A 43,776-nucleotide genomic window follows, 5' to 3' on the forward strand; every position below is an offset into this window, starting at 1 on the left:
TTGAGGTGAATTTTCGTCTCTTCATTTACAGTAAAATTATTTATTAATTTCACTGTCCCAATTTTTGGGGTATCTACAAGGGAGCAAGGATTTTCGCTCGATTAGATCTTTACCCAGCGTATAGTCTGTCCAGATTGAGTTCTAATAAAATAAATGCCCGATTCCAGACCTTTCACATCAATGATGTGCTTGACATTTCCTTTTTCGATCGAATACGAACCTAGGTTTCGGCCGCTGATATCGACGATATCAAAATCAAGTGAAATACCTCGGTCGCCTATGGCTACAGTGAGCTGTTCCATTGCCGGATTCGGATAGACGCTGATGCCGAGATCTAACTCTTCTCCTGGTCCTATGCTGGATGATGCGCTATCTACTACTTCGAACTGATCGATTCCCGCCTCGACAAAGTGTCCACCCGTAGAAACCAAGTCAGCCACATACGCTCTGAATTGGACCGTGCTCAGATTGTTCGTGCAATCCAAGATCCGATAAGATGTCTGAATCCATTGACTTTGAGGCATACTCTGATCAAAGCGATCCAACTCGTAAGTAGCCGCACCATCATTCAAGAACAGGATCATGGTGTCGTTTGGCGTTCCCGATCCACCGGCATTTGCAAACCAGTGATAAACACTTAAATAAGGATCCGTGTAGCCATTCAAGTTCATTTGAGGCGAGCGCAACGTAGTAAAACCTTCATCTACATCGTCCCAGCCTGCACCCGATCCGGCGTCGTTTCCGGTAACATAAGCTTGGTCCAAACAATCGCCTTGAACATCCACGTCCGGATTAAATGGAGCACCGTTGTACGTGGTTCCTTCCGGTACGGCACGCTCCCAAATTCCGGTAGAGACCGTGCTCAAATTGCTCCAACCAAAGTCAAAACTAAAATCGTCGTAGTACCCGGGTTCTAGGTCCAGAGTAATGCTTGAAGTATTTGCGTCCACAACGATCGACGTACACTCAGTTCTGTATCCCCATGCTCCTGCCGATACATTATAAGTACCGTAAAAGAGCGGGGAGAAAGTCACTTGACCATTGGCATTCGTTGTTTCGGTATAGGTGTTGAAACCGTTGCTCATCACCACCGTTACACGAGAAAGCGCCGTGCCGTTACTGTCCACAACGGAACCATCCAAACTCGTGCTTCCCAATGGACTCAAGCTCGCATTCTGAGTTGTCAAAACACCATTAGCAAGTGTAACAGAGATCGTATCAGAAGTGTACCCGGGAGCCGAGTAAACCGCAAAATACGTTCCCGCATTTGGTGTACCGGTAGCGTAGAAACCGCTCAGATTAGCTCCTTCCGATATGCCAGATGTAAGCAATTCCACTTGACTCGTTGCGATCGGTGCGGACGTCGCCGCATCTGTGATCGTACCTTCAAGGTAACAGGCCTGCTGAGGTGTGTAACCCAAGACAAAAAGGCCTTGCTCCATATCGCTTACGTAGATGTTTCCGCTAGGGGCAAATGGATAAGCGCCCCAAGCTCCGTTGAATCCACCACCAGATAATGGTGAGCTGTCATACTGGCCCACGCGAATTACGTTGTATGGATATGTAGCGTCGTGAATCAAAATACCACTGCGGTACCAGCTCGTGTAAATGAATTGCCCCTTCACATAAGCGTTGTGAGGGATCACACCATTATTCGGTTCAGGTTGAACACGATCAACCTCGGTGATATTGCTCAAGTCGGTCACGTCATACGCTGCAACATAAGCACCAGAAACTTCATCCACAGTAAATACATGGCTTCCATCCTGGCTTACCCAAGCATTGTGAGAAAAAACGTCTGGAGTACTAACAGAGCCCATGGCCGAACCAATAGCTGACGGGTTGCTTACATCGATCGCAACCATTTCTCCTTGATAGATCGCACCACCCCATAGTGTGTCACCGCGCACCATCCCATCGTGTAAATAATACTCGTTGTAAATTCCGATCACGGGCGGAGCAGTATCATTCACCGTACAATCCAACAGCAAGGCACCACCAACACCAATATTTGCCCCGAACAAATAACAGATCCCGTTCTCGTCGATGTACAGGTTGTGAGCCGTTGTTAACGTTTGACCATTCCACGTTGGAAAGTAATTCCAGTACGCCGGATTCGAATTCGTGGCAATGTCACTCAAGTCCACAATCAAAAGTCCATCACTCGGGTTTCCCGGTGAACAGTTTGGCGAATCGTGCGTAACATAAGCTTTATCGCCCCATACTTTAACATCGCGCCATGTACTACAAACCCCGCCTATGTACGCTTTTTTCACGGGGTTGGCCGAGTTGGTCACATCGACGATACTGAAACCGTTCTGCGCGCCAACCAAGGCGTATTCATTTCCATTGCCGTCAGCATATCCCCAAATATCATTGAGGGTCTGCGTGTACGGTAGTTGACCCAAAAGGGTCATGTTTAGGTTTTGTCCCTGGGCAAACGAAAATACACTCAGAAGACAGAAAATTAGCAATCGCTTCATATTGAGTAGATAAGAGATTCTCAAAGGTAACAAATGGAAATCACTCAAGTTCCATAGAGAATTGACCATCTTCTGTAGATGAACCCCCGCCTTTATTATTAGATGTGTCATTCTCCGCCGGGGTTAGGTTCTCGCCCTCTCGGACGGATGTGTCCTCTTCAGGTTTTTCGGGCTTTGGCGGGTCTTTCTCAATGGCCTCCAGTAAGTCAATACTCTTGACCTTGTGCCTGGTCAACTGATTCCCCAATGCTTTTAGTCCTTTAACGGAAATGAACTCAGCCAAGTTCACCGTTTCATTCGGACGGCGATTCTTGTTGGGCATCTTCGTGTATTCGATCTCAATTTGAGGAATGAAATCACTGGTCACCAACTCTAGATAGGTTCCCTCCGTCTCTGGTATGAATTCTACCTTCTTGGTTTTATCGACCATTTCCGGAACAAATCGCTTCACATAGTAAAGCCCCTTCTCCCCTTCATAATAAACCACGTTCAGTAGTTTGTCCGGATCAAACTTCTCCAGTAAAACAACCTCGTCCTCAAAGTGAGTACTGAGTTCAAATCCGAGCAATCGGTACGATCCATTCTGCGCGACCTCCAATATGCGATCGTCCCCACTGAACGACCCCAGTAGTTCGCCCCGACCTTCCGTATTTAATTTTCGCACGGTGTCATCGAACCAAATCTTTTGAGGCTTCAAGGTGCTCACCCCCTCATCCCGAAGATCGATCCTCTTTATGGGGTTTTTCGTAACGATATTGCCTTTAGCCGCTCGACCTTTGATGATGAGCTCAGAAAAGTCCAACTCGAAATTGGTCTTCTTAAGCCTTTTAAGTTGACGCAGGTACACCATTACGGTTTCCGCTTCACCATTCGGATTGGCGGTGAAATATTCAACATATGAGCCTTTGGCCCCAGCCGTTAAATCGTATTCCCTATCTCTGGTGATACTGGAAACCGGGAACCGCTTAACGTAGTACGCCCCCTTCGGACCATCGCGATAGATCATATTGTAGGTCGTGCGCTTATCTTTTTTCTTCCAAACGGCCACATGTATGATGTCCTTACCAACAAAGGTCTTCTTGTCGACCCGGGTGACCATCATTTTTCCATCGCGCCTGAATACGATAATGTCATCGATGTCGGAGCACTCGGTTACGAACTCATCCTTGCGCAAGGCGGTTCCGATAAATCCCTCCTCCCTGTTGACGTAAAGGCGTTCGTTCGCTATGGCAACCTTGTTGGCCACGATGTCGTCAAATACTCGAATCTCGGTTTTCCGCTCGCGGCCCTCTTTATATTTGGCTTTCAGGTTTTTGAAGTAATCAATGGCGTAATCGACCAAATTAGCCAGGTGGTGCTTAACCTGCTCGATCTTTTCTTCAAGACCCGAGATGAACTGCTGCGCTTTATCCAGATCGAATTTAGATATGCGCTTGATGCGAATCTCTGTCAATCGCACTATATCTTCCTCGGTAACCGCCCTATTCAAATGCTTAGTGTGTGGCTTCAACCCTTTGTCGATGGCGGCGATCACTCCTTCCCAAGTCTCCTCTTCCTCTATATCGCGGTATATCCTGTTCTCGATAAAGATGCGCTCCAAATTCGCAAAATGCCATTGCTCTTCTAGTTCGTCAAGCTCTATCTCCAGCTCTCTTTTCAGAACATTAAGTGTGTTCTCCGTGCTCAGTCTGATCAAGTCACTGATACCGGCAAAGTATGGACGATCGTTTTCAATGACACAGCACAAGGGGCTTATCGATACCTCACAATCCGTAAAGGCATAGAGTGCATCGATGGTTTTATCCTGACTGAGGTTCGTTGGAATGTGGATCAGGATTTCTACGTGCTCAGCCGTATTGTCTTCGATCTTCTTGATCTTCATCTTTCCCCTATCATTCGCCCTTAAAATGGAATCGATCAGGCTGGTAGTTGTAGTTCCAAACGGAATCTCACTTATTCGAAGTAAGTTTTTGTCTTCGACCGAAATCCGCGCTCGCACCTTGATACGCGAACCGCGAACTCCATCGTCGTACTGACTGAAATCAGCTATTCCTCCGGTCGGAAAATCAGGAAATAGCTTGGGCTTTTTACCGCGTAAAGTATCGATACTCGCATCGATGAGTTCAACGAAGTTATGAGGCATGATCTTCGTCGATAATCCGACCGCAATGCCTTCTACTCCTTGCGCCAACAAAAGTGGAAACTTGACAGGTAAGAACACGGGCTCCTTTCCTCTACCGTCATAACTAGCTTGCCAAGTCGTGACCTTTGGTGAAAAAACGACCTCTAGAGCGAATTTAGACAGTCGAGCTTCTATATATCGTGGTGCCGCTGCGCGATCCCCGGTATAAATATTACCCCAGTTACCCTGACAATCGATGAGTAAATCCTTCTGTCCTAATTGCACCAAAGCATCCGCAATAGATGCGTCCCCGTGAGGGTGATATTTCATGGTGTGCCCGATCAAATTGGCCACTTTGTGGTAGCGACCATCTTCCATCTCGCGCATACTGTGCAGTAAGCGACGTTGTACGGGCTTGAGTCCGTCTTCAAGGGCCGGAACGGCACGTTCTAGAATGACATATGAAGCATAGTCAAGGAACCAGTCCTTATACATGCCCGATACTTTCGTACTCGTAGCCGCCCCCTCCTCTTCTAATTCATTTGGTTCAAATTCCTCTTCTGCCATCAATTCTTCTCTTTGGCGGTCCTATTCTGCCGCTTGATCTTGTCCAATGATTTTTTGAGGTGTCTTTGTTTGCTCCTCGAAAGGAATGTAATGTTGAAATGCCTAACGGTCATTCCTTTTTTGCTCTTGATCTTGATCGTTACGGTTCTTCGAATAATGCCCGTGATCTTGTAGTCGATGAGCTTACGCTTGGGAAACTCGGCAGTTTTAGTCAGCCCCGGGAAGAACCGTTCTACCAAAAAGTACCGACTCTTAAAGATCAATACTTCTCCATCGGAGTCGTACTCGAAGTACGGCTTACCCAATAACAACAACAGTATCGCCACTCCAGCACTGCTGATCGATAGCGTGTGGTGTTGAAAGTATTCCGTCATGGTACCATCTACTCCACTTACGAGCAGATCAATAAGAATACCTAACAGCAATAGGGCGTATAACAGCACGAAACGCTCATTAAGATGTTCGTTGGTCAGTCTCATACTCCGTCGTCTATCAGGTCTTTCTCCACACGGAGGTTATCAATTATGAACTCCTGACGCTGAGGAGTATTCTTCCCCATGTAAAATTTGAGTAAGTTGTCGATGGTGGAATCCTTTCCGATCAGCACGGGATCAAGCCTGATATCCTTACCAATGAAATGCTTGAACTCATCGGGTGAGATCTCACCCAATCCCTTGAATCGAGTGATTTCGATCTTGCCTTTCAATTCCTCCATGGCCGACCTCTTCTCACTTTCGTCATAACAGTAAATGGTCTTCTGCTTGTTTCTCACCCTAAATAAAGGTGTCTGGAGGATGTACAAATGTCCCTCGCGGATGAGCTCCGGGAAGAACTGCAAGAAAAAGGTGATCAATAGAAGACGAATGTGCATACCATCAACATCGGCATCCGTCGCGATGACAACGTTATTGTAGCGAAGTCCCTCGAGGCCATCTTCAATGTTCAATGCAGCCTGAAGGAGATTGAATTCCTCGTTCTCGTACACCACCTTTTTCGTTAAGCCATAACTATTCAGAGGCTTTCCCTTTAAACTAAAGACGGCCTGCGTGCGGACGTTCCGCGCCTTGGTAATGGATCCGGAAGCCGAATCACCCTCCGTGATGAACAAAGTGGTCTCTAAGCGATCCTCTGTCTTTTGATTGTCGTAATGTGAGCGGCAATCCCTCAATTTTCGGTTGTGCAAGCTCGCTTTCTTCTGACGCTCACGCGCTAACTTCTTTATACCCTGAAGCTCCTTGCGCTCGCGCTCGGCCTGCATGATCTGCTTTAACCATATCTCTGCTACGTCTTCGTGCTTGTGGAGGTAGTTGTCGAGATTCGTCTTGATGAAGTCATTTATGAAGGTGCGCACGGTCGGGCCGTCGGGACCCATTTCCGCGGAGCCGAGCTTGGTTTTGGTTTGGCTTTCGAAAACCGGCTCAATGACCTTGATACTTACCGCAGCCACTATTCCTTGGCGAATATCCGCAGAATCAAAGTTCTTATTGTAGAACTCACGGGCCGTCCTTACAATGGCTTCACGGAATGCGCCTTGGTGGGTACCCCCTTGTATGGTGTGCTGGCCGTTAACAAAGCTGTAATACTGTTCGCCGTACTGTTTGCCACTCACGGTCATGGCAACCTCTATGTCTTCTCCGCGCAAATGAATTATAGGAAAAAGCACTTCTCCATCCAGGTTATTTTCCAAAAGGTCTTTCAACCCATTCTCGGAATACATTTTTTCACCGTTGTAGACGATCGTTAATCCCGGGTTCAAATACACGTAGTTCCAGAGCATTTTTTCTACATACTCTGTCCTATATGCGTAGTTTCCGAAGATCTCAGTGTCCGGAACGAAGAAGACCTTTGTTCCTTTGCGCAGGGATGACTCAGCGAAAGGTTCATCCGAGGTCAAGGCCCCGCGCTCAAAATCTGCGATCTTGGTCTGATTATCACGTACGCTCTGAATGCGAAACTGCTCCGACAGAGCATTTACGGCTTTGGTTCCTACACCGTTTAGTCCTACCGATTTCTTAAATACCTTGCTATCGTATTTGGCACCAGTGTTGATCTTGCTAACGACGTCCACGACCTTTCCCAAAGGCACACCACGACCATAATCGCGTATCGTGACGGTGTTGTTCTTGATCGAAACCTCGATCGTTTTACCGTTCCCCATGACGAATTCGTCGATGGAGTTGTCCAAAACTTCCTTGAGCAAGATGTAGATCCCATCGTCGTGGGCCGAACCATCTCCTAACTTCCCAATGTACATACCCGGCCGCAACCGAATATGCTCTTTCCAGTCGAGCGACCGGATACTATCTTCTGTATACTGATTTTCCGCCATCTCGCCACTAAAATAGAGCATTTACAGTGCCCGTTGCGCGCAGCTTGCAGCGAGTTTTTAACAGGTTTTTCAAAACCCTAGACATTGAAGCGGAAATGCATCACATCGCCGTCCTGAACTATGTACTCTTTTCCTTCAATGTGAATTTTTCCTGCCTCTCGGCACGATGATTCACTCCCGTATTTTACGTAGTCCTCGTAGTGGATGACCTCTGCGCGAATAAAGCCCTTTTCGAAGTCGGTGTGTATAACTCCTGCCACTTGTGGTGCCGTAGATCCAATGGGAATGGTCCACGCGCGAACCTCTTTGACACCAGCGGTAAAATAGGTTTGCAAATGCAGCAATCGGTACGCTGCCCGTATGAGTTTATTTACACCGGGTTCTTCCAATCCAAGGTCATCCAAGAACATCTCACGCTCTTCATAGGTCTCCAATTCGGCAATATCGGCTTCTGTCGTTGCGGCGATCACCAACACCTCGGCATTTTCGTCCTTAACGGCTTCACGAACGCGATCCACGAATTCATTACCCTCGCGGAGCGAATTCTCATCGACGTTACAAACGTACATGATCGGCTTATCGGTCAACAGGAACATATCTTGAACGAACTCTTCCTTTTCTTTTGCTTCGAGTTCAACGGCTCGAACACTGATTCCGCTCTCCAATGAAGTCTTAACCTTTTCGAGTACCGCTAATCGTTTTACAGCGTTCTTGTCACCCGTACGAGTAAGCTTTTGAAGCTTCTCCATTTTCTTCTCGACCGTTTCAAGATCCTTCAACTGAAGCTCTATATCAATGGTCTCCTTGTCACGAACGGGGTCGATATTCCCATCGACGTGGGTAATATTCTCGTTTTCAAAACAGCGAAGTACGTGCAGAATGGCATGGGTTTCACGAATATTACCCAGGAACTGATTTCCCAATCCTTCTCCTTTACTCGCTCCTTTTACCAATCCAGCGATGTCAACGATCTCAACGGTAGCCGGCATTACCCGCTGCGGATTTACCAACGATTCTAGCATGGCCAATCGATCGTCTGGCACATTGATCACGCCTACGTTCGGCTCAATGGTGCAAAACGGATAATTTGCCGACTGGGCCTTTGCATTACTTAAAAAGTTGAACAAGGTCGATTTCCCCACGTTCGGCAAGCCTACGATACCACATTTCATTACTTCGCGATTTTAGGCCGCAAAAATAGGAATTGCACAGCACCTATTTATCAAAAGAAACCAACAACACTTCCGCTTTACCGTGTAAAGGAATAGTTTTGCACAAAATTATCGCACATGGCCGATCTCGCTTCTCTTCAAGACATCGTATCCCAAACCCGCAGAGATATCGTACGCATGGTACACGCCAACAACTCCGGCCACCCCGGAGGATCATTGGGTTGTACAGAGTATTTCACTGCCTTGTACCACGAGGTCATGGACTACAAAAAAGGGTCCTTTGATATGGATGGCCGAGGCGAAGATCTTTTCTTCCTCTCCAACGGTCATATTTCACCGGTATATTATTCAACGCTCGCACGCGCAGGATACTTTTCGGTGGATGAGCTGGGAACATTCCGCAAGATCGATTCTCGCCTTCAGGGGCACCCTACCACACACGAGGGGCTTCCGGGAGTGCGCATCGCCTCTGGTTCTTTGGGGCAAGGCATGTCCGTAGCCATTGGAGCGGCATTGACCAAGAAACTCAATAAAGACGATAAACTCGTTTTCAGCCTTCACGGAGATGGCGAGCTTCAAGAAGGACAGATATGGGAAGCTACCATGTACGCGGCCCACAACAAAGTGGATAACCTTATCGCTACCGTTGATTGGAATTCCAAGCAGATCGATGGCGATATAAAGGATGTGCTTGATCTTGGTGACTTGGAAGCGAAATTCTCAGCCTTCGGCTGGATGGTCATCGTTGAAGAAAATGGGAACGACTTGCAAAAGGTCATCGACGTGCTCAATAAAGCGAAATCGATGACGGGTCAAGGAAAGCCTATTATTATCTTACTAAAAACCGAAATGGGCAACGGTGTCGATTTCATGATGGGCACGCATGCTTGGCATGGTGTTGCACCGAACGACGAACAGCTCGCCAGCGCATTGGACCACAACCCCGAAACAATGGGCGATTACTGATCCATGCACAGACTTCGGTTCATAGCGGTAGTTGCATTTCTCGCCGTAGGCGGAAATTATAAGGCTTCAGGGCAGGATCTTGAAAAGCCAAAGCCTCCGAAGACCCGCATTCTCTTTGTTTTCGACGCGTCGCAGAGTATGTATGCACAATGGGAAAGTGGTACCAAGATCCAGATCGCCGAGCGGCTCATGAACCGAATGCTCGACAGTTTGGCACAAGTGCCCGATCCGAACTTTGAATTGGCTTTGCGCATCTACGGACATCAGAAGCCCGTTCCACCTCAGGACTGTTCGGATACACGACTCGAAGTGCCCTTTTCGGCGAACAACATACGTCGGATCAAACAGAAATTAAGCGAGATCCGACCAAAGGGGACTACGCCCATCGCGCGTTCATTGGAGAAAGCAGCAAATGATTTTCCAAGCAATTGTAGCGATTGCCGAAACGTGATCATATTGATCACCGACGGCGTTGAGGCCTGTGACGGCGATCCCTGCGCAGTGAGCCGAGCACTTCAAAAACAGGGCATCATACTGAAGCCATTCGTTATTGGAATCGGTCTCGACGACCAGTTTAAGGAGAGTTTTGAATGCGTGGGGCAGTACTACGACGCATCCAATGAACGTACTTTTGAGAACATTCTCGGACTCGTGATCTCACAGACGCTGAACAACACCACGGCGCAAGTGAATCTGCTCGATGAGCGCGGTTTACCCACGGAGACCGATGTGAACATGAGCTTTTACGACATTACGAGTAGTCAATTGAAGTACAACTACATCCACACGATCAATCACCGTGGGAACCCGGATACCATCATTCTGGATCCCTTGATCGAATATAGAATGGTCGTCCATACGATTCCGCCCGTAAGCAAAGACAGCATAAAGATCATCCCGGGAACACATAATGTGATCGCGGTAGACGCGCTTCAAGGGTGGCTGCAATTGAGGGTCGGTGGCATCGGAGGAAATCGCGGTTATAAGTGTATCGTGCGACGTGCAGGAACTATGCGGACCTTGAACGTCCAGGACTTCAATGAAAGTGAGAAGTATTTGACCGGTAAATACGATCTAGAGATCCTGACCCTGCCACGCTATTTAGAATACGGAGTTCAGATTCAACAAAGCACCACCACCAAGATCGAGATACCGGTACCGGGGTTGGTGACGTTGAATGCCCCTACGAACGGATCGGGCAGCTTGTATGTTGAAGACGGGAACGAGCTCAGATGGATCGTGAACCTTCCATCGAATAAACGACAAAACACATACTACCTGCAGCCGGGTAGATATCGCGTGGTCTACCGACCGCAAAACGCCAAGGAATCGATTTATACCATTGAAAAGAAGTTCAGTATTGAGTCGGGTGGCTCAACTGTAGTGAACCTCAAATAAAAGCCCCATGATAGAATTCATTAACCAAGGTAGCAAAGACACTCGTTCAGGATTCGGTGCCGGATTGAGTGAACTCGGTGAAAAGAATGAAAATGTCGTTGCGTTGTGCGCCGATCTAACAGGTTCGCTAAAAATGAATGACTTCGCGGATCGTTGGCCCGAGCGTTTCTTTCAGGTGGGTATCGCCGAAGCGAACATGATGGGCATCGCGGCCGGACTCACCATCGGTGGAAAGATACCTTTCACGGGTACGTTTGCCAATTTTTCGACTGGTCGAGTTTACGACCAAATTCGTCAATCGATCGCCTACAGCGGCAAAAACGTAAAGATTTGCGCATCGCATGCTGGCTTGACCTTGGGTGAAGATGGAGCTACGCATCAAATCCTCGAAGACGTAGGTATGATGCGCATGTTGCCGGGTATGACCGTCATAGTGCCATGTGACTACAATCAAACCAAGGCCGCAACTTTGGCGATCGCCGATCATCAAGGCCCTGTATACTTGCGCTTTGGTCGTCCGAAAGTGGCGAACTTCACCGAAGATGGAGCTGCCTTTGAGATCGGAAAAGCGCAACTACTTCAAGAAGGTTCAGATGGGACCATCATCGCCAACGGCCACCTGGTTTGGAAGGCTTTGGAAGCGGCGAAAACCCTCGGTGATCGTGGCGTTTCGGCCGAAGTGATCAATATGCACACCGTAAAACCACTCGATTCTGAGGCCATCATAGCCTCGGCAAAGAAGACGGGTCGCGTTGTTTCGGCAGAAGAACATCAGCGTTTTGGTGGATTGGGAAGTGCCGTTGCAGAAGTCCTGGCTCAAGAACTCCCTACTCCAATGGAAATGGTAGCAGTGAACGATTCGTTCGGCGAAAGCGGTACTCCTGAGCAACTGCTCGAGAAGTACGGATTGGGCACTTCAAATATCGTGGATGCGGTAGATCGCGTGCTGGCCCGTTAAACTTTTGGCTAAAGGCCGCATCTTTGTGTGAAACGCACAAAGCGGGTGACTACCGAGGAATTCTTATCGCTTCGAAAAAAAGAGGGTACCGAGCGCGCCTATACCGCCTTGGTGCACCATTATTCGAAGCCGATCTACTTTCAAATAAGGTATATTCTATTCGATCACAGCATAACTGATGACCTCGTTCAAGAGACCTTTTTAAAGGCCTGGAAGAATATACACAGTTTTACTGGGCCTGGTTCGGTTGAGGGCTGGTTACGCAAGATCGCGACCAATGAGGTGCTGATGCATTTGCGCAAAACCAAGACGCGGGTATCGCTTGTTTCGAATGAGGTTGAAGCAGAGGACGGCGTGTTCCACATCGAGCCGCAGGCTCCCTCCTATTGGAATCCCCGCGATGGCGAAGAACGCTTTCTGTTGGCCATTGAGCAGCTGCCCGAAAAACAGCGTCTCGTTTTTACGATGAAATACTTCGAGGATATCACGTACGTGGAAATGGCCGAGCAATTGGGCGGATCCGTGGGTAGCTTGAAGGCGAGTTATCACCACGCCGTGCAAAAACTCAAGGGTGAACTCGGTGAGGATTAAACCATTGAACCTACGCTACATCTTAGATAATGATGAACGATTTAAACAAATACGAGAAGCCCAGTTTCGAACCCGATGAGGAGTATTGGAATGAGTTGCAAGATCGCTTACTCTCGATTCCGACCGTTACCGAAGCCGATCCGAAGATCCGATCTATTGGCCAGTACCGCTGGTGGGCAGTCGCCGCTGTAGTTGCCCTTTTGATCACGGCCATTCCTTTTACGCAGAGCAATGAGACCGGAGGCTTAACGGCAGAGGATGTCGCATTATACCTAGAGAACGATGGAGCCTGGATGGTAGAGGATTTGGCGTTCTACGAAGAAGTTAGTGAGTCGGAGACTTTGGTAGAATTCGGCTTTGAATCAGAAGAGATAGACCTTCTGTACATGGAGGGTGTGGACTATATAGAGGGTTATTTGAACACGGACATTTAACACAGAAACACACAAATACTATGAAAAACACAAAGATCACCTTAATGGCCTTGACCCTATTGACCGGGTTCGGGAGCACAGCTCAGCCTTACAGAGAGAAAATGAGCATCAGCATGGAAAAAGTAGAGGCGAAAAAGATCGCTTTCATTACGGAGCGGCTCGACTTATCTCCAGAGCAGGCTCAGAAGTTCTGGCCCGTGTACAACGAATTTCAAGACAAGTTGAACGAAGCGCGAAAGGATCAACTCGAGATCATTCGGCCCTCGAGAGATGAACCCAATCGGACGAGCCAAATGAGTGACGAAGAGCTGGCGAAGATGATGGAAATGCGTTTCGACTTAGAGCAAAAGGAACTCAATCTAAAAGTTGAGTATCATAAGCGATTCCTCAAAGTGTTAGAAACGCGTCAGGTAGCCCGGCTGTACACGGCAGAACACGAATTCAAGCGCTTCCTTTTCGAGGAAATGCGTTCTGAAAGAGGTGAACGTGGAGAGCGCGGCGAAGGTCGTAAAGAACGTGAAAAGTCCTCCGGCTTATTTGAATAGCGACGTATATTAGCGATGTGAGTCGCAGAGAAGATTTCTTTCAATATCAAGCGCAAACCACCGATTTTGCATCGGGGTTTGAAGTGGAGCGCGCCGAAGGGTGCTACATCTACGAGCGCAATGGAAAACGATACCTCGACCTGGTGGCCGGGGTTTCGGCTTGTAATATGGGGCATGGTCATCCGAAGATCAATGCGGCCATCAAGGCCCAGATAGACGACTACCTGCACGTAATGGTCTACGGAGAGTACGTTCAGGGAGCCCCCGTTGAACTCTCCAAAAGACTCGCATCCCTCCTTCCCGATCCGCTGGAATCCGTTTACCTCGTGAACTCAGGAACAGAAGCTATTGAGGGCGCCTTGAAGTTGGCCAAGCGGTATACCCGTAGATCGAACATCGTAGCTGCGCGCGGCGCATACCATGGAGCCACTCACGGTTCATTGAGCGTAACGGGAAACCACGGTTGGACCCGCTCCATGCGGCCATTGCTTCCGGGTGTTAAGTTCTTGACCTTCAATAACGAAGACGAACTTGCCTTAATAGACGAAGCTACAGCAGCCGTGATACTGGAGACCATTCAAGGGGCCAACGGGTTCGTTACTCCGGAGAGTGACTACCTCCATAAGGTGCGAGAGCGCTGCAATGAAACCGGAACTCTGTTGATCTTCGATGAGATACAACCCGGTTTCGGGCGAACGGGAAAGCTTTTCGGATTTGAGCATTATGGTATAGTTCCCGACATCTTGTGTATCGGAAAAGCTATGGGTGGAGGTCTTCCCATTGGAGCTTTCGTGAGCTCAAAAAAAATTATGGATGTGCTGCGCAGGAACCCCATGCTGGGTCATATTACCACCTTCGGAGGGCATCCGGTCATGGCGGCAGGGGCTTTGGCGCACCTCGATGCTTTGTATGAAGAAGAGGTGATGGACAAGATCGCCGAGAAGGAGGCTCGATTCAGGGCTGGACTGGAGCATCCGGCCGTTGAGGCCGTAACCGGAAAAGGATTGATGCTCGCTGCGCATTTAGACGGCGCAGAGTCGGTTCAGAAGGTTGCGAAACTGGCGATGGAAAAGAGGTTGATCCTCTTCTGGCTACTGTTCAAGGGGAATGCGCTGCGCATAACGCCACCGTTGATCATTAATGACGAGCAAATCGATTGGGCTTGTAAGGTTATCCGTGAATGCCTCGACGAGGTTAGCGCTTAGGCCAAGTGTTTATGGAGTTTCCCGAGTTTATCGTTCAGGTCCGGCATTTGCATATAGGCTCCAAGTCGTTCCATTTCCTTTCCTTCGAGCATAACGATCAACGTGGGAACACCCATGATGAGGAGAGGTCCGGCCAGGCCGGGTAAGTGCATGAGGTTGATTCGCGCCACGGAAAGGTCGTGATCTTGAAAAACCTCGTTCACCTTCGGCTTTAAAACGTCACAGATCGCGCACGTTGTTGTGTAGAAATACACGCCACACAATGGGTTTTGGTCCAGAAATGAGTGGTACTCTTCGGGGGTATGGATCTCCGTCATCAGTATTGTCCGGTGCTTAATAGTACGAGGGTACAGGCGACTTCGGTTTCAATACCTCGGCCTGCGGCCAGATGAATCAATTCCGGGTTTTCCGTGCCTGGGTTAAAGATGATGCGCTTGGGATTTAGGTCCAGTAAGTAATCATAGTATTCGGGCTGTCGTGCCGGCCCCACATATAACGTAATGGTTTCAACATCATCGACTTGAGGCTTGCCCAATTCTATGCTTTGTCCACCGATCACGCCATCTCGAATACCCAAAGGCACCACGGGAATCTCATTTCGCTGCAGCAGCGTCGTAGCTCGGTACGAGTATCGCTCGGGGTTCGGTGAAGCACCTAGTACCAATGTTTTTCCTTGATTCATAACCATTTAATACACAGCAAATTTACTGGGGATCTACATCAACCACAACGCGCACGCCCTTAAAATCGTTGTGGTCCTTCAATTGTTCTATTAACTGAGTTACGAGCTCTTTGACCATATGCAGACTTTCACCCATGGCGAGCTTGAGCATGATGTTCTTGTGGTACTGATTCCTCACGCGGGCTATGGCCGGAAATTCCGGACCGAGCACTTCTTTGGGAAACCGCTTGCGCAATGGGCGCGCTAAGGCTTCGGAGGCCCTGTTCACGCGATCCAAGTCGCGATGACGCACATTCAAACGAATTAATCGGTAAAAGGGCGGATAATGAAAGTGTTTGCGTTTATCTAATTCCAGCTTTGCCCGGTGTTCATAGTCGGATCGCTGCACATCGAGTAGCAAAGGATGTTCGGGCTTGTACGACTGTATATACACATGACCGCGCTCCCCTTTTCGGCCCGCACGCCCCGCGACCTGCACCATCAATTGAAAGGCACGCTCGAACGCCCTGAAATCGGGATACTGCATCATGGGGTCAGCTGCTAAAACGCCCACGAGCTTCACGTGATCGAAGTCGAGCCCCTTCGTCAGCATTTGCGTGCCTACCAGAATATCGATCTCCTGCCGCGCAAAACGATCGATAATATCCTGATACGCATCCTTTCGACGCGTAGTGTCCCAATCCATACGCCCTATTCGGGCGGATGGGTACCTCAGTCGCAACTCTTCCTCGATCCGTTCGGTACCGAAGCTTTTCGTTCTTAGATCGGTATGTCCGCATGCCCCACACTTCTGCGGAAACTGTTGGCTGAATCCACAGTAATGACATTTCAGCGTGTGTATCTGCTTATGATACGTTAAGCTCACATCGCAATTTTGGCACTGTGGCACCCAACCACATCGTTGACATTCAACAATGGGTGCGAATCCTCTACGATTCTGAAATAGAATAACTTGACCATTTTCACTGAATGTGTTTTCGATCTTCTTCTTGAGTACATCGGAGAGGATCACGGGCTGACCCGGAGTGCGTTTTTCACGCCCGAGGTCAATGAAATGAATCTCGGGCAATTGAATGTCGCCAAAGCGCTTTAGTAGCGGCACGTAGTCGTACTTACCCATACGGGCATTGTGATAGCTTTCCAAGCTTGGAGTAGCTGAACCGAGGAGGCATCGGGCCCCATTAAGCTTGGCCAAGTAAATGGCCGCATCGCGACCGTGGTATCTTGGAGCAGGATCGAACTGTTTGAAGCTCGATTCGTGCTCTTCATCGATAATGACCAGCCCGAGCTTCTTAAAAGGAAGAAATACCGCAGAACGTGCACCCAGTACAATGTCGTAACTGTTTTCCTCGGGAAAGCGAGCCACCGCCTGCCATACTTCGGCGCGCTCGTTTTGACTGTAATGACTGTGAAATACCCCAATTCGATCTCCGAAGTATTTCTTTAATCGCTGTATGATTTGAGTAGTTAAAGCGATCTCCGGAAGCAAGTACAGTGCTTGTTCTCCCCGCTCAAGGGCTTCTTCGATCAAATGAATATAGATCTCCGTTTTGCCACTTCCCGTTACCCCGTGAAGCAGCTGAACACGGCGTTCTTGCATGCCCTTTCGCAGGTCATCGAGCACCCGTTCTTGATCCTGATTGGGTGGCTTTGCCTCCTCCTTGCCCTCTGATGAGAACGACAGCCTTGAAAGCTCGTGTTCGTAACTCTCGGCAATTCCTTTGTCGCGCAGAACCGTTAGCACTGCTCTGTTGACTCCGTGCAACTTTTGCCATTCAGCGGCCGTTCTACCGGGGTGCAATGCTCGTGCATCGTCGAGCATTTGAAAAAGTGCCGTACGTTGTTTTGGGCCCTGAGCAACTGACTGAAAAGCCTGTTCTAACAAGTCGTCATTTTCGGGTAAGAAGGCCAATCGCCACAGGATCTCCTTCTTGCTTTTGAATTTCTCTTCGACCCGCTCAACCACTTCAATGACACCGAGATCAATCATGCTCTTGATCAATGGATGAACGGTCACTTTGCCAATGACATCCGAGATCTCACCCAAACTGAGCTCATCTTGTTGTTCCAAGGCCTGAGCAACTAGAAACTGATCATCGGTGAGTTGGTCGGCATCAATGGCTCCTTCGGCGATCCACTTCACGCGGGTTTGGCTTTCCAGTTTTAGTCCGGCCGGCAACGCGGCAGTCATTACTTCGCCTAAAGAACAGGCGTAATATTCGGCCATCCAAGCCCAAAAGCTCAACTGATGCTCCCCGATCAAAGGCGCTGAATCCAGAACTTCGATCACCTCTTTAGCTGAATACCGGTCGGGGGCTTCATTATGAACGCGAACGACGACTCCTGTATAGATCTTCCGGCGACCCAGAGGCACCAAAACCCTAAATCCGGCCGAAAGGCCGACATCCTTAGGTACCGCATACGTAAACGTGCGCGGTAACGGCACAGGCACTATGACGTCGGCATAGGCCTTCATTGTTCTTTTTTCTTGCCACTAAAAAGTTTGAACTCGAGGTAGCGGCAATCGATGGAACCATTGACCATGGCAACGCGGCGACTCGGGCGCAAACCGATGTGTTTGCTGGCCTGTACTTCACCGTCAGGAGCCAATATATAGGCCTTCCATCCGGGGAAGTCGTGCTTTAGCCAAGTTCCTATGCCACTGTAGAGCGGCTCTATGTTGGCCGAAATTCGCTTGTCGTAGGGCGGGTTCGTCACAATGAACCCAAATGGGCCGCTCTTTTGCACTTCTCGGTAATCGCACGATTTCAGTTCGATATAATCGTCGATCAGCGCGTGCTCCATATTTTCCTGAGCTTCCCGTATGCTCCTCAAATTGCGGTCCGATCCGTAGATCTTATAATCGAATTCGCGAACCCGATTCATGAGTCCGTCCCAGATCTTGTTTTGAAGGTCCTCATCGAATCCGGGCCAGTTCTGATAACTGAACTTCGATCGAAAAACGTTGGCCGGAATATTCATAGCGATCAGGGCCGCTTCACTTAAGATCGTTCCGGAGCCACAAAAGGGGTCGATGAAATCGCCTTTTCCGTCCCAGTGCGTCATCATGACCATTCCGGCCGCGAGCACTTCATTCAATGGCGCTTGCCCTTGATTCACCTTGTAGCCGCGACGGTGTAGTGAGTCCCCCGAACTGTCGAGCGAAACCTGCACGCGATCTTGACTCCAGAGAATGTGAATATTCCAATCGGCATTCCTGGTATCTACCGAAGGGCGACGCCCTTTATCGGCCTGTATCCTGTCGACGATGGCATCCTTAACCTTGAGCGCTGCAAAATGACTGTGTGTAACCGATGCTTTGACTAAAATAGCGTGCACCGCCAGGGTCTGATCCAAACCGATCCACTCACTCCAAGGCATTGCTTTAATGCCTTCGTACAAGGCCGTTTCGTTCGCGGCGCTGAATTTATGGATAGGCACCAATATACGCAGGGCCGTTCGTAAGCTGCGGTTCGCTTTATAAATAAACCCAAGGTCTCCGTAAAACTTCACCGCCCTCTTGAGGGGTTCTATCTTTTGAGCGCCCAAACGCAATAATTCGGCAGCCAAAGTCTCTTCCAATCCTTGAAGAGTGGTGGCCACCATTTCCCTCAAATCATCATTCTGTGGTAACATCGCTCAAATGTAGCTAAATGTATAGTTTTGGGGTCATGCATTTATCGAACCTCGACTGGACCCTCTTGGTCGCCTTTTTCGCGATCTCTACGGCGATTGGCCTGTATTTCAGAAAACGCGCAGGCAAAAGTCTGGCCGAATTCTTTCTCGGAGGACGTCAATTCCCCTGGTATTTGGCCGGTGTTTCGATGGTAGCGACCACCTTTGCCGCCGATACTCCACTTGCCGTAACCGAACTCGTTGGTCAGCACGGTATCTCCGGAAACTGGCTTTGGTGGAGCTACCTCATGGGCGGAATGCTCACTACGTTTTTCTTTGCTCGGTTATGGCGACGGGCCGAAATCCTCACAGAGGTCGAATTCATTGAGTTGCGCTATTCGGGTATGGCCGCTGCTTTCCTACGCGGGTTCAAGGCCGTATACCTCGGGCTCTTTATGAACGTACTCGTCATCGGCTGGGTGAACCTGGCATTGATGTCCCTGTTACAGGTATTCTTCGGACTTAGCGAAGGAACTGCACTGCTCTACACGGCCGGAGCCATGCTCATTGCCGCCGGCTACAGCTCACTCAGCGGGCTTTGGGGCGTGGCAGTGACAGATGCCTTGCAATTCGTAATCGCTATGACCGGAACGGTCGTATTGGGCATTTTAGTCCTAAAATCTCCCGAGATCGGAGGCCTCGAGGGCCTCACCCAAAAGGTTCCCGATTGGAGCCTGGAATTTTTTCCGCGCCTCAACGGCGCGATGGATACCGCCCGTGCCCTATCGATCTCATTCGGTACCTTTTTGGCTTACGTCGGTATGCAGTGGTGGGCGAGCTGGTACCCGGGAATGGAACCCGGTGGTGGTGGTTACGCCGCTCAACGTATGATGAGCGTTAAAAAAGAAGAAGACGCCCTGTACGCCACCCTTTTCTTTCAGATCGCTCACTACTGCCTGCGACCATGGCCATGGATATTGGTCGGACTCTCGGCTATGGTTCTATATCCCGAGTTGAGCGACGGTGACCTCAAACTAGGTTACGTGATGGCCATGCGCGATTACCTCCCCAACGGCTGGCGCGGGCTCTTATTGGTGGCCTTTTTTGCCGCTTACATGAGCACGATCAGCACCCAACTGAACTGGGGCGCCGGATACTTGGTGAACGACGGATTCAAGAGGTTCATCCGGCCGCAGGCCGAAGAAAAAGAACTCGTGCGGGTGAGTCGAATCACGACCATTGTACTGATGCTCATTGCCTTGTACGCTACTACCCAAATGGAGAGCATCAGCGGGGTGTGGAGCTTTTTAATCGAGTGTGGAGCCGGGCTCGGAGGCGTGCTGATACTGCGCTGGTACTGGTGGCGAATCAACGCCTGGAGCGAGATCAGTGCCACGCTGACACCGATCGCAGCTTATGCCTTGGCTCATTTCGCTTTCGACTGGGTGTTCCCGAACTCGTTCTTTTTTACGGTCGGACTCACAACCGTGGTATGGTTGGTCGTCACCTTCGTTACTCGTCCCGAAAGCAAGGAACACCTACAGGCCTTCGTAGATCGCGTGCGGCCCGGTGGATGGTGGCCTCAAGCCGGTGAGGATCAAGAACGTCCGCGAATGGGATACCTGTTCATGGCCTGGATCGGTGCTGTTGTGCTCACCTATTCCATACTGTTTGCCACCGGAAAATGGCTACTTTTCGGCTTCGATGACGCTGTGGTGTATTTGATCTCGGCTGCGGTCGGATTCATAGCTCTGCGATTCGCAATGAAAAAAACGACAATTTTGCAGTGATGGAATGGTTTAAATCTTGGTTCGACACCCCATACTACCACTTGCTTTATCGCAATCGGAACGATGAGGAGGCACAGGGATTCATCGATCGGTTACTCGAATATTTGAACGTATCAAAAGAAGCGCGCGTTCTGGATGTCGCATGCGGAAAAGGGCGTCATGCCATCTATATGAACGAAAAAGGATTCAATGTCACTGGAATCGACCTGTCGGAACACAGCATCATGGAGGCAAAGGAATCCGAGAATGATCGACTTCGTTTTTTCGTACGCGACATGCGTAAGCCTTTGAAACACGAGTACGATGTAATTCTGAACATGTTCACCAGCTTTGGCTACTTCGAGAACAGGAACGAAAACCGCATCAGTATTAATCACCTGGCCAAGGCCCTCCACCCGGACGGCTGTTTGGTGGTCGATTTCCTGAACAGTAAAAAAGCTCAGTTACAGCTCGTACACCGCGAAAAAAAGACCGTAGACGGTATCGATTTCTTTATTGAACGTGAGTTCACGGGCGAATCCTTCATAAAACGCATTCGTTTTATGGCTGATGGGGAGGAACAGGAGTTTCAGGAACAGGTGCAGGCGCTGACACTGGCTGACTTTAAAGAGTGTTTCGAAGATGCAGGGCTACAGATCGTCGATACGTTTGGCGATTACGATCTCGGACCCTTTCACGCCTTGAATTCGGACCGTTTGATCCTCATCGCTATAAAGACCGCCGTATGACCATAGCCCTGCTCCTACTTGCGGTGGTTCTTGGTGTTGCAGGAGCCTTTGTGTTTCCGGCTGAAGGAAAGGGGCTCAAGTATTTCACAGCCTTTAGCGGTGGATTGCTCCTATCTATATCTTTCTTGGAACTGCTTCCCGAAAGCTTCAAGGAATTGGGTAGTTCGGTCGGATTCTGGATCCTGGCAGGTTTCTTTCTACAGATCATACTCGACTTTTTCTCCAAAGGCCTAGAGCACGGTCACGTTCATCTCGATGACAAAGAGCACGGCCGCGTCCCTTACTTGCTCCTAGTCGGTTTATACCTGCACGCCCTGCTCGAAGGGATGTCTTTACACGAACACGCATCGGGCGATATTCTCTCACGCGATCACAACCACGGATTGCTGTGGGGTATCGTGGTGCACAAGATCCCCGTAGCCCTGATCCTATTCCAATTCCTGCGGGTCAAGCAAATCAAATGGCCCGGACTCTTTGTATTGATGGCCATTTTCGCCCTCATGAGTCCGCTGGGCAGGTTCATGTCCGAATATGTGCAAGCCCTGAACTCGGCTCTGCCGAAAGTCAAAGCCCTGGTCGTGGGCATCTTCCTGCATATCGCTGCTACGATTCTGTACGAGTCGACCGAATCGCATAGATTCAATGCCCTCAAGTTATTTGCTGTGGGTATCGGCCTTGCGGCCGGATGGGCAACTGTAGCCTTTTAGTCGACCTATATCGCATAAAGACTATTTATCGAAGATTAACACGGCCCGAGTCGCTTACTGGGCTATCATTTGCTAATTTTGGGTCGCACAATTAAGTATAACTCAAAAACAAAAACATAATGGGTGTTTTAGTAGGAAAAAAAGCTCCTTCATTCAAGGCTGCTGCCGTAATCAACGGAGAAGAGATCGTTGAGGATTTCTCTCTCGACCAATTCATCGGAAAGAAATACGTGATCTTGTTCTTCTATCCGAAGGATTTCACCTTCGTTTGCCCAACTGAATTGCATGCATTCCAAGCTCGTTTGGCTGATTTTCAGTCAAAAGACGTTGAGATCGTTGCCGTTTCTACCGATACGGAGCAATCGCACTGGGGATGGTTGCAAATGAGCAAAGATCACGGTGGTATCCAAGGAGTTACTTACCCGGTAGTTGCCGATACGAACAAAACCATCGCGAGCAATTACGATGTGTTGGCCGGTGAATACTTTTACAACGAGAACAACGAGTTGGAAGCCGACGGAGAGTTGGTAGCTTACCGCGGATTGTTCCTGATCGACAAGGAGGGAACGGTTCAGCACCAAATCGTCAACAACATGCCACTTGGACGTAATGTCGACGAGGCTATGCGTATGGTCGATGCATTGAAATTCTTCGAAGAAAAAGGAGAAGTATGCCCGGCTAACTGGAGCGAAGGAAAAGAAGGAATGAAAGACACTCACGACGGAGTGGCTAGCTACCTCGCTTCGCACTAAGCGTTATAAAACAATTCGAGAGCCCGTGCGTTGAGCGTGGGCTTTTTTATGCTAGAATAATCCCAAAACACCCTTTTCACAATGGCTGAAATCAAACTAGGAGAAAACACCGTACATACCTCCGGAAACCTTCCTGAAGTGGGCGGAGACGCTCCGGACGCTACGTTGGTCGCGCAAGACCTGAGTGAAGTCGTTCTGAGTAGCTACACCGGTAAACGTGTAGTTCTCAACATCTTCCCTTCGATCGACACGGGCGTTTGCGCCGCGTCGGTCCGCAAGTTCAACGAAGAAGCTGCCGGTTTGGATAACACGGTAGTCGTTAATGTTTCTGTAGATCTTCCATTCGCTCTTAAGCGATTCTGCGGAGCTGAGGGAATCGAAAACGCAGTAAGCCTATCGGCATTCCGCCACGACTCATTCGAAAACGGATATGGCGTTACCATGATCGACGGCAAAATGAAAGGCTTCTTCTCACGCGCCGTTGTGGTAGTAGATGAAAAAGGGGACGTGCTCCATACGGAACAAGTCCCCCAGATCGGTCAGGAACCAAACTACGAAGCTGCCTTAGCAATACTTAGTTGATCGAGTTTCGAACCTTTTTTGTGAAGGCGCGGAGGGCTTCTTTTTCCTCCGTGCCTTTTTCTATTTGCTCCTTGATCCAAATGGCTACAAAGACATTGGTGAGCTGATCACCTTCGTCTACTCCACCTACTTCAATTTCCGGAGTCTCGCCCTCTTCAATAGCCGCTTCGGCTTTTCTAAGCGTATCCAGATCGTACTCGAGCAATGCTTTAATGGCTGGTATCTTCATGATTATCGGTTTTCGTCAATGATCTTCCGTATATACTCTTCCTTGCTGCTGGAGCTTCCCTCAACGAGCTCTCCATTCTTGAAAAAGGCCATGAACGGTAAATTGTCTACTCCGGCCATTTTACGCTTCTCCGGATTCTCTTCGGCATTTACATCGAGAAAAAGAACGTCCTGCATCTCTTCCTCGTTACTCACGCGCTTGTACTTCGGAGCGAACAGACGGCAATTTCCACACCAGTCGGCGTAGAACTTCACCACTACATTCTCGTTGTCTCCCAACAGGGAGTTAAAATCTTGATCGGTTGCTGTTTGTACTGCCATTTCGATTCCTTTTAAATTGAACGTTACAAAAATACGTCGGTTACACCTTTCAACATCGTATTATTGAATGTTCGTATCGATGAACTATAAACGCCCTTTATGAAGCCATACCCTTTTAAATACATCATTTATACTGCAGCCGTTATTCTTACTGCATGTTCATCCAACAACTCTGAATCAGTAGCTGAAGTCGATGCCGCATACTCGGAAGTTTCTCGGCCTGCGGCCGGATATTGGAGAGGGGTTCTCGAGCTGAGCGATACGGTGACGCGTGAACTCCCGTTTCAATTCGTGATGGACGGAACCGGTAACGATCAAACCATGGTGATCCAAAATGCTGGTGAAGCGATCGTTTTGAACAAGATCGTTGAAAAGAACGACAACCTGGAGATCGTATGGCCTGTGTTCGAGAGCGGGTTTGTGGTGTCGACAAGCGATTCAACGATGTCGGGCTATTGGTACGATTTGAGTCGGGGCACCGATTATAAAATACCCTTCAATGCTCAACTCGGTTCTACGATGAGATTTCCGATAAGTGGCCAGCCAGCCGAAAGGCTGTCCGGAAAATGGCGCACCCACTTCGGAAACGACGAAGCCAACGCACTCGGCATCTTCAACATGAATCAGCACGTGGTCATGGGAAGCTTCGCCACGGAAACCGGCGATTACCGCTACTTGGAAGGCGTTGTTGTCGGCAACCAGTTCAAGTTGTCGACGCTCGATGGCGCCCATGCATTCTTGTTCGAAGGGACCATCGACGGCGATAGCTTATGGGGAACTTTCTACAGCGGTGACCACTACAGTGAGCCATTCTACGCCGTTCTCGACGACGGGTTCACCCTTCGTGATGCCAATGAACTCACCTTTTTGAAAGAGGGCTATGAAAGCATCTCGTTCGCGTTTCCGTCCGTGAATGGCGATACGGTCCGATTATCCGACCCTGAATTTGAGCACAAAGCGGTGATCGTTCAACTTTTTGGCTCGTGGTGTCCGAATTGTATGGACGAGACCAAGTACCTCGTCGACCTCTATGAAGAAGAGTACAACAACGGATTGCGGGTCGTGGGGCTGGGCTTCGAACGACATTCCGATTACGAGCGAGCCTCGCGAGCGGTGATCAAAATGCGGCAAGATCTACTTATTCCTTATCCCCTTCTCATTGCCGGTCGGGCCAGTAAAACCGAAGCCGCGGAGAAACTTCCGATGCTGAATCACATTATGAGTTTTCCGACGGCGATCGTTTTGGATCGAAACCATAATGTGGTTGGAATCCATACCGGTTTTTACGGCCCGGGAACAGGAACGTACTACAAGGAGTTCAAAAAGGAATTCGAGGAGATGGTCGATAAGGCCTTGGCAAGGCGACCCATTTAAACGTCGAAACCACGGCTTGCACCGTGGTTTCTATCGCGATCGATTAATAGACAAAACATCAACGAGTAACCTTCATTCGCGGCGTTTTGAGGACATCGATTTCGTTCAAAAAAAACGAATTGAGAAAGACATTGAAACACCATAAACCTTTCTCAAGCTGCCCAAATATACAAATATTCGGGAATTATAAAAGTCATTGTCCGAAAAAAAAAGAGTACTTTTGCGGGCCTGGAACTATCGCTAGACCATGGGTTTTAAAGAGGAAATTAGCCGACGTAGGACATTTGCCGTGATCAGTCACCCCGATGCCGGAAAAACGACCTTGACGGAAAAATTACTGCTCTTTGGAGGGGCTATTCAAGTGGCCGGTGCTGTTAAATCGAACAAGATCAAAAAAAGCGCTACTTCTGACTTCATGGAGATCGAAAGACAGCGTGGTATATCCGTGGCAACATCGGTCATGGGGTTCGAGTATCAGGACAAAAAGATCAATATTCTCGACACACCGGGTCACCAGGATTTCGCCGAAGACACGTACAGAACGTTGACCGCGGTGGATAGTGTGATCGTGGTTATCGACGTAGCGAAAGGGGTCGAGACCCAAACAGAAAAACTGGTGAAGGTGTGCCGCATGCGCAACACGCCGGTGATCGTCTTCATCAACAAGCTGGACCGTATGGGTAAAGACGCTTTCGACCTCCTCGACGAGATCGAAGAAAAGCTCGGCCTTACCGTTTCTCCTTTGAGCTGGCCCATTGGCATGGGACAAGAGCTAAAAGGCGTTTATAGCCTGTTTGAAAAGCAAGTGGTGCTTTATTCTGCCCACGGGAAGCAAGAGGCCAACAGTTCAGTGGTCATTGATGATTTGGCGGACAACAGACTTGACGAGTTGGTTGACCCGCACTTCGCCAACACCCTTCGGAATGAGTTGGAATTAGTTCAAAGCGTATACCCGGACTTCGGCGTCGAGGAATACCGAAAGGGCGCCATTTCTCCGGTGTTCTTTGGATCGGCGATCAACAACTTTGGAGTGCGTGAACTGCTCGATTGCTTTATTGAGCTGGCTCCCCCACCACAGCCCACCAAGACCGAAGAACGGTTGGTGGACCCGGGCGAAAAGAACTTCGCCGGATTCGTTTTCAAGATCCATGCGAACATGGATCCAAAACACCGGGATCGAATCGCGTTCGTAAAAGTGTGCAGTGGAAACTTCAAGAGAAACACGAATTACCTGCACGTGCGTCACGGAAAACAACTCAAATTCTCGAACCCAACTTCTTTCATGGCCGAGAAGAAAGAGATCGTTGACCTCTCGTACCCGGGAGATATCATGGGTTTGCACGATACGGGAAACTTCAAGATCGGAGACACACTAACGGAGGGCGAAGAGCTGCACTTCACCGGTATTCCAAGCTTCTCGCCTGAGCAATTCAAGGTGATCGAGAATGCCGACCCTATGAAGTACAAGCAACTGGCCAAGGGTATTGAGCAGTTGATGGACGAAGGGGTTGCCCAGCTGTTCAACATGAAGCAGAACAACCGCAAGGTCATTGGTACGGTCGGACAATTACAGTTCGAAGTGATTCAATACCGCCTGGAACACGAATATGGAGCTAAGTGTCGGTACGAGCCTATAAATGTTCATAAAGCCGTCTGGATCTCAGGGTCGAAGCAGGATTTGGACGAGTTTACAAAGCAGAAGTATCGGAACATGGCCGAAGACAAAGAAGGTCGTCTTGTTTTCATGGCCGATACCGCCTTTGCTCTTCAAATGGCACAAGACAAATTTCCGGATGTGAAGTTTCATTTCACATCGGAATTCGAAACGGCTTAAATCAATTCCATTTTTCCTATTTTGCCGGTATTCAAGCCGGAAATATGGGAGAAAAGAACGTGCGAAAAGAGTCTACGGCCGGAGAGCTGAAGGCTTTTATGAAGCATTTGATCAAGGATATACGCGCCCTTGAGATCATGATCGATCGGGGTATGATCGAAGAGGGAATCCATCGCATTGGAGCCGAGCAAGAGCTTTGCCTCATCGATAAGACTTACCGACCTGCTCCTAAGGCCATGGATGTGCTGAAGGAACTTAACCATCCGAAGTTCACGCATGAACTTAGCAGGTTTAACCTCGAAATCAACCTCGATCCGGCCGAGTTCACCGGCGGTGCGCTAAAAGGCATGGAAGACCAGCTTAAAGAGTGTCTCGATTGCCTTAGAGTAGGTCTCACCCCGCACGATTTAGATTACATTTTAGTCGGGATCTTGCCGAGTATTAGGCTTTCCGACATGACCTTGGAGAACCTCACTCCTCTTCCCCGGTATTTCGCCTTGAATGAACGGTTATCCGATCTACGGGGTGAGGCTTATGAATTCCGGATCGAAGGAACGGATGAACTAATCACTAAGCACGATTCCCTGATGTTCGAAAGCTGTAACACCAGCTTTCAGATCCATTTCCAAGTGGGTGCTCAGGATTTCACTTCATATTACAATTGGGCTCAAGCGATCACGGGTCCTGTACTCAGCGCTTGTACGAATTCGCCGTTGCTCTTTGGCCGGAGATTGTGGCGCGAAACCCGAATTGCGCTGTTCCAACAATCCACAGATACGAGGAGTAATCACCAATACACAAGAGAAGATGCCCCGCGTGTACTTCTGGGAAAGAGCTGGCTAACAGGCAGTATCGTAGACCTATACAAAGAAGACATTGCTCGATATCGGGTCCTGATCAGCCAAGATATGGACGAAGATTCACTCGAAACCCTTAAAGAAGGTAAAATACCGAACCTTGGGGCTCTTAAGATGCATAACGGCACGATCTATAAATGGAACCGAGCTTGTTTTGGAGCCGCCAGTGGTATTGCTCATTTGCGCATAGAGAATCGATACATACCTTCCGGCCCTTCCGTTCTCGATGAAATGGCCAACATGACCTTTTGGCTAGGCCTCATGCACGGTATGCCGGATGAATACCGCAACCTGAATAGGACACACGACTTCGACGTGATCAAGGCCAACTTCAACAGGGCTTGCCGAATGGGTATGGGTTCTATGTTTCGTTGGCTCGATGATAAGGCCTATAGCGCTCGAGACTTGCTGATCAATGTGCTACTCCCCATCGCTCGCGATGGACTGCGGAAGGCCAAGATCCACGAAAAAGATATCACCCGATTCCTGAACGTCATAGAGGGACGGGTCGAATCGGGGAACTCGGGTAGTCAATGGATCCTGAACTCTTTCGACAAACTCAAGAACGACGGCACCAAGGACGAGATCATGCTGGCCATTACTGCGGGTATCGCCAAAAGACAAAAAAGAAATACGCCCGTACACAAATGGAGCCTTAGTCGAATTAACGAAGCCGGAAGCTGGATCAACAGATACTGGCGAATCGATCAAATCATGTCCGTAAACTTGATCACGGTAAACGAAAACGACCTCCTCGATATCGTGCCGAACATCATGAACTGGCGTGAAATCAGGTACGTCCTCGTCGAAAACGATAAGAATGAGTTGGTCGGTTTACTCACTTCCGGAAACTTGATCCGCTATTACTCCACCCGCCTTACGGACGAAACCCAAGATGCCTTGGTCAAAGACGTCATGATCAAGAAACCTATTTGCGTCACACCCGACACCTTAACCAAAGACGCCATATCTTTGATGCGGAAACACAAGATCGGATGCCTACCGGTCGTGCGCTCCAAAAAGGAACTCATCGGTATCGTTACAGAACACGATTTCGTCAACGTCGCCGATCATTTTCTTCAGGAATTTCTAAAAGACTGACCATTGCTGCCTACGGATTTCACATCGACCCTCGTTGACCGAGTCATTCTCGACATCGACAGCGGAATTCCAGGCCCTACCCTACTCGTCATAGGCGGCATCCACGGCAACGAACCCTCGGGCATGTACGCCCTCGAGCGCCTGAAAATGGCCTTCGACAAAAAGGAGCTCTCTATTGCCTGCGGCAAGATACTTGCTCTTCGCGGCAACCGCAGAGCACTTTCAGAGGGTGTGCGCTTCATCAAGAGAGACCTGAACCGGCTGTGGCGGTGGGATTTTAAAACGCAATGCCCCATTAATCCGATCGCAGAAGAACCCGACGACGAATACGATGAATACTGTGATCTTCAATATCGCATTCACAAAGCTATAAAAGAACGCAAAGGGCCCATTTGCTTCCTCGATCTCCATACCACCTCGGCAGTAAGTGCCCCATTCATCATGGTAGGCGATACCTTGAGAAATCGCGACTTGGTCGACGGTATTCCGGTTCCTATTGTACTCGGCGTTGAAGAGCAACTCGACGGCCCCCTGTTGAGTTACATCAACGAGCTGGGGCATTTGTCGGTCGGATTCGAAGCCGGGCAGCACGAGGCACCTGAAGCCATTGATGCTCACGAAGCACTAACCAAGGTGATCTTGTACCGGCTGGGCATGATCGATGAAGAGTACGTGGATCGTATCGATGAATCGTTGGATCGCTTGGCCGAACTTGGCGGCCATTTGGCACAGTTCTATGAAGTAAGGTACCGACATGGAATAACCCCGGAAGATGAATTTGCCATGAAACCGGGATACGCCAATTTCCAGCGGGTCGAAAAAGGAAAGACCTTGGCACGCGATAAAAACGGCCCCATTGCCATGCCCGAAGACGGACGCATCTTTATGCCGCTCTATCAAAAGCAAGGCAACGACGGGTTCTTGCAGATTCGAGGAATCAAAAGGTTCTGGCTGTCCTTCTCTCGATACACAAGAAAATTCGGACTGTATAAACTTCTTCCGCTATTACCCGGCGTTCGACGCGATAAAGACAATCCCCTCGGGCTCCATGTCAATACCCACGTAGCGAGTTTCTATTCAAGGCAGATCTTTCACCTTATGGGTTATAGAAAGGTCCGAGAGCACGAGGGCATGTTACTTATGGAAAAAAGGCCCTTCGATTTCGAAGAGCCTCCTTTACCTTAAAACCTCACCTCGTTATTCGCAAACGCGATCAAAAACCGCATTTACTTCGATCTTGACCTCGGGCCAAAGCTTTGAAACACCATCAGCGCCTTTGTGCAGATCGTAGCACATTTCATTGAGCTGATTAATACCCATTTGACCGTTCCAATCATTTACGTCAATGGTAGTCGACATATTCAGGACCCCGTTTTCAAAGGTATAGGGCATGCTTACCATGACCTCTTGGTTATTCATGGTGATGATGACTTCCGCGTTTCCACCATTTTCACCATTGTAGTTGAGTCCGTTTATTCTTCCGAAGATAACGGGGGTGTTGATGGTTTCAAAGAAATATACAGCGATCTTCTTATTGCGGTCTTCGTTGTTCGATTCAACTTTATTCACCGGAATCTTAAAGCTGGCGTTTCCAACCACCTCGGCAATGTCATCACTCTCTTTGAATCCGTCGGTGATGATCTCGGTAAAAGTACCGCTCACTCCTACTCGCTCGTTAAACTTATAGCCTGTCCAGGTCATGGAGGTTGAATCAGCATTGTAGCTGTAAACGCAAGCCTTCGAACCTTCAATGGCTTCATCGCCGGATTCCGACCCTTTGTCGGCATTTGGTGCACAGGCGGTGAATAAAAGAGAGAAACTGAGGATTCCGAAAAGTAGTTTTTTCATGAGGGATTTTATTGTTTGATTGCTTTAAGCGTGTTCAATAACAGGGCTGCTCGGGTCATTGGACCAACGCCGCCGGGAACAGGAGTAATGGCCGAAACTTTGTCTTTTACTCCGTTGAAGTCCACATCTCCTTTTAAGCGGAATCCGCTTTTCGTCTCTGTAGACGGGACTCTTGTAGTTCCGACATCAATGACAACGGCTCCTTCTTTGACCATATCTTCTGTTACGAATTCCGGTTTTCCAATTCCGACGATCAATATGTCCGCTGACCGCGTGAGTTCCGGTAAGTTTTTAGTTCTACTGTGTGCCATGGTCACGGTCGAATTTCCGGGGTAGTTATTCCGCCCCATCAATACCGACATGGGCGCACCCACTATATGACTACGTCCAAGCACTACGCAATGCTTACCCTCCGTCTCTACCTCGTGCCTTTTGAGTAGCTCGAGAATGCCCATAGGGGTTGCCGGCAAAAAAGCATCGAGCCCCAAAGCCATGCGGCCGTAGTTCGCCGGATGAAAACCGTCTACGTCTTTCTTAGAATCTACCGCTTCGATGACTTTTTGCTCGTCGATGTGTTTTGGTAAGGGAAGTTGAACGATGAATCCGTCTATATCTTCATCTTCGTTGAGTTGACGTACTTCGTCGAGCAGTTGCTCTTCGGTAACATCGTCATCCATGGTGATCAAGGTGGAATTAAAGCCCACCTGTTCGCAGTCGCGGATCTTTCCGGCGACGTAGCTCTTACTTCCGCCGTCTTCACCCACGAGGATTACGGCTAAATGGGGCACCTTATGGCCATCGGCCCGTAGGGCCTTCACCTCTTCAGCGATTTCTTCTTTGATCTTCTGTGCGGTGGATTTTCCGTCGATTAGCTGCATGGTATTGGTTTACATGCCAGAGGGTTTACCTCGCATGGCGTTCATCGTGTTCATCATTTTTCTACCTCCGCCACCTTGCATCATCCGCATCATTTTGCTCATTTCACTAAACTGCTTAAGCAAACGATTCACCTCCTGTACGCTGGTACCCGATCCTTTGGCGATGCGTTTTTTGCGCGATCCGTTGATGATCTTGGAATCTTGCCGCTCTGATGGAGTCATGGATTTGATTACGGCCTCAATGTGCTTGAAGGCATCGTCATCGATGTCTACATCGCGCACGGCTTTGCTCATTCCGGGAATCATGCCCAGCAGGTCTTTGGTAGATCCCATTTTCTTGATCTGATCGATTTGCTTCAAGAAATCGTCGAAATCGAACTTGTTTTGAGCGATCTTCTTTTGGACGCGGCGGGCTTCTTCTTCGTCGAATTGCTCCTGAGCTTTCTCTACCAGGCTTACGACGTCGCCCATACCGAGGATTCGGTCGGTCATACGCTCCGGGTAAAACACGTCGAGCGCATCCATCTTTTCACCCGTACCGACGAACTTGATCGGTTTATCGACTACGGTCCTTATGGAAAGGGCCGCACCACCGCGCGTATCACCGTCGAGCTTGGTGAGCACTACTCCGTCGAAATCGAGTCGATCGTTGAAAGCCTTTGCCGTGTTCACCGCGTCCTGACCGGTCATGGAATCAACTACAAATAGAATCTCATGCGGATCCACCGCCGATTTAATGTTCGATATTTCGTTCATCATCTCCTCATCGACGGCCAAGCGACCCGCGGTATCGATGATCACTAGGTTTTTACCGTTCGCCTTGGCATAAGCGATCCCTTTTTCTGCTAAATCGACCGGATTCTTATTGCCCTCTTCAGTGAAGACGTCTACGTCTATTTGCTCTCCCAGAACCTTGAGCTGGTCAATGGCCGCAGGTCGATACACATCGCCCGCCACCAGCAACGGGTGCTGCGCTCGCTTGCTCTTCAAGTACTTCGCGAATTTGGCGCTAAAGGTCGTTTTACCAGAACCTTGAAGTCCGGCGATCAAAATCACCGTGGGCTTTCCGTCGAGCTTGACTTCTACCTGTTCGCCGCCCATGAGCTCGGAAAGTTCGTCTTTGACGATCTTCACCAACAACTGCCCTGGCTTCAGGCTGGTCAATACTCTTTGACCCAAGGCCTTTTCCTTCACTCGATTGGTGAAATCCTTGGCGATCTTGAAGTTCACGTCGGCATCCAACAGGGCTCGACGCACTTCTTTAAGCGTATCCGCTACGTTAACTTCTGTGATTTGCCCATGGCCTTTGAGGACCTGAAAGGCTTTTTCCAGCTTGTCGTTTAAATTCTCAAACATCACTTTTTCTCCTTACATCTGATCGGGAACCGTAATACCCAACGTCTTCATCGACGATTTGATCACGTGTCCCACAAACTTACTCAATTGGACCCTAAAGGCCATTTGTTCTTCGGTCTCGGCATTGAATATCGATACCTGCTGATAAAACCCGTTATACGCCTTTACCAACTCGTAGGTATAATTGGCCATGTGCGCAGGGCTCATCTCCGTCGCTGCTTGTTGCACCACTTGGGGGTAATCTGCCAAGAGCTTCAACACTTCCTTCTCGGAGGCGTGTAATTCACGGACCCTCACGGGTCGATGTAGCCCTTCGTCGGCCCGGCGAAGTAAACTCTGTATTCGGGCATGCGCGTACTGTATAAAAGGCCCCGTGTGCCCGTTGAAGTCGATCGATTCCTGCGGATCAAACATCATGCGCTTTTGGGGGTCTACCTTAAGTATAAAGTATTTGAGAGCGCCCATACCGATATTGTGGTACAGCTCTTCTTTGTCTTCGTCATTTAACCCCTCCAGCTTGCCCAACTCCTCGGCGATCGCCTTAGCTTCATTACCCATAGAGCTCATGAGGTCGTCGGCATCGACCACTGTACCTTCGCGGCTCTTCATTTTGCCGTGCGGCAAATCGACCATGCCATAGCTCAAATGATAAAGCTCTTTGGCCCGGTCGTACCCGAGTTTTCCCAGAATGAGGAAAAGCACTTTGAAGTGATAGTCCTGCTCATTCCCTACGGTGTAGATCAACTGATCAATGTCGTAATCTTCGAAGCGCTGTACGGCCGTTCCAAGATCCTGAGTCATATACACCGCGGTTCCATCGGCGCGCAACAATAATTTTTCATCAAGACCGTCTTCTGTCAAATCGCACCAAACGGATCCGTCTTCACGCTTATAGAAAACGCCTTTTGAAAGCCCTTCATCAACGAGCGACTTACCCAACTTGTAGGTTTCGCTTTCGTAGTAGTTCTGATCGAAGTCTACCCCCAATCTATCGTATGTGGCGTCGAATCCCGTATACACCCACGAGTTCATTTGTTCCCACAAAGCGGTAACCTCACTATCTCCTTGCTCCCACGCACGCAACATTCCCTGAGCTTCTAACAATAGCGGAGCTTTTTTCTTGGCTTCGTCCTCTTCCATTCCGCCCGCAACCAACTCAGCCACTTCAGCTCTGTACTCCTGATCGAATCGCACGTAGTACTTTCCAACGAGGTGATCTCCTTTGATGCCCGCCGATTCAGGTGTTTCACCTTCACCGAATTTTTGCCAAGCCAGCATGCTCTTGCATATGTGGATACCGCGATCGTTGATGATCTGCACTTTGAGCACGCGCTTACCTGCGGCTTTATACAGTTCTGCGACCGAATATCCGAGCAGGCAGTTTCTGATATGCCCCAGGTGCAGCGGTTTGTTGGTGTTCGGAGAACTGTACTCGACCATTACGGCCGGAGCACTATCGTCTGGTGCTACCAATCCGAAACTCGGGTCAGACGCTTGTTCGGCAAAGAAATCGAGCCACAACTCATCGCTGAGTTCGAGGTTCAAAAACCCTTTAACCACGTTATAACCACTGATCCAGTCGTGCTTTTCGGTCAAGAACGCACCGATCTCTTCTCCCGTTTCTTCGGGTTTCTTTTTTGACACGCGAAGAAGTGGAAAAGTCACCAAAGTGATGTCCCCGGCGAATTCTTTGCGGGTTTTCTGAAAGTTGAACTGTGATTCTGGCAGCTCGGTGCCGTAAAGTGATGAAATGGCCTCGGCTACGGCCGGACCCATTTTTACCTCTAAGTTCATCCGTTCAATCGATTTTCGAGGGTTAATGCTGTTTTTTCGAGCAGTTGCAAGGCGGTATCGGCCATTACGTTGCCCTTTGTATCCAAACACGGGTTGATCTCCACGAACTCCATGCAGCAGACTTTTTCGTGCTTTGCGAATTCAGTGAGCAGGTCTTCAGCTTCGCTTTCCCAAATACCGTTGTGCACCGGAGTTCCCGTACCCATGGAAATGGTCGCGTCCATGGAATCGACATCAAAGCTGGCGTACACGCGATCGCAATCGCTCAATTTATCCATGATTTCTTGCGCTATGGGGCGACCTCCGCGATTGTGTACTTCGCCAACGCGGTAGTTCTTGATTCCCTCCCGGGCAATGAGTTGATCCTCGGGCTCTTCGGTATCGCGTACGCCAATAAAGAAAAGATCTTCGGGGCGTACCCGAGGTTCCGGGCCTTTCATGCGGTTCCACGCTTCGAGGGTAGCGTCTTTAACGTCGTTGCTTTGGCACTGTTCGTTGTTCATGCCGAGTGCAGTGGCCAAAGGCATACCGTGCACGTTTCCGGTAGGTGTGGTATAGGGAGAGTGCAGATCGGCATGGGCGTCGATCCAAACCACGCCGATGCGATCGTTGGGATAGGCCTTGCGAATTCCGGCAATAGTGCCCCCCGCCACGCTGTGGTCTCCACCAATGATGAGCGGAAAGCTTCCGCCCGAGAGGGCGTTAGACACAGACTCTTCGATGCGATCGTATTGATCGGCAATAGCGGTGATGCGAATTCCGTTAGGGGTATCGATGTCGTCGAAGAGGTGCTCGTTCGCGGTCGGAATATGTTCCCACGGATGGCGTGCGAAGAACTTGCTTTCGGCGTTGAAGGCCGCTACTTTGAGGGCATCGAAACCCAAGCTAGCCCCACGAGTGCCGGCACCTAATTCAGAAAGAGAAGTAAGTATCTTCAATCGACTCATAAAATCCGTTTATTTGGACCGCAAAGCTACGGAATTCCTATGGCCTTAAGCGCTGAGGGAACTTTTGTATTTTTGACCCCGACACCGACCTATGGCGAAAGCGAAAAAATCCATAAAAACTACCAAAACGAAGAGAGCGCGTAATGAAAACGCGTGGTATCGACGTAAGAGCACACACACCGCAGTGGGTCTTTTACTGCTGTTCTTTTCCATGTTCGGATTCATTGCGTTCACGAGTTTCTTCTTTCATTGGAGTTACGACCAAAGCACCTTGCGCGAGGGATTGCTCGCAAGCGACGTGCGCAATATTTTAGGAAAGGCCGGAGCGATGGTATCTCATTTACTCGTGTGGCGTTACTTTGGTGTTAGCGCGTATTTCATCCCCTACTTTTTATTGATCCTGGGCATCAAAGTGTTGTTTCAACCCGAGCGGCTGAAGCCTCGAAAGTTATTGTGGGGAGGATTATTGGCCATGATCTGGTTCGTGGCCTTGACCGGATTGTTGTTTTCGGAATCGCACCCCGTTTGGGCGGGTGGGGCGGGATATACCGTGTTTTTGTGGATGAAGAAAGGCATTGGCACCGTGGGTACGGCCTTGGTGCTGTTTTTTACGGTATTGTTGGGCATCGTGCGGTTCTTCAATATTACTCCGGCACACTTGCAGAATTGGTTGAGTCGTCCAGAAAAAGCATCGGCACCAGCTTCAGAGATGGCCGATGCAAACGCCGAATTAGAAGCGATACCAGAGGAAATAGAAACGGAAGAAGAACTGCCTAGTCAGGAGGTCGACCTTTCGATGGACGATACGCATCGTGCCGATGAGGCAGAAGAAGAAGAGCAACAGCAACAAGAAGAAGAGAAAAAGCCGTATCCTGAGCCCGAGGTTGTGGATGAAGCCGGTGATGATGTGGAGTTGAGTGTTGAGGAAACCGTTGAGGAGGAATTGAGTGAGGACGACGCTAAGGCTAAGCGAAAGGTGGAGGATTTTGGGGCGTATGATCCGCGGCTCGATCTATCGACGTACCAATTTCCGACGATCGACCTGCTGAACGACTACGGTAAGTCGAATATAACGGTCGATCAAGACGAGTTGGAGGCCAATAAGAACAGGATCGTCGAGACGCTCAAGAACTACAAGATCGAGATCGCGAAGATCAAAGCGACCATTGGGCCGACCATTACTTTGTACGAGATCGTTCCGGAGGCGGGAATTCGCATTTCGAAGATCAAGAATCTGGAAGACGATATTGCGCTGAGCCTTTCGGCTTTGGGTATACGGATCATTGCTCCTATACCGGGTCGCGGAACCATTGGTATTGAAGTGCCGAATACGAAGAAGAACATTGTTTCGATACGCTCTGTGATCGCCTCGGAGAAATTTCAGAAATCGGAAATGGAACTCCCGATCGTACTGGGGAAGACCATTTCGAACGAAACCTTCGTGACGGACTTGGCGAAAATGCCCCACATGCTCATGGCCGGGGCGACCGGTCAGGGTAAGTCGGTCGGATTAAACGCCGTGTTGACTTCGCTGCTGTATAAGAAGCACCCTACAGAGGTGAAATTTGTGCTGGTGGATCCGAAGAAGGTGGAATTGACCTTGTTCAACAAAATCGAACGACATTATTTAGCCAAGCTTCCGAATGAAGAAGAGGCGATCATTACCGATACCAAAAAGGTGATCAATACCTTGAATTCGCTGTGTATCGAAATGGACGATCGGTACGAAATTCTGAAAACCGCGATGTGTCGTAACATCGTGGAGTACAACAAGAAGTTCGTATCGCGTAAGTTGAATCCCGAAGAGGGACATCGCTACCTGCCTTATATCGTATTGGTGATCGACGAGTTCGCCGACCTGATCATGACTGCGGGTAAGGAAGTAGAAACGCCGATAGCGCGATTGGCGCAGCTGGCTAGGGCCATTGGTATCCATTTGATCATCGCAACTCAGCGTCCGTCCGTAAACGTCATCACCGGTATCATCAAAGCCAACTTCCCATGTAGGATCGCCTTCAGGGTAACTAGTAAAATCGACTCGCGCACGATCCTGGATGCAGGTGGAGCCGATCAGTTGATCGGTAAAGGAGATATGCTGATCGCTCAGGGGTCGGAATTAACGCGCTTGCAGTGTGCTTTCGTGGACACCCCTGAGGTTGAAAAAATTACGGACTTCATCGGGAATCAGCGCGCCTATCCAGAGGCCCACTTATTGCCGGAATATGTTGGTGAAGAAGGTGGCGAACCCGGAGAAGTAGATTTAGATGATCGCGATAGCTTGTTCGAAGATGCGGCACGCATTTTGGTTCAACATCAGCAGGGATCGGCCAGTTTGTTACAGCGAAAGTTGAAGCTGGGCTATAACCGAGCAGGTCGGATCATCGATCAACTCGAAACTGCCGGAATCATTGGGCCGTTTGAAGGCTCTAAAGCACGGAAGGTGTTGATCCCGGATGAAATGGCACTCGATGAGCATCTGCGTCAAGAGAAAGAGTAATTAGATATAGTTCTGCGTTCTTAGTTTGTAGTTCTTAGTAATATGAAAGAGATGATGAAGAAATTACTGTTCATTGCCTTGATGGCATTAGGTTGGCCGGCTGTAGGTCAGCAGGACCCGGAAGCAAAGAAACTTTTGGATAAGGTTTCCGAGGCCACAAAAAGTAACGAGAATATCGCCTTGGACTTTTCTGTAACCCTCGAGAATAAATCGGCGAACATCCCGGCGAGCACCATGAGCGGGAAAATCCTGATCAGTGGTGAAAAGTACCGCTTGGAGTTAGAAGGAAACGAGCAAATCAGCAACGGAGAACGCATTTGGCGCGTTTTGCGCGACGATGAAGTGGTAGAGACCATGTCGGTTGACGACCTTGAAGAAGAAGGGTTGACACCAAGCCGACTTTTGACCATGTACGAGAGCGGGTTCAAGTACAAGATGGGCGATCGTAAAGCGCACCGAATGCACGAGGTTCAGTTGATCTACTTATTTCCTGAGGACGCCTCATCCGCGCCTTATACGAGTATTGAGTTGGCCATCGATGTACAGACCAACCAAATCGTTTATTTAATGGAAAAAGGGAAGGATGGCACTATCACTACGTACGAGATCGTTACTTTCCGAACGAACGTCGATGCTCCGGCCAGTGCTTTCGCCTTTGACAAAACCAAATATCTCGGATTCGAGATCATCGATGTTGGATTCTAATTCCGACGCGTATTGAAGGTCATATCGAAATTTACGCTCAAGGCTTTTGTTAGCCCTTTTGTGATCTCCTTTTTGGTGATCCTCTTCATTCTGCTCATGCAGTTCGTGTGGAAGTACGTCGACGACCTCGTCGGAAAGGGGCTCGAATGGTATATCATAGCGGAGCTGCTCGTGTACACTTCCGCCAGCTTGGTCCCCCTCGCCCTTCCATTAGCTGTATTATTGGCCAGCATCATGACCTTTGGCCGTATGGGCGAGAACTACGAACTGGTGGCCTTTAAAAGCTCCGGTGTTTCCTTGTTCAGGATCATGCGCCCTTTGTTGGTCGCCATGTTCTTTATGTCGATCGGTGCATTCCTTTTCAGCAATTATGTGATCCCCTACTCCAACTTAAAGAGTGGTGCATTGCTTTGGGACATTACGCGAAGCAAGCCGGCCTTTAACTTGAGGACAGGAGTATTTTACAACGGAATCGAAGGGTATTCGATCAAGGTCGCCAACAAATCAGGGGAAAACGGAAACCTGTTGGAAGACGTCATGATCTACGATCATACGGCGAATAGAGGGAACGTAAAGGTCATCAGTGCAGAGAGTGGCAAGATGATCATGAATGAGGATGACAACATCATGACCCTTGAGTTGTACAATGGATTCAGTTACGAAGAAATGAATCCGGAGAATCGTCAGAAAAGGAAGAATTACCCGTTGCTTCGGTCGCATTTCAGCAAGGAGATCATTCGATTCGACCTGAGCAACTTCAAGATGAAGCGCACCGATGAAGGGCTTTTCAAGAACAACTATAAAATGTTGAATCTGGCCCAGCTAACCCATTCCATCGACAGTCTGGATGGGCAATTGAACACGGAAACATCGGACTTCAAGGAACGGTTGAATTCGCGGTACGATTACCAACCTCCTGCTCGAACGGAAGAAGGGGCCGTTTCTTCGAAACATAAACTCGAGGCGCAGCCCGAGCAAATTGATTCTGTTCCGGGACAGTATCTACTCGAAAACTACGAGCTGCCCGAACAGCAGCGCATCATACAAACGGCCACGGTATCGGCACGAAATGCCAAAGCCTACGTGTATTCTTACATAGGAGAGTTCAAGAATAAGAATCGTTGGATCGTCAAGCACAAGCTGGAGACCCACAAGAAATTCACCTTGAGTTTTGCCGTTCTGATCTTGTTTTTGGTCGGAGCTCCACTGGGTAGCATCATACGAAAGGGTGGAATGGGTTTGCCGGTAGTGGTGGCCATTTTGATCTTCTTGTTCTACCATATCGTATCGACTACGACCGAAAAATTGGGCCGGGATTTCGTGCTCACTCCCTTTGGAGCCATGTGGCTATCGAGTATGATTTTACTGCCCTTCGGTCTTTGGCTGACTTACAAATCGACTACCGATTCGGCCCTCTTCAACTCGGAGCGGTACTGGCAACCGATCGAAAGACTCTTCAAAAAGCTATTCACTCGAAAAAAGCGCCATGCGGATATGTCAGCTGACGCATAAACCCGCTTATCCGACCGTTGATGGCGGTTGCATCGCGATGGCCCACGTGCTCGAATCACTTCTTCGTTCGGGTAATACGGTCGACGTGCTGACCTTATCAACCTTCAAGCATCGCTTTGACGAAAGCGCTTTTCCCTCAAATGATCGCCTTGAAGTGCGGTCAGTGGAAATCGATCTGCGAACTAAGGTCTCGGATGCGCTTAAAAATTTGGGGCAACGGTCGAGCTACATCATGGCGCGCTTCGATGCGCCTCAAGTTAGAAGCGCGCTTCAAGAGCAATTGAATAACGGCTACGATGTCATATACATCGAGAGTATCTTTTGGTTGCCTTATTTGCCCGAACTGAAGTCAAGCGGTATCCCTCTCGTGCTTCGCAGCCACAACATAGAGCATCGAGTTTGGCGCGAATTGGCGTACAAATCGAGCTTCCCCCGCTCCGCTTATCTTCGTTTACTTGCTCGGCGCCTACGGCGCGAAGAACATCTTATGTGGCAGGGAGTCGATCAGATTCATTCGATCAGCTCCTCGGACAGCACGACCATCGCCAAGCATACCTCCGCTGACGTAATTGATCTACCGATGGCCGTCAAAGTGAATGACGAAGTCCCTAATGCTCCTAAACCCTTTGTGTGTCATCATCTGGGAGCTATGGACTGGATTCCGAATCAAGAAGGAATGCGTTGGTTTCTCGACAAAGTATGGCCGGGTGTGCAAAGAGCCGAGTCTCTAGCAGAGTTTCATTTAGCCGGACGAAGAATGTCTGTTGAGTTTCAGCAGATGAAGGGTCCAGGTGTGCGGGTGATCGGTGCTGTTGACGATGCCAAGGCCTTTAGGGCCGAACACGGGGTGTTGGTGGTTCCGCTATTCAGTGGTTCGGGTCTGCGCATAAAGATACTCGAAGCACTTGCTGAGGGTGTTCCGGTCATGGCTACGACCAAGGCCATTGAAGGGTTGCCGGAGGTTCAAACGAGTGGTATGTTCGTGAGTGATGACCCTCTTAAATGGATAAAAAAACTGAGCGTTATCTGGCATCGGCCCGTTGAGGGCCAGAAAATGGCTGAGGACGGGAAGGCTTATGCGAAGCGGTACTTTGGTATGGATGCCCTCGATATTCGCTTGAGTGAATCATTGCGACAGTTATAAACCCTAGGCCGTTCAATTTGGTTACTTTTGCGTCGCAAATTTCAAGGTATGTCGCATTTGTTGGATACGGTCGAAGAGGCCATCGAAGATATTCGGAACGGGAAAGTGATCATCGTGGTAGACGATGAGGATCGCGAGAACGAGGGGGATTTTGTTGCCGCCGCGGAGAAAGTTACACCCGAGATGGTGAATTTCATGGCCGTTCACGGGAGAGGACTTATTTGCACTCCCCTACTCGAAGAGCGTTGCGACGAGCTTGAATTGGAGCTTATAGTCGGGAAAAACACCGCCCTGCGCGAAACACCCTTTACCGTATCGGTTGATTTGAATGGGCACGGTGTTACTACGGGTATCAGTGCATCGGACCGCGCTAAGACCATTCAGGCCTTGGTGGATCCGGCGACGAAGCCCGAAGATTTGGGACGTCCCGGACATATTTTTCCGTTGAAAGCTAAGGCAGGCGGGGTTTTGCGCAGAACCGGGCACACTGAGGCTTCGGTGGACTTGGCTCGTTTGGCGGGACTGCAGCCGGCCGGAGTGATCGTAGAGATCATGAACGAAGACGGTAGCATGGCGCGATTGCCACAATTGCGTGAGATCGCCGACAAGTGGGACCTGAAGCTTATTTCCATCGAAGATTTGATCGCGTATCGGTTGAACAATGAAACCTTGATCGTAGAGCGTGAATCTTTTGAAGTGGATACCCCCCATGGTCCGTTTAACTTAACTGCATTCGAGCAAAAAACGAACGGTCAAATTCACATTGCCTTGACCAAGGGGATGTGGAACGAAAACGACCCGGTATTGGTTCGTATGCACAGCAGCACGGTAAAGAACGATTTGCTTCAAGTATTGACACAATGTTCGTTGCCCGATTTGAATTCGGCAATGGAAAAGATCGAGGCCGCCGGTTCAGGTGTGATCGTGTACTTGAACATGGAAGGACTGGGATCGAATATTCTCGATACGCTAAAGCAAATCAAGGATGTAAAATCAACGCCTCCACGTCGCGATGCGCGTGACTTTGGCGTTGGAGCACAAATTTTACGTTCACTTGGGGTACGCAAGATCAATCTTTTGACCAATCATCCGAGCAAAAGAGTGGGCCTCGTGGGTTACGGGCTCGAGATCGTGGAGAATACGGCTCCTTAAGTACTTGTCGGCTCTATGTGAAGGTGATGTGACCGAGTTCCTGTATCTGCCGATGTAGGTGATCCTTCAGCTCATGAGCCAATTCATGGCCCTCGTATACGGTCATACTTCCATTGACTCGAGCATGTAATTCAACATGGTAGTTCATACCCGCCTTTCTTAATAAGCACTTCTCGGTATTCACGATACCAGTGACCTCATTCGATGCCCTTCTGATTCGGTCGCGCAGATCGTCGTTCAAATGTTCGTCCATGACTTCTCCCAATGCAGGCCTAAAGATCAGGTAGCTGTTGTACAGTATGAATGCGCTTGCAACCAGTGCAGCCCAATCGTCAGCAGCCTCATGACCAGGCCAAAAATATCCGGCTACGCCAATGCCTACCAGTGCAGCAACCGATGTGATTGCATCGCTTCTATGATGCCATACATCGGCTTTTAATGCCGTGCTATTCGTTTCTTCGCTTTTTTTATTGACCCAACGATACGAAGCTTCCTTCCATAAGATAATGCCAAGTAAAACATACTTGTTTGAGCATTTATTGTAGCCAAATATATTTGTTTTATGATGGCTGTTTCGCTCGTGAAGGCTCCTTTTGTTTTGG

38 protein-coding genes are annotated in these 43,776 nt (G+C 49.3%); 21 read left to right on the top strand and 17 right to left on the bottom strand.

The features are described from left to right. Positions 1–101: 101 nt before the first annotated feature. From J4F31_03465 to ychF, 5 genes are all read right to left on the bottom strand, one after another. Entirely contained in the window at positions 102–2,483 is a 2,382-nt protein-coding gene (locus tag J4F31_03465; GenBank protein ID MCE2495629.1) for a choice-of-anchor B family protein, read from the bottom strand. Positions 2,484–2,523: 40 nt separating this feature from the next. Continuing rightward, positions 2,524–5,172 carry a DNA gyrase/topoisomerase IV subunit A gene (locus tag J4F31_03470; GenBank protein ID MCE2495630.1) on the bottom strand — a complete coding sequence of 883 codons (2,649 nt, stop codon included), beginning with the start codon at positions 5,170–5,172 and terminating at the stop codon, positions 2,524–2,526. After that, on the bottom strand, positions 5,172–5,651 hold the full coding sequence (locus tag J4F31_03475; GenBank protein MCE2495631.1) for a hypothetical protein: 480 nt from the start codon (positions 5,649–5,651) through the stop codon (positions 5,172–5,174). The genes J4F31_03470 and J4F31_03475 overlap by 1 nt, the downstream gene beginning before the upstream one ends. Then, positions 5,648–7,501: a type IIA DNA topoisomerase subunit B gene (locus J4F31_03480; GenBank protein ID MCE2495632.1), complete on the bottom strand. Its 1,854-nt coding sequence runs from the start codon at positions 7,499–7,501 to the stop codon at positions 5,648–5,650. Before J4F31_03480 ends, J4F31_03475 begins: the two co-directional genes overlap by 4 nt. 77 nt (positions 7,502–7,578) lie before the next feature. Beyond that, positions 7,579–8,673 (bottom strand): redox-regulated ATPase YchF, encoded by a 1,095-nt coding sequence (gene ychF, locus J4F31_03485; GenBank protein MCE2495633.1) that lies wholly within the window; start codon positions 8,671–8,673, stop codon positions 7,579–7,581. A 117-nt stretch (positions 8,674–8,790) separates the two neighbouring features. Here ychF and J4F31_03490 point away from each other — a divergent pair, with 117 nt between their 5' ends. From J4F31_03490 to J4F31_03520, 7 genes are read left to right on the top strand one after another with little or no spacing between them, the layout of a single operon-like run. Next, positions 8,791–9,639 (top strand): transketolase, encoded by an 849-nt coding sequence (locus tag J4F31_03490; protein MCE2495634.1) that lies wholly within the window; start codon positions 8,791–8,793, stop codon positions 9,637–9,639. Positions 9,640–9,642: 3 nt separating this feature from the next. Continuing rightward, positions 9,643–11,037 carry a VWA domain-containing protein gene (locus J4F31_03495; GenBank protein ID MCE2495635.1) on the top strand — a complete coding sequence of 465 codons (1,395 nt, stop codon included), beginning with the start codon at positions 9,643–9,645 and terminating at the stop codon, positions 11,035–11,037. A 7-nt stretch (positions 11,038–11,044) separates the two neighbouring features. Next, entirely contained in the window at positions 11,045–11,995 is a 951-nt protein-coding gene (locus tag J4F31_03500; protein MCE2495636.1) for a transketolase family protein, read from the top strand. Between the two features lie 27 nt (positions 11,996–12,022). Beyond that, positions 12,023–12,586: an RNA polymerase sigma factor gene (locus J4F31_03505; GenBank protein ID MCE2495637.1), complete on the top strand. Its 564-nt coding sequence runs from the start codon at positions 12,023–12,025 to the stop codon at positions 12,584–12,586. A 29-nt stretch (positions 12,587–12,615) separates the two neighbouring features. Beyond that, positions 12,616–13,020 (top strand): hypothetical protein, encoded by a 405-nt coding sequence (locus J4F31_03510; GenBank protein ID MCE2495638.1) that lies wholly within the window; start codon positions 12,616–12,618, stop codon positions 13,018–13,020. 20 nt (positions 13,021–13,040) lie between these two features. Beyond that, complete coding sequence (locus J4F31_03515; GenBank protein MCE2495639.1) at positions 13,041–13,565, top strand: hypothetical protein; 525 nt, start codon at positions 13,041–13,043, stop codon at positions 13,563–13,565. Between the two features lie 17 nt (positions 13,566–13,582). Continuing rightward, positions 13,583–14,770 carry an aspartate aminotransferase family protein gene (locus J4F31_03520; GenBank protein MCE2495640.1) on the top strand — a complete coding sequence of 396 codons (1,188 nt, stop codon included), beginning with the start codon at positions 13,583–13,585 and terminating at the stop codon, positions 14,768–14,770. Here J4F31_03520 and J4F31_03525 read toward each other — a convergent pair. Genes J4F31_03525 through J4F31_03540 form a run of 4 tightly spaced genes read right to left on the bottom strand, consistent with a single transcriptional unit; the run spans position 14,767 to position 19,088 of the window. Beyond that, a complete protein-coding gene (locus J4F31_03525; protein ID MCE2495641.1) occupies positions 14,767–15,087 on the bottom strand; it encodes a thioredoxin family protein in 321 nt (106 codons plus the stop codon). The two genes, J4F31_03520 and J4F31_03525, sit on opposite strands and share 4 nt — an antisense overlap. Then, positions 15,087–15,452: a CoA-binding protein gene (locus J4F31_03530; protein ID MCE2495642.1), complete on the bottom strand. Its 366-nt coding sequence runs from the start codon at positions 15,450–15,452 to the stop codon at positions 15,087–15,089. Before J4F31_03530 ends, J4F31_03525 begins: the two co-directional genes overlap by 1 nt. A 22-nt stretch (positions 15,453–15,474) precedes the next feature. Beyond that, a complete protein-coding gene (priA, locus tag J4F31_03535; protein MCE2495643.1) occupies positions 15,475–17,928 on the bottom strand; it encodes a primosomal protein N' in 2,454 nt (817 codons plus the stop codon). Continuing rightward, positions 17,925–19,088, bottom strand: coding sequence for a class I SAM-dependent RNA methyltransferase (locus tag J4F31_03540; GenBank protein MCE2495644.1), 1,164 nt, complete (start codon positions 19,086–19,088; stop codon positions 17,925–17,927). Before J4F31_03540 ends, priA begins: the two co-directional genes overlap by 4 nt. A gap of 17 nt (positions 19,089–19,105) precedes the next feature. On the opposite strand from J4F31_03540, the gene J4F31_03545 reads away from it, so the two are divergent. The 5 genes from J4F31_03545 (at position 19,106) to tpx (ending at position 23,626) form a co-directional block, all read left to right on the top strand. Next, positions 19,106–20,857, top strand: coding sequence for a Na+:solute symporter (locus tag J4F31_03545; protein MCE2495645.1), 1,752 nt, complete (start codon positions 19,106–19,108; stop codon positions 20,855–20,857). Beyond that, entirely contained in the window at positions 20,857–21,585 is a 729-nt protein-coding gene (locus J4F31_03550; protein MCE2495646.1) for a class I SAM-dependent methyltransferase, read from the top strand. The genes J4F31_03545 and J4F31_03550 overlap by 1 nt, the downstream gene beginning before the upstream one ends. Continuing rightward, complete coding sequence (locus J4F31_03555; GenBank protein ID MCE2495647.1) at positions 21,582–22,292, top strand: ZIP family metal transporter; 711 nt, start codon at positions 21,582–21,584, stop codon at positions 22,290–22,292. Before J4F31_03550 ends, J4F31_03555 begins: the two co-directional genes overlap by 4 nt. 119 nt (positions 22,293–22,411) lie before the next feature. Next, complete coding sequence (locus tag J4F31_03560) at positions 22,412–23,044, top strand: peroxiredoxin (GenBank protein MCE2495648.1); 633 nt, start codon at positions 22,412–22,414, stop codon at positions 23,042–23,044. 81 nt (positions 23,045–23,125) lie between these two features. Then, entirely contained in the window at positions 23,126–23,626 is a 501-nt protein-coding gene (tpx, locus tag J4F31_03565; protein ID MCE2495649.1) for a thiol peroxidase, read from the top strand. Here tpx and J4F31_03570 read toward each other — a convergent pair. Together J4F31_03570 and J4F31_03575 are read right to left on the bottom strand one after the other, a co-directional pair. After that, positions 23,619–23,855 carry a hypothetical protein gene (locus tag J4F31_03570; protein ID MCE2495650.1) on the bottom strand — a complete coding sequence of 79 codons (237 nt, stop codon included), beginning with the start codon at positions 23,853–23,855 and terminating at the stop codon, positions 23,619–23,621. The two genes, tpx and J4F31_03570, sit on opposite strands and share 8 nt — an antisense overlap. Before the next feature lie 2 nt (positions 23,856–23,857). Continuing rightward, complete coding sequence (locus J4F31_03575) at positions 23,858–24,175, bottom strand: thioredoxin family protein (protein ID MCE2495651.1); 318 nt, start codon at positions 24,173–24,175, stop codon at positions 23,858–23,860. Between the two features lie 99 nt (positions 24,176–24,274). Between J4F31_03575 and J4F31_03580 the strand changes: the two genes are divergently transcribed. The 4 genes from J4F31_03580 to J4F31_03595 all read left to right on the top strand — a co-directional run bounded on the left by J4F31_03580 (position 24,275) and on the right by J4F31_03595 (position 30,526). Further along, positions 24,275–25,549: a TlpA family protein disulfide reductase gene (locus J4F31_03580; protein ID MCE2495652.1), complete on the top strand. Its 1,275-nt coding sequence runs from the start codon at positions 24,275–24,277 to the stop codon at positions 25,547–25,549. Positions 25,550–25,796: 247 nt separating this feature from the next. Then, positions 25,797–27,383, top strand: a complete 1,587-nt coding sequence (locus tag J4F31_03585) for a peptide chain release factor 3 (GenBank protein MCE2495653.1) — start codon at positions 25,797–25,799, stop codon at positions 27,381–27,383. 44 nt (positions 27,384–27,427) lie between these two features. After that, a complete protein-coding gene (locus J4F31_03590) occupies positions 27,428–29,341 on the top strand; it encodes a CBS domain-containing protein (GenBank protein ID MCE2495654.1) in 1,914 nt (637 codons plus the stop codon). Between the two features lie 3 nt (positions 29,342–29,344). After that, positions 29,345–30,526 (top strand): succinylglutamate desuccinylase/aspartoacylase family protein, encoded by a 1,182-nt coding sequence (locus J4F31_03595; protein MCE2495655.1) that lies wholly within the window; start codon positions 29,345–29,347, stop codon positions 30,524–30,526. 12 nt (positions 30,527–30,538) lie between these two features. On the opposite strand, the gene J4F31_03600 is transcribed toward J4F31_03595, so the two are convergent. The 5 genes from J4F31_03600 to J4F31_03620 are packed head-to-tail and all read right to left on the bottom strand — an operon-like array spanning position 30,539 to position 36,164. Continuing rightward, positions 30,539–31,189: a YceI family protein gene (locus tag J4F31_03600; protein ID MCE2495656.1), complete on the bottom strand. Its 651-nt coding sequence runs from the start codon at positions 31,187–31,189 to the stop codon at positions 30,539–30,541. 8 nt (positions 31,190–31,197) lie between these two features. Continuing rightward, positions 31,198–32,067 (bottom strand): bifunctional 5,10-methylene-tetrahydrofolate dehydrogenase/5,10-methylene-tetrahydrofolate cyclohydrolase, encoded by an 870-nt coding sequence (locus J4F31_03605; protein MCE2495657.1) that lies wholly within the window; start codon positions 32,065–32,067, stop codon positions 31,198–31,200. Between the two features lie 9 nt (positions 32,068–32,076). Beyond that, a complete protein-coding gene (ffh, locus tag J4F31_03610) occupies positions 32,077–33,423 on the bottom strand; it encodes a signal recognition particle protein (GenBank protein ID MCE2495658.1) in 1,347 nt (448 codons plus the stop codon). A 12-nt stretch (positions 33,424–33,435) separates the two neighbouring features. After that, positions 33,436–35,217, bottom strand: a complete 1,782-nt coding sequence (locus J4F31_03615; GenBank protein MCE2495659.1) for an arginine--tRNA ligase — start codon at positions 35,215–35,217, stop codon at positions 33,436–33,438. Continuing rightward, the gene (locus J4F31_03620; protein MCE2495660.1) at positions 35,214–36,164 is read right to left on the bottom strand and encodes an arginase; all 951 of its coding nucleotides are present in this window, start codon (positions 36,162–36,164) and stop codon (positions 35,214–35,216) included. The genes J4F31_03615 and J4F31_03620 overlap by 4 nt, the downstream gene beginning before the upstream one ends. Positions 36,165–36,255: 91 nt before the next feature. Here J4F31_03620 and J4F31_03625 point away from each other — a divergent pair, with 91 nt between their 5' ends. Genes J4F31_03625 through ribB form a run of 5 tightly spaced genes read left to right on the top strand, consistent with a single transcriptional unit; the run spans position 36,256 to position 43,174 of the window. Further along, positions 36,256–38,661: a DNA translocase FtsK 4TM domain-containing protein gene (locus tag J4F31_03625; protein ID MCE2495661.1), complete on the top strand. Its 2,406-nt coding sequence runs from the start codon at positions 36,256–36,258 to the stop codon at positions 38,659–38,661. A gap of 51 nt (positions 38,662–38,712) precedes the next feature. Continuing rightward, positions 38,713–39,366: an outer membrane lipoprotein carrier protein LolA gene (locus J4F31_03630; protein ID MCE2495662.1), complete on the top strand. Its 654-nt coding sequence runs from the start codon at positions 38,713–38,715 to the stop codon at positions 39,364–39,366. A 12-nt stretch (positions 39,367–39,378) separates the two neighbouring features. Further along, a complete protein-coding gene (locus J4F31_03635; GenBank protein ID MCE2495663.1) occupies positions 39,379–40,878 on the top strand; it encodes an LptF/LptG family permease in 1,500 nt (499 codons plus the stop codon). Continuing rightward, positions 40,853–42,022 (top strand): glycosyltransferase, encoded by a 1,170-nt coding sequence (locus J4F31_03640; GenBank protein ID MCE2495664.1) that lies wholly within the window; start codon positions 40,853–40,855, stop codon positions 42,020–42,022. Before J4F31_03635 ends, J4F31_03640 begins: the two co-directional genes overlap by 26 nt. Before the next feature lie 48 nt (positions 42,023–42,070). Beyond that, positions 42,071–43,174 (top strand): 3,4-dihydroxy-2-butanone-4-phosphate synthase, encoded by a 1,104-nt coding sequence (gene ribB / locus J4F31_03645; GenBank protein ID MCE2495665.1) that lies wholly within the window; start codon positions 42,071–42,073, stop codon positions 43,172–43,174. A 13-nt stretch (positions 43,175–43,187) separates the two neighbouring features. Here the strand turns inward: ribB and J4F31_03650 are convergent. Beyond that, positions 43,188–43,776: cation diffusion facilitator family transporter (locus J4F31_03650; GenBank protein MCE2495666.1), on the bottom strand; the 589-nt coding region annotated here is incomplete at its 5' end.

Source organism: Flavobacteriales bacterium (assembly GCA_021296215.1).
GTDB lineage: Bacteria > Bacteroidota > Bacteroidia > Flavobacteriales > ECT2AJA-044 > ECT2AJA-044.

Bases quoted from the DNA above. Each gene is read 5' to 3' on its own strand.
- J4F31_03590 (MCE2495654.1), top strand. From the start codon at position 27,428: ATGGGAGAAAAGAACGTGCGAAAAGAGTCTACGGCCGGAGAGCTGAAG.
- J4F31_03540 (MCE2495644.1), bottom strand. From the start codon at position 19,088: ATGTTACCACAGAATGATGATTTGAGGGAAATGGTGGCCACCACTCTT.
- tpx (MCE2495649.1), top strand. From the start codon at position 23,126: ATGGCTGAAATCAAACTAGGAGAAAACACCGTACATACCTCCGGAAAC.
- J4F31_03585 (MCE2495653.1), top strand. From the start codon at position 25,797: ATGGGTTTTAAAGAGGAAATTAGCCGACGTAGGACATTTGCCGTGATC.
- J4F31_03575 (MCE2495651.1), bottom strand. From the start codon at position 24,175: ATGGCAGTACAAACAGCAACCGATCAAGATTTTAACTCCCTGTTGGGA.
- J4F31_03600 (MCE2495656.1), bottom strand. From the start codon at position 31,189: ATGAAAAAACTACTTTTCGGAATCCTCAGTTTCTCTCTTTTATTCACC.
- J4F31_03620 (MCE2495660.1), bottom strand. From the start codon at position 36,164: ATGAGTCGATTGAAGATACTTACTTCTCTTTCTGAATTAGGTGCCGGC.
- J4F31_03480 (MCE2495632.1), bottom strand. From the start codon at position 7,501: ATGGCGGAAAATCAGTATACAGAAGATAGTATCCGGTCGCTCGACTGG.
- J4F31_03510 (MCE2495638.1), top strand. From the start codon at position 12,616: ATGATGAACGATTTAAACAAATACGAGAAGCCCAGTTTCGAACCCGAT.
- J4F31_03550 (MCE2495646.1), top strand. From the start codon at position 20,857: ATGGAATGGTTTAAATCTTGGTTCGACACCCCATACTACCACTTGCTT.
- priA (MCE2495643.1), bottom strand. From the start codon at position 17,928: ATGAAGGCCTATGCCGACGTCATAGTGCCTGTGCCGTTACCGCGCACG.
- J4F31_03530 (MCE2495642.1), bottom strand. From the start codon at position 15,452: ATGAATCAAGGAAAAACATTGGTACTAGGTGCTTCACCGAACCCCGAG.
- ribB (MCE2495665.1), top strand. From the start codon at position 42,071: ATGTCGCATTTGTTGGATACGGTCGAAGAGGCCATCGAAGATATTCGG.
- J4F31_03545 (MCE2495645.1), top strand. From the start codon at position 19,106: ATGTATAGTTTTGGGGTCATGCATTTATCGAACCTCGACTGGACCCTC.
- ychF (MCE2495633.1), bottom strand. From the start codon at position 8,673: ATGAAATGTGGTATCGTAGGCTTGCCGAACGTGGGGAAATCGACCTTG.
- J4F31_03495 (MCE2495635.1), top strand. From the start codon at position 9,643: ATGCACAGACTTCGGTTCATAGCGGTAGTTGCATTTCTCGCCGTAGGC.
- J4F31_03555 (MCE2495647.1), top strand. From the start codon at position 21,582: ATGACCATAGCCCTGCTCCTACTTGCGGTGGTTCTTGGTGTTGCAGGA.
- J4F31_03470 (MCE2495630.1), bottom strand. From the start codon at position 5,172: ATGGCAGAAGAGGAATTTGAACCAAATGAATTAGAAGAGGAGGGGGCG.
- ffh (MCE2495658.1), bottom strand. From the start codon at position 33,423: ATGTTTGAGAATTTAAACGACAAGCTGGAAAAAGCCTTTCAGGTCCTC.
- J4F31_03580 (MCE2495652.1), top strand. From the start codon at position 24,275: ATGAAGCCATACCCTTTTAAATACATCATTTATACTGCAGCCGTTATT.
- J4F31_03570 (MCE2495650.1), bottom strand. From the start codon at position 23,855: ATGAAGATACCAGCCATTAAAGCATTGCTCGAGTACGATCTGGATACG.
- J4F31_03465 (MCE2495629.1), bottom strand. From the start codon at position 2,483: ATGAAGCGATTGCTAATTTTCTGTCTTCTGAGTGTATTTTCGTTTGCC.
- J4F31_03560 (MCE2495648.1), top strand. From the start codon at position 22,412: ATGGGTGTTTTAGTAGGAAAAAAAGCTCCTTCATTCAAGGCTGCTGCC.
- J4F31_03490 (MCE2495634.1), top strand. From the start codon at position 8,791: ATGGCCGATCTCGCTTCTCTTCAAGACATCGTATCCCAAACCCGCAGA.
- J4F31_03625 (MCE2495661.1), top strand. From the start codon at position 36,256: ATGGCGAAAGCGAAAAAATCCATAAAAACTACCAAAACGAAGAGAGCG.
- J4F31_03475 (MCE2495631.1), bottom strand. From the start codon at position 5,651: ATGAGACTGACCAACGAACATCTTAATGAGCGTTTCGTGCTGTTATAC.
- J4F31_03640 (MCE2495664.1), top strand. From the start codon at position 40,853: ATGCGGATATGTCAGCTGACGCATAAACCCGCTTATCCGACCGTTGAT.
- J4F31_03525 (MCE2495641.1), bottom strand. From the start codon at position 15,087: ATGACGGAGATCCATACCCCCGAAGAGTACCACTCATTTCTGGACCAA.
- J4F31_03500 (MCE2495636.1), top strand. From the start codon at position 11,045: ATGATAGAATTCATTAACCAAGGTAGCAAAGACACTCGTTCAGGATTC.
- J4F31_03605 (MCE2495657.1), bottom strand. From the start codon at position 32,067: ATGCAGCTAATCGACGGAAAATCCACCGCACAGAAGATCAAAGAAGAA.
- J4F31_03630 (MCE2495662.1), top strand. From the start codon at position 38,713: ATGATGAAGAAATTACTGTTCATTGCCTTGATGGCATTAGGTTGGCCG.
- J4F31_03615 (MCE2495659.1), bottom strand. From the start codon at position 35,217: ATGAACTTAGAGGTAAAAATGGGTCCGGCCGTAGCCGAGGCCATTTCA.
- J4F31_03515 (MCE2495639.1), top strand. From the start codon at position 13,041: ATGAAAAACACAAAGATCACCTTAATGGCCTTGACCCTATTGACCGGG.